Below are 56557 nucleotides of genomic sequence, written 5' to 3'. Positions count from 1 at the left end.
TGTCACAGCGGCAGCGGTGCGAAGGTGCGAGATGAGTGGCGGGACCGGTTGCGGCCCGGTGGACCGGGCCCTGTTCCGGGCGCTGGGGGACACCGGGGCGTCCGTCGCGGGGCTGTATGTGCTGGCCCCCGGCGAGCCGGTGCTGGAGCTGACCGTCATGAGCGGCATTCCGGCTCCGTTCCTGGACCCGTGGGCCCGGGTCGCCCTCGCGGCTCCGATCCCGGTCGCCGTCGCGGTCCGCGACCGGCGCCTGGTGTGGACGAACGGCCCGCAGCAGCTGGCCCGTGACTTCCCCCGTACGGCGGTGGCCGTCCCCTACGACTTCTCGCTGGCCGCGGCGCCGATCGGCGAGGGCGACGGCAGCCGGGGCGCTCTGCTGCTGTTGTGGCCCGCCGGGCATCCGCCGGAGCTGTCGGCGGACGAGCAGGCGGCGATCGAGAGCGCCTGCCGGCGTCTGGCGGTCCTGCTGGCCGACCACCCCGGCGCCGGCGACCGGGTGCCGCCCGAGGCGCCGCGCGTACTGCCGCCACCGCCCGCGCGTCCCGTCGGCGCGCAGGAGGCCCTGGCGGCCGTCGACTACCTCGAACGGCTGCCGGGCGGCTGCTGCGCCCTCGACCTGGACGGCCGTATCACCCTGGTGACGACCGGCGCGGTGGAGCTGCTCGGCGAGCCGGAGAGCCGGCTGATCGGGGCGCGCCCCTGGGACGTCCTGCGGTGGCTGCGCGACCCGGCCTTCGAGGACCGCTACCGCGCGGCAGTGATGAGCCGCCGGCCGGTGTCCTTCACCGCCCGCCGCCCTCCGGACCGGTGGCTCGCCTTCCGGCTGTTCCCGGACGGGAGGGGCCTGAGCGTCTGGATCAACCCCGCGGACAACGTGGACGATCCGCAGGCAGCGCCCGACCTCACGGCGCAGGAGGCGGTGGTGCCGGTACGCGCCGGGCAGATCTACCACGTACTGCACCTGGCCGCCGCGCTCACCGAGGTCGTGGGGGTCCAGGACGTCGTGGGCCTGATCGCCGACCAGATCGTGCCGGCCTTCGGCGCCCAGGGCGTGCTGATCTACTCGGCGGAGGGCGGCCGGCTGCGCACCATCGGCCACCGGGGCTACTCCGCCGAAGCCGTCGCCCACTTCGAAGGCGTCGCCCTCAGCGCCGCCAACAGCCCGGCCGTGCACGCCCTGGCCACCGGGGAGCCCAGTTTCTTCTCCTCCCCCGAGGAGATCGAGAGCCTCTACCCCGGTCTGCCGCAGCTGACCGGCAAGGCGGCCCGGGCCGTACTGCCGCTGATCGTCTCCGGCCGCCCCGTCGGCTGCTGCATCCTCGCCTACACCCGGCCGCACGCCTTCAGCCGCGAGGAACGCCAGGTCCTGACCTCGCTGGCCGGGCTGATCGCCCAGGCGCTGGACCGCGCCCGGCTGTACGACACCAAGCAGCAACTGGCCCACGACCTGCAGGCGGGGCTGCTGCCGCACAGCCTTCCCGTGGTGCCCGGACTCGCCGTCGCCGCCCGCTATCTGCCGTCGACCCGCGGGATGGACATCGGCGGCGACTTCTACGACCTGATCCGCCTCGACGAGGGCAGCGCCGCCGCGGTGATCGGTGACGTCCAGGGCCACAACGCGGCCGCCGCCGCCCTCATGGGGCAGGCCCGCACCGCCGTACACGCCCACGCGACCGCCGGCGCCGCGCCGGGCGAGGTGCTGGCCCGGACGAACCGGCTGCTGACCGACCTCGACCCGGACCTGTTCACCAGCTGCCTGTACGTCCACATCGACCTGCGCACCCGGCGGGCGTGCCTGGCCAGCGCCGGCCATCCGCCCCCGGTTCTGCGCCACCCGGACGGGCACACCACGGTGCTGCGGGTGCCCCAGGGACTGCTGCTCGGCATCGATCCCGCCGCCCGGTACAGGGCCACCGAGGTCGAACTGCCGCCGAGGTCCGTGCTCGCCCTCTACACCGACGGCCTGATCGAAACCCCGGGGGTCGACCTGGAGCAGTCCGTGGCCGGCCTCGCCCGGCGACTCGACGACGCCCCCTGGCAGAGCCCCGACCGCCTCGCCGACGCCCTCCTCCGGACCCGTCAGGACGAGGCGGACCGGCAGGACGATGTCGCCCTGATGCTCCTGGCGTCAGAGCCGACCGGTCCTGATGTCTGGCCCTGATGTCTGGCCCTGATGTCTGGCTTCTGCTGTCCGGTCCTGCTCTCTGTCCGGTCCTGCTCTCTGGCTCTGACGGGCGGTCCAGCTGTCTGCTGCTCCCGCCACCCGAGGGGACGTCAATCGGCAACGCACCAAAGGGAGTTCACCTCACCGCTCGGCTTCCACCAGCTCCTTGAACTGCTGGAGGTCGCTGCGCACACCGCGCTCGATCGCAGCCGCCTGGGCGAACCCCTTCGGCCCGCCGAATGCCTCCGTGACGGTGCCCGGCTCGTACTCGAACCGGACCTGGAGCCTGGTGTGCTCCCCGTCGATCAGCAGCAGCGAGAAGGTCCCCGCCAGCTCGGGACCGCTCGTGGTCCGCCAGGTGATCAGGTTGTCCTGGTCACGGTCGGTGATCCGGACGTCGAGTCCCTGGGACCGGCCGCCCGCGTCCAGGTCGAGATGGGTCAGCTCGCCCTCGGTACGCGCCTCGCGCACGCCGTCCACGAAGCGTGGATAGGTCTCCGCGCGATGAAGGCATTCCCAGGCCGTTCGGAGGGGAACGCTGATGTCGATGTGTTCTTCGAGTGTGCTCATCAGGCACCTCACTGCTCGGCTCATGGCTAGGCGATTACGTTTCCAGGGTGCTCCGGGCCGGGACCGGAGGCGAGCCGGGTCGGGCGGCCCGGGAGGCGCGGCTCAGGGCGAGCGGCTCAAGGCGAGCAGCTCAGGGCGAGCGTCTCAGGGGCAGCGCGCGATCGCGATCATCGCGACGTCGTCGCCCAGGTTCCCCCCGGCGTACTGGAGCAGGTCGTGGTGGAGGCGGCGCACCAGCGACGGCGGATCGGTCTCGCGCCAGGAGGCGACCCGTTCGACCAGCGGATAGAAGACATTGTCCCGGCCCCGGGCCTCGACCACCCCGTCGGTGTAGAGGAGCAGAAGGTCACCGACGTCGAAGCCGAACGTCTCGACCTCGTATTCGCTCTCCGAGGGGGCGATGAGCCCCAGCGGAAGTGCGGGATCGTGGACTTCCAGGGCGTGGACCCGGTCGTCCCGCAGCAGCAGCGGCGGCGGATGTCCGCAGTTGACCATCGACAGCGCGGGGGAGTCGTGATGGACGTCCATGACCAGCGCGGTCACGAAAGACTCCGCGGCCTCGGCCTCGCCCCCGGCGAGGTGGGCCACGTTCCAGTGCACGGAGTTGCCCATGTGCGCCACGATGCCGGGCAGTGAGAGGTTGCGGTAGGCGGAGCCCTGGAAGGCCCCGATCAGCACGGCCGCCTCCGCGATGGCGGACAGGCCCTTGCCGCGCACGTCGCCGATGACCAGGCGGGTCGCCCCCGGGGCCGGTACCGCCGCGTACAGGTCCCCGCCGATCTGGGCCTCGGCCTCGGCGGCGATGTACGCGGACGCGATCTGCAGCGGTCCGATCCGCTCGGGCAGCGGCCGCATCAGGACGTGCTGGGTCGCGGCGGCCACCGACTGCACCTGGCTCAGCCGCCGCTCGCGCCGGTCCCGGACGTACCGGAAGAACGTGAGGAACGCGCCGATCACGATCAGGGCGACGATCTGCGCCTGGTGGTTGGCGGTCGTCAGCCCGCCGTGCAGATGGCCGATGATGATCTGCGCCGCCACGGCGAGGGCCGCGACGACGCCGGTGAGGGCCGCTCCGGCGAAGGAGGCGGTGATCGCGGGCGCGGCGACCAGGAGCGGGCCCAGGTGGATGGTCGTCGGCGTATGGATGTCGATCACGGTGACGGCGACGATGATCGCCAGCGGCACGGCCAGCAGTCCGTGCTTCGGCCGCCAGACGCCGCCGGGCCGGGTGACACCGCGCCGGATGCTCATATCTCCTCTCTACACCTGTGACGGCCGCCGCGCCCCGCCGACCGGGGATCACCGCCCGCCGTGGATCACCGCGGTGCAGGGGCTCCGGAAAAGCGGATGCCGCACCCCACTCGCCATAGGTAATGTGCGCGGAAGCAATGCACCTATTACCCAATGCGCGTACGGCCCCTTACTCACGCCCTTCAGGGAGGTTTTGATGGTTCCGGAACTCGTCAGGATCTGGGCGGCCGGCTGGGCCGTGTCCCGCTCCACCCCGCCGCCGGTCGAGCGGCCCTGGGGGTGCTATCTCGACGTGGGCAGGCCCGACCAGGTGGGCCGCCATGTCCTGCCCGAGGCGGCGGAGTCGGCGGTACGTGCGGCCGCCGCCTCGGTGACCGTGCCGCACACCTGGCTCAAGGTCCCCATGGATCCGGACGGCATCGGACCCTGGCTGCCCGCGGGGTGGGTGGTGGACAAGGACGAGGCGGGCCATCTGATGGCCGCGGACCTGGCGACCACGGATCCGGTGACGCCCACGGGGTACACGGCGTCGACGGAGACCCGCTCCGGCGTCGTCTACGTCCAAGTGCGCTCGTCCGATGGCGAGTTGGCGGCAATGGGGCAGATGGTGGTCCTCGGGCGGGCCGCCGTCGTCGATCGCGTCGTCACCCAGGAGGCGCACCGCCGCCGCGGCCTGGGCGGCGCGGTGATGCGCACCCTCTCCGACCACGCCGTGACCGAGGGCGCGACCCTCGGCGTCCTCGGCGCCACCGACGAGGGGCGCGCCCTCTACGAGACCCTGGGCTGGAAGACCCACGCTCCCCTGGCGGCGTGCATCTACCGGCCGTAGAGGCCGCCTCCTCGTCCCTCGCGGTGACCGCCTCCTGGGCCCTCGTGGGACCGACCTTCTTGGCCACCGTGGGGACCGCCTCCTGGTGTCCGTGGGGCCGCCTTCTTGGGCCCCGTGGGGACCGCCCCCTTGGGCCCCGTAGGGACCGCCTCCTTGCCCCCATGGGCCCGGCCCCGCGGCCCCATGCCCCCAGGACCGGCCCGCCGGAATACCCCCCGCCCCCGCCACGTTGTGGCCCCGCAGGGGGCCCTCGTGTCCCCTACGGGATCCGTTCGCACGCCCCCTAGGAACTCCCCCCAGAACATGCGGAGGGCCTCGCCCGGGACCTCACGGCGTCGGCGTCGGCAGCCCCGGGCCGGTGCAGTGCACATCCGCCGTCGGGACGGTCCCGTCGACCAGGTACGCGGCGGTGGCGTCGTCCACGCAGGCGTTGCCGCGGCTCGCGAACACGCCGTGGGAGTAGTCCTGGTGAAGGGTGATCAGGCGGGAGCCGGGCAGGTGGCGGCGGAGCCGCCGGGCGCCCTCGATGGGGGTGACGGGGTCGTGCGCCGAGGCGATCAGCAGGACCGGGGGCGCCGCCGGGCTGCCCAGGCGGGTGCGGTGGGCGGGCTTGTGGTGCCAGTAGGCGCAGGCCGCGGCCTCCATCCCGGTGACGACCGGCTGGGGGTCGAGGCGGCGCAGGCGCCGCAGGTCGGCCGTGATCCGGCCGGGCGTGGGGCCCGGCCCGTCCGCGCATTTCACCACGCGGTTCGCGGACTGGAAGGTGCGTGAGGCGGACCCGTCGAAGGGGTCGTCGGGGCGCAGGAGTTCGGTGCCGCCGCCTCGCAGGTACGTGTGGATGCCGGCCGCGAGGTCCGTCCAGCGTTCGGTGCGGCCGAGGGCCCGGTAGACGGCCCGATCGAAGGCGGCGGGGCCGAAGCCGTCCGCGGGGTGGGCCGCCAGCGCCCGGCGGGCCCGCAGGTAGGCGGCGCGGACCTGGCCGGCACTGCCACCGAGACCGAAGCGCGCCTCGTGCCGGGCGGCCCAGGCGAAGAACACCTCGCGCTGGCGCAGCAGTGCCCGGCTCTGCCGCAGGTCGAAGTCGTACCACCCCCAGGGGCCGACGACGCTGTCCAGCACCATGCGGCCGACGTGCCGCGGGTACCGGGCGGCGTAGGCGGCGCCGAGGTAACTGCCGTAGGACACACCGAGGAAGCCGATCCGCGGCTCGCCGAGCGCGGCGCGCAGGGCGTCCATGTCGCGGGCGGTCGCGGTGGTGGACAGCTGCGCCAGGGCGTCGCCGGTGCCGGCGGCGCAGTCGTCGGCGAGCCGCCGGAGCGAGTCGCGGTAGGCATGTTCCGCCGGGCGTCCGACCGGCAGGGGGTCCGGGCCGGGGGCGGTGAAGAGACCGCCCATCGGGCCGCAGTCGGCGGGCGCGCTCCCCCCGGCGCCACGCGGGTCGAACCCGATGACGTCGTACGAGCGGCGCACGCTCTCGGGCAGCTTGGCGCGCTTGGTGACGGCGTAGGGCACTCCCGGCCCGCCGGGCCCGCCCGGGTTCACCAGCAGGACGCCGCGGCGCTCGGCGGGGGTGCCGGAGGCGCGTACACGGGAGACGGCTATGCGGATATGCCGGCCGTCCGGGTGCGCCCAGTCGAGCGGGACGCTCAGCTCGCCGCATTCGACGCGGTCGGGCGCGGCCGGGGCCGGTACGGACCGCGGGCAGGCACCGAAGCGGAGCGGGGGCTCGGGGGTGGCGGCGCGGACGGGGGCGGCCGGGAGCAGGGCGGTGGCGGTGGCGGCGGCCACCAGGGCGCGCCGGGCGGGTCGGCGGCGTACGGCGGGAGTCACGGGTTCACCTTCGGGGGATCGGGGAGTGGGCGGTGGGCCCTCGACGGGGCCTCAGATGACAATGAAAACGATTATCGTTAAGGTGGGGACTCGTCAAGGCGGCCCCGTCCCCGCACGGACCGGGCCGCCTGCGTCCAACTCGCCTTCCGTGAAAGGGAAACCGTGGCCCATCTGCTGATGGTCGAGAGCTGGGTCGGATCGATGAGCAGGCTGCTGCCACGAGCGATCCGCGAGGGCGGGCACGAGTTCACCTTCCTCACCCGTGACCTGCACCACTACCTGCGCACCGCGCCCGAAGGCGCCGCGCATCCGCTGCTGTCGGCCCGCAACGTGCTGACCGCCGACACCAACGACCTCGACACCCTGCTGCCCCTCATCGAGCGCCTCCACGGCGCGCTGGGCTTCGACGGGGTGATCACGTCGTGCGACTACTACCTCCCGACGGCCGCGCGGATCGCCGCCCGGCTGGGCCTGGCCGGCCCCGCCCCCGCCGCGGTCGAAGGCGCCTGCCGCAAGGACGCCACCCGACGGGCGCTGGCCGACGCCGGACTGCCCGGGCCGCGCTTCGCCGTCTGCGCGGACCGCACCGAGGCCGCCGAGGCGGCGCGGGAGATCGGCTATCCGCTCGTGCTGAAGCCGGTGGACCTGTGCGGCGGGATGTTCGTCCGCCGCGTCGACGACGAGGCCGCTCTGACCCGCGCCTGTCAGGCGCTCGCCGACTTCCCCGTCAACGCGCGCGGTCAGCGGCGCGCCCCCGTGGTACTGCTCGAAGAGCTGCTCCAGGGGCCCGAAGTCAGCGTGGAGACCGTCTCGTTCGGCGGGACGACACAGGTGGTCGGGGTGACCGACAAGAGCGTCGGCGGTGCGCCGGCGTTCATCGAGACGGGGCATATGTTCCCCGCGGCGCTCTCCCCCGCCGACGCCGGGGCGGCCGCCGAGACCGCCCGCCGGGCGCTGGCCGCCCTCGGCCTGGACGCGGTGGTGGCGCACACCGAGATCAAGCTGACCGCCGACGGCCCCCGGGTCGTCGAGGTCAATCCACGCCCGGCCGGCAACCGCATCACCGAACTCGTCCGCCATGTGACGGGGGTCGATCTGGCAGCCGCCGCTGTCGAGGTGGCGCTCGGCCGCGAGCCGGACCTGCGTCCGCGGGCAACCGGGCTGCGCAGCGCCGCCATCGGGTTCCTGGTGCCGGACACCGCGGGCGTGCTGGAGTCCGTCGGCGGAGCCGACGAGGTGCGCGGGGCCGACGGTTTGCTGGAGCTCCGGCTCGCCGAACCCGGCCGGGTGGTCAGGGCCGCGGGCAGCAACAACGAGTACCTGGGCCATGTCATGGCCGGCGACGCCGAGGGTCCCGGAGCCCGCGACCGGGTCGCGGCCCTGCTGTCGGCGCTGTGTCCGATGGTGGCCGCCCGATGAGCGCCCGCACCGCCGCCCACCGCACCGCGGCCTCGTACGACGCACTCGTCGAGCGGGTGCTCGGCGGCGACTTCGGCCCCGATCCGCGCACCACCCGCATCGCGGTGGCCTTCGCCACCCGCCAGTCCGTACGCCACGACGGGCGCAGCGGCGGCTACCGCAACGAGGTGCTGAGCCTGCGCCTGGCCGCGGCGGTCGGCTCGTGCGCGGTCGAGCCCGACGCCCTGCCCGACGGCGCGGTGGACGACTGCGTCGGTGCCGACGTCGCCCGGCTGCTGGCGCATGACCTGCTGCCGGTACGGGTGGCCGCGCTGGACGCCTATCTGGCGCACGTCCTGCCCCACGGTCCGGCGGCCGGCGCCCGGCCCTGGCCGCTGCCCGCCGGGAGTTCGCTGGTGAAGTCCCGGGCCAGGGCCAGGGCCGTCACCGGGCTGCTCGACGTCCCGCCGGGCGGCACCGTGCTCGTCGTCGGGGTGGTGAACTCGCTGCTGGAGGCGCTGCGCGCGCGGGGCGTGCGGTACATACCCTGCGACCTCAAGGGCGGCACCACGGAGTGGGGCGAGCGGGTGCGCACCGACGCGGTCGCGGAACTGCCGGGCTGCGACGCCGTACTGGCCTCCGGGATGACGCTCGGCAACGGCAGCTTCGAGCCGCTGCGGCGGCACGCGCTGCGGCACGGCAAGCCGCTGGTGATGTTCGCCCAGACCGGCAGCGCGGTGCTGCCGCGCCTCATCGGCGCCGGGGTGAGCGCGGTGTGCGCCGAGCCGTACCCGTTCTTCTGGCTCGACGGCGGTCCGGGCGTCGTCCACCGCTACGGCGGCCCGGCGCACCCCGAGGACGCCCGATGACCACAGCAGTCCTCAGCCCCGCCGGCAACGCCGCGCTCCTCGCCCTGCTCGGCCGGACCCCGCTCGCCCGCATCACCGCCGATCTGCCCTGCCCGCAGCCCGGCTTCTGGGGCAAGCTCGAAGGGCTCGGCGTCGGCGGTATGAAGGCGCGGGCGGCGGTCTCCATGCTGCTCGGCGCCAAGGAGCGCGGCGAACTGCGGCCGGGCGCACCGGTGGTGGAGTCCACCTCGGGAACCCTCGGCATCGGGCTGGCCTTCGCCGGCCAGGCCCTGGGGCATCCGGTCGTGCTGGTGGGCGACGCGGAGCTGGAGCCGTCGATGCGCCGGCTGCTGCGCGCCCACGGCGCCCGCCTGGAGCTCGTCGACCGCCCGGCGGCCGAGGGCGGCTGGCAGGCCGCGCGGCTGGCGCGGCTGCGGGAGGTGCGGGCGCGGCTGCCCGACGCGTACTGGCCCGACCAGTACAACAACCCCGACAACGTGGCCGGTTACGCCTCGCTCGCCGCCGAGCTGGCCGCCGCGCTGGACCACCTCGACGTGATGGTGTGCAGCGTCGGCACGGGCGGCCACAGCGCCGGCATCGTCGGCCCGCTGCGGCGGCACTGGCCCCGGCTGCGGCTGATCGGCGTCGACGCCACCGGCTCGACGATCTTCGGCCAGCCGGCCAGGCCCCGGCTGATGCGCGGTCTGGGCAGCAGCATCCATCCGCGCAACGTCGCCTACGAGGCGTTCGACGAGGTCCACTGGGTCGGGCCCGCCGAGGCCGCCGACGCCTGCCGCCGGCTGGCCCGCGGCAACTTCGTCAGCGGCGGCTGGAGCACCGGCGCGGTCGCGCTGGTCGCGGCCTGGGCCGCCCGGGTCCATCCGGGGGCCGTCGTCGCCGGGGTCTTCCCCGACGGCCCGCACCGCTACCTCGGCAGCGTCTACGACGACGACTTCCTCGCCGCGCACGGCCTCGATCCCGCCACGGCGGCGACCCGTCCGGTCGAGATCCCGCACCCGGGGGCCGTGGAGGCCACCGGCTGGGCGCGGTGCCGCGCCGTCGCCGACCCGCTCGCGCGCCGAACCCCCCACAGCCAGGAGAACCCGTGAAAGTCAGTCAGCGCACCGTGCGCCTCGCCCTCACCGAGCCGCTGCGCATATCCCGCTCCACCATGGCGGCCCGTGAGGCGGTCTGGCTGTCCGTCGAGCACGACGGGAACCACGGCCACGGAGAGGCCGTCACCAGCGTGTACTACGGCCTCGACGCCGACACGCTCGGCCGGCTGGTGCACGACCGGTCCCGGTGGCTGGCGCGCTTCGCCGATCCGGAGAGCGCGCTGGAGGAGCTGCGCGGCCATGGTCTGGCGGGCACCCCGCCCGCCGTGACCGCCGCCGTCGAGTCCGCGCTGCTCGACCTGGTGGGCAAGCGCGCGGGCGTCCCGCTGCACACCCTGCTCGGCGCCGCCGGTCCGCCGTCCGCGGCGACCGCCCGCACCCTCGGCATCACCTCGCCGGAACGGGCCGGGGCGCAGGCCGCCCGCCTGGTGCGGGACGGCTTCTCGGTCCTCAAGGTCAAGGCGGGCTCCCCCGATCCCGCCGACGACCTGGCCCGGGTACGGGCCGTCCGGGCCGCCGCGCCCCGGGCGCGGTTGCTGCTCGACCCCAACGGCGCCTGGCGCGCGAACGAGGCCGAGGGCCTGCTGCACCGCTGCGCGGCGCTGGGCGTCGAGGCCGTCGAGCAGCCGATCGCGCCCGGCGACCGCGAAGCGCTGGCGCGGCTCGCCGAACGCTCGCCGCTGCCGGTCATCGCCGACGAGGACGCGGTCTGCTACGAGGACGCCCGCCGCCTGGCCGGGCGGGTGCAGGGCATCAACGTCAAGCTCGCCAAGTGCGGCGGGGTCGGCGCGGCCCTGCGGATCGCCGAACTGGTCGCCGGGACCGGCACCGAGCTGATGCTCGGCTGCCTGACCGCCAGCACCCTCGGTATCGCCCCCGCCGTCCATCTGGCCGACCGCGCCCGGTGGACCGACCTCGACGGGCATCTGCTGCTCGCCCACGACCCGTGGACCGGTATCGCCGGCACCGACGGCACCGTACGGGCGAGCCGGCGTCCGGGCCTGGGCGTGCGGCCGCGTGGCGAGGGCGGGGCGCGGCCGTGAGGACCTGGCGCGAGATCCGCGGCTTCCCCGTCGCGATACGGCTTCTGCTGGTCAACCAGTTCGGCGTGAACACCGGCTTCTATCTGCTCATCCCCTATCTCGCCGTCCACCTCGGCGAGGATCTGGGGATGTCGGCCGCGGTCGTCGGCATCGTGCTCGGCGTACGCAACCTCAGCCAGCAGGGCCTGTTCCTGATCGGCGGGTCGGCCGCGGACCGGCTGGGCGCGCGGGGGGTGATCATCGCCGGCTGCGGGCTGCGCACCGTCGGCTTCGGGCTCTTCGCGCTCGGCGACGGGCTGGCGGTGCTGCTGGCCGCCTCGGTGCTCAGCGGACTGGCCGGGGCGCTGTTCAACCCGGCCGTGCGCGCCTACCTCGCGCTGGCGGCGGGCGGGCGGAAGGCGGAGGCGTTCGCGCTGTTCAATGTGTTCGCGACGGCCGGAGCGCTGGTGGGGCCGCTGCTCGGCAGCGTGCTGCTGCTGGTCGACTTCCGCGTCGCCGCGCTCACCGCGGCGGGGCTGTTCGCGGTCCTCACGCTGGCCCAGGCCCTGGTGCTGCCGGCGGGCACGGTCGCGCCGTCCGGGAACAGTGTCATGGCGGACTGGCGCGAAGTGGCCGGCAACCGCCGCTTCGTGGCGTTCGCGCTGGCGATGGTCGGCATGTTCACCATGGAGAACCAGCTGTATCTGCTGCTGCCCGACGGCGCGCGCCGGGCCACCGGCTGGGACGGCGCGGCCGGCGTCGTCTTCCTCGTCGGCACCCTCACCAACCTGGGGCTGCAGCTGCGCCTCACCCGGGCCCTCAAGGAGCGGGGCAGCCGGGCCCGTTGGATCAGCGGGGGAATCGCCCTGATGGGCCTGGGCTTCCTGCCGCCGATGGCGGTGGCGGGGGCCGGGACGGCACACGGGGATCCGGTCGGCGCCGCGCTGCGCCTGCTGCCGGTGCTGGGCGGCGCCCTGCTGCTCTACCTGGGCGTGATGATCGCCCAGCCGTTCGTGATGGAGCTGATCCCCGACTTCGGCCGCCCCGAGCTGACCGGCACCTACTTCGGGCTGTTCTACGTGGTCTCGGGCATCGCCGCGGCCGCGGGCAACGCCGTCGTCGGCTGGGCGATGGACGCCGGGGAGCAGACGGGGGCGCGGTGGCTGCCCTGGGCGTGCTGCCTGGCCTTCGGACTGCTCTCCGCGGCGGCCGTCGGCCGGCTGCACCGCCGGCGGACCCTCCCCGACCGGACGGCGAACGAACCGGTGCCGGTGTGAGGGCGGGCCGACGCGGATGGCGGCGCCCGGCTGCGCCGGCGCACAGCTGCGGCCCGAGGCGGCCGCGTAAGGAGAACCGATGACCGACGCGAACCTGCTGACCGACAACCCGGCCCTGTACGAGGCCCGCTTCCCCGACGCGACACGGCTGGCCGGCCGCTGGGCCGAGGACCGCCTGCGCCACTACGGCGCCGGTCGGCGGGTCCTCGACCTCGGCTGCGGCACCGGCCGCGACGCCGCGTATCTGCACGGCGCCGGGCGTACGGTCGTCGGCGCCGACCTGTCCGGGGCGATGCTCGACCACGCCCGCCGCCACCACCCCGGGCCCGAGTACGTCCGGGCCGATCTGCGCCACTTCGACCTGGGCGAGGGGCGTTTCGACGCCGTGGTGTGCCTGGACAGCGCCCTGCTGTACTGCCACACCAACGAGGAGCTCGACGGCCTGCTCGCCTCGTGCCGCCGGGCCCTGGCGCCCGGTGGACTGCTCCTGGCGGAGATGCGCAACGGGGCGTTCTTCCTCGGCCGCACCGAACTGCTCGACGGCCCGTCCGTCAGCACCTTCACCTGGCAGGGCGTCACCCACCGGTCGACGACGGCGCTGCGCGTGGACCGGGCCGCGCAACTGCTGCGCCGTACCCGGGTGTGGACCGCCGACGACGGATCGCCGCCGGTCGAGCAGCACTCCGCGTGGCGGCTGCTCTTCCCCCAGGAGCTGCGCCATCTCCTCGACGCCCATGGCTTCGAGGTGCTCGCCCTGTACGACCGGCCCGGCCCGCGCACCGATCCGCCCTGGCGCCCGGGCGATCCGCCCGCCACCACGGTCGATGCCGACCGGCTCCATCTCGTCGCCCGGCGCACACGGGAGACCTGATCGCGCCTGGTGGGCGCCGCGCCGGACACCCCTCCACCGGGGTGCCGGACGGCCGCCGCCGGCCCCCGCCACACCACCAGTCCCCCGCTCTCTAAGGACACCGCCATGGACCACCACGTCCCCGTCAACGACCCTCGTCTGCCCGGGCTGCGCCGCCGGGGCTTCCTCGCCGCCGCCGGTGGGGCCGCCGGGCTCGGTGCGCTCGCGCTCGCCGGCTGCTCCGGCTCCCGGCTCTCGACGGATGACGCCTCCGGGAGCGGCAGGCCCCGGCGCGGCGGGCGGCTGCGCGCCGCCTTCGCGGGCGGCGGTGCGAGCGAGACCCTCGACCCGCACCTCGCCAACCTCTTCGCCGATGCCGCCCGCGCCAAGGCGCTCTTCGACAAGCTCGCCGACTACGGCCCCGATCTCGCCGCCCGGCCCCGGCTCGCCGCGGCGTGGCAGCCGAACGCGGGCCTGGACCGCTGGCGGGTCTCGCTGCGCAAGGCCGCGTTCCACGACGGCAGGCCGGTGACGGCCCGGGACGTGCTGTACAGCTACCGCCGTATCGCCGACCCGAAGAAGGCGTTCCGGGCCAAGGCGTCGCTGGAGCCGATCGACCTGAAGGCCAGCCGGGCGGTGGACGCGCGGACCGTCGAGTTCGTCCTCAAGCGCCCGACCGCCGAATTCCCCAATGTGCTCGCCGCGTTCGGTGCGTACATCGTCCCCGAGGGGGCCCGGGACTTCGACCGGAAGCCGGTCGGCAGCGGTCCGTTCCGCTTCGTGTCGTTCCGGCCCGGCACCTCCGCCGTCTTCCGCCGCAACGACGCCTACTGGGACGGCGCCCCCTACCTCGACGAGCTGGAGTTCGTGGTCGCCAACGAGGAGTCGGCGCGTATCAACGCCCTGCTGGGCGGTCAGGTCGAGTACGCCCACGAGCTGAACCCCGCCACCGCCCGCGCCCATGAGGACCAGGGGCAGATCACCATCGTCCGGCTGCGGAACAGCGCCATGCAGGCGTTCGCGATGAAGACCGACCGGCCGCCGTTCGACGACCGGCGGGTCCGCGAGGCGTTCTTCCTGATCGCCGACCGCAAGGAGCTGGTCGACGGTGCGCTGTCCGGTGCCGGCGAGATCGGCAACGATCTGTTCGGCAAGGGCTACGAGTACTACGCCGCCGGTCTGCCGCAGCGCACCCAGGACCTCGACCGGGCCCGGCATCTGCTGAAACAGGCCGGTGCCGAGAAGCTGAAGGTCACGCTCGACACCTCGCCCGTCGCCGCCGGATTCACCGAGGCCGCGGCGATCTTCCGGGACCAGGCGGCCAAGGCCGGCGTGCGCGTCGAGGTCAGGACCGGCAGCAAGGACAGCTACTGGACGGATGTCCTGGACTCCGGGACGCTGTGCTGCTACCGCTCCGGAGCCATGCCGATCGAGTCCCATATCTCGCAGCGGCTGCTCACCGACTCCTCCACCAACGCCACGCACTGGCGGCACAAGGACTTCGACGCGCTGTACCGGCAGGCGCAGTCCACCCGGGACAAGAAGGACCGGGCCGCCGTCTACGCGCGCATGCAGCGCCGGCTGTACGCCGAAGGCGGCTTCCTGGTCTGGGGCTTCGCCGACTGGATCCTGGGCACCGCCCGCAACGTGCGGGGCGTCGAGCGCGAGGCGCCCGCCAACTCCATGAACTGGGCGCGCTTCGACAAGGTCTGGCTGGCGTGAGCAGTCGAACCGTCAGAGTACTGCGGTCCTGGTGCGTCCGGCGGCTGCTGTCCGGTGCGGTGCAGACGGCGGCCGTGGTGCTGCTCGTCTTCGCGCTCACCGAGGCGCTGCCGGGCGACGCGGCGGTGGCGCTCGCCGGGGACCAGCCCGACCCGGAGCGGATCGCGGCCCTGCGCGCGGCGCTGCACCTGGACCGGCCGGCGCATGAACGCCTGGCGCAGTGGGCTGCCGGGCTGCTGCACGGCGACCTCGGCACGTCCCTCACATCGGGCCGGCCGGTCAGCGGGTATCTCGCGGACGGGTTCGGGCCGACCCTGCTGCTGGCCGGGCTCACCGTCGCGCTGCTGGTGCCGGCCGGTGTCGGGCTCGGGGTGCTGGCCGCCCGGCGCGAGGGGCGGCTCGCGGACCGGCTGATCAGCTCGGTGACGCTCGGCGTGTACGCGGTCCCGGAGTTCGCCTGCGGGGTGCTGCTGGTCACGGTGTTCGCGCTGCGGCTGGGCTGGCTGCCGCCGACCGCCGTCGGCTACGGCACCGATCTGCTCGCCCATCCGGCGGCGCTGGTGCTGCCCGTTCTGGTCCTGCTGTCGCGTCCGGTGTGCTCACTGGCCCGCCTGGTGCGCGCCGGGATGATCGACGCGCTGGCCGCTCCGTACGCCGTCCATGCCCGCCGCTACGGCGTCCCGGGCGCCCGTGTCCGGTACGCGCACGCGCTGCCCCACGCGATCGCGCCCGCCGCCCAGCAGCTGGCCCGCACCGTCGACTGGCTGCTGTGCGGGGTCATCGTCGTGGAGGCGCTGTTTGTGATTCCGGGGCTGGGGACGGTGCTGATGAACGCCGTCGCGGAGCGCGATCTGCCCGTGGTGCAGGGCCTGGCCGTGGTCTTCGGCGTGGCGACGGTGCTGCTCAACCTGGGCGCCGACCTGGTGGCCCGCCGCTTCGCGCCGCGGGCGGGGGTGGCGGCATGAGGAGGCCCGCCGGTGCCGGGCCGGGGCGCTTCGCGCTCGCCCTGGCCGTGCTCGCCGTGCCACTGGTGCTGGCTCTGCTCGGCCCGCTGTTCGCGGGCGAGCCGACACCCCGGGCACCGTCCTTCACGCTCGGCGGCGGGCATGGGCTCGGCACCGACTTCGTCGGCCGGGACGTGTGGCGACAGGTGCTGCTCGGCGGGCGGTCGGTGGTCCTCGTCGCGCTGACCGCGACGGCGCTGGCCTATCTGGTGGCGCTGCCGGTCGGGCTCGCGGGCGCGCTCACCCACCGGGCATGGCTGGAGGAGCTCTTGATGCGGCCCTGGGACGTCCTGGTCGCGGTGCCGTCGCTGCTGCTGATCCTGCTGGTGGCCGCGGTCGCCGAGCCGGGGGCGGTGGGGCTGGCGCTGCTGGTGGCCCTGGTCAACATCCCGGACGTGGCACGGATGGTGCGGGCCGCGGCGGCCGAGGCGGCCTCCCGTCCCGCGGTGGAGGCGCTGCGGATGCAGGGCGAGTCCTGGTGGCGGATGGCCGTGGGGTACGTCGGCAGATCGATGGCCCGCACCCTGGTCGCGGATGCCGGCGTACGGCTGACGGGGGTGCTGTATCTGGTGGCCACGGCGGCGTTCCTGGGTGTCGGTGCGGCGCCGGACGCGGCCGACTGGGCGGTGATGGTGGACCGCAACCGCCCGGGGCTGTTCGTCCAGCCCTGGGCCGTGGTGGTGCCGGCGCTGCTGATCGTCGCGCTGACGGTGGGGAGCAATCTGCTCTTCGACGCCGTATTGGAGAAGAACACCGCCGGGGCGGCAAGGAGGAAGCGGGCATGAGCGTGCTGGCCGAGATCAGGGATCTGCGCGTCGAGGTCGACGGGCGGCCGATCGTCGACGGGGTCGGTCTGCGGCTCCGGGCCGGGCAGGTCACCGCGCTGGTCGGCGCGTCCGGCAGCGGCAAGACGACGACCGGCCTGGCCCTGCTGGGCGAGTACCCGGCGGGTGCGCGGGTGACGGGCGAAGTGCGGGTGGCCGACGGCCTGGTCGGCTATGTGCCCCAGCACCCCGGGGCGGTCCTCAACCCCGCACGCCGGGTCGGCGCCCTGCTGTCGGACATCGCCCGCGGCCAGGTGCGGGCCCTGCCCCGGACCGGGCGGCGGGCGGCGGCCGGTGAGCGCATCCGTCGGGCGCTGGCCCTGGCCCAGCTCCCGGAGGGCGAGGCGCTGCTCGGCCGCTATCCGCACCAGCTGTCGGGGGGCCAGCAGCAGCGGATGGTCCTGGCGCAGGCGCTGCTGGCCGGAGCCGGGGTGGTGGTCGCGGACGAGCCGACGACGGGCCAGGACGCGGTGACCAAACGGCGCGTCGTCGGCGAGTTGGCGGCGCTCGCCCGGCAGGGCATCGCGGTGCTGCTGCTGAGCCACGACCTGGACGTCGTACGGGCGCTCGCCGATGAGGTGCTGGTGATGCGGGGCGGCCGGGTGGTGGAGGCGGGCCCCGCCGAGCGGCTGTGGCGCGCCCCGCGGCACCCGTGGACCGCTGAACTCCTCGCCGCGGAAGCCGGGCCGGCCCTCGGTCCATCGGCGGTCGCGGGCCGCCCGGTGCTGGAGGTGCGCGGCCTCGCGGCCCGCCACCGTACCGGTTCCCGGTCCGCCACCGAGCTGCTGCGACTGCCCGAACTCACGCTCCACGAGGGCGAGTTCCTCGCGGTCGTCGGCCGCTCCGGCAGCGGGAAGACCACCCTGGCCCGCTGCCTGGCCGGGCTGCACCGCGACTTCCGGGGCGAGGTCCGGCTCGACGGCACCGCCCTGCCGCGCAGTCTGCGGTCGCGGACCCGAGCGCAACTCGCCGCGGTCCAGTACGTCTTCCAGGACGCCGGGGCCGCGTTCGACGAGCACCGGCCGGTGCTGGACCAGGTGGCGCGCACGGCGGTGCGGCTGCGCGGGGCGGATCCGGCTCAAGCCGTGGCGGAGGCCCTGCGTACGCTCACCGCGCTCGGTCTGGCCGAGGAGCTGGTGCGCCGCGTGCCCGACCGGCTGTCCGGCGGTGAGTTGCAGCGCGCCGCGCTCGCCCGCGCGTTGCTGGCCCGCCCGCGGGTGCTGATCTGCGACGAGATCACCTCCGGCCTCGATGCCGTCACCCGACGCGGTCTGCTCGGCACGCTCACCGCTCTGCTGCGCGACCGGCCGGAGCTGTCGCTGGTGCTGATCACCCACGACCTCGCCACCGCCGCCGCGGCCACCCGGATCGCCGTACTGGACGCCGGCGAACTCGTCGAGCAGGGCCCGGCGCGACAGCTGCTCACCGCACCGCGGCACGCCTTCACCGCCTCTCTCGTGGAGGTCGCGGCGGAACTGACGGCCCGTGACGGTGGCGGCCCGGCGGTGGGCTAGGGCCTGTCCGATGGGTCAGGGTCGGGAAGCTCGCGGCGTCTGGTGCGGTGCATCGCAAGGCGCCGGAGCGTCTCGATAGCGGAGCTATCGGGATGATTCGGCAACGCCGCGAGGTGCCGTGCCAGGCGTCGCGAGCCCGGCCATGACCCATCGGACAGGCCCTAGTGGTGTCTCTCCGACCTTCGTGGCCTACGACGCCTGGTCCGTCGGCAACCGCCCGGTGACACACCCGTCTCCGCCATCGCGTGCAGCGCTCCGGTGAGTACGCCTCGACATGGCTGGCCCGACAGCGCCACTCCACGCCCTCAAGGACCCGGCATCCGACGCGATTCGCCTGCTCATCGACCTCATGTCCGGCTGCGGCCACCGCAATGGACCCAGCCGTCTACGTACCCGCTCCACCGGTGCGGCCGAGCGCTCCATGGCCAGGTCGGCTCCGTCGGCGGCTGCTCCCGCAATGCCTTGGTACGGATTGGATGCGATCCCTGCCCGCTGGACTGAGCTCTTGCATGTCCCCCTGCCAGGGTTCGGCGGACGGGTGCTGCGTCTGGCCGATCTTGTTGATCTCGCGCACCGCCTGAGGGCCGACGCGGACTGACGTGGTCAACGGTTAGCCGTGCCATCAACTCGCGGTTTGCCGCGCGGCGCGTGCTGCGGCGAGGTCTTCGTTGGGTCAGCGCCCGGTACTGGGCATCGATCTCGGCCCGCACGGGTTCGGCGTCGGCCCGGTGGCCGGAAGCCAGCAGCGTGCCCCGGCACCACCACGGTGACCGTGGCACTGCCGTTCGGCACCAAGGCGCGGTTGAAGGAGCCGCCGCCGCTGTTCGCCGCCGCGCGATCTCTGCGTCGCATGCCCACAGGCTTCCTCTGGGGCAGAGATCCACATATACTTTCCAACATGGAAAACAGTTTCTCCGACCCCAGCACGCCCGACGCCGCCCACGCCCTCGCCGCCCTGGACACCGCGGCCGAGTCCCGGGCACGGATGGCCGACCGAATCACCAGTCCGTGGTGGTACCACGGAGGGCTGGGCCTCGCGTTCGCGCTGGTGTTCGCCTCGATGAGCCTGCGGGTGGCCAACTGGGCCGTCGGGCCCTTCATACTCGTGGTGCTCGGGCTCGGCTGGGCACTTCAGCGTTCGACGGGCGTTTCCATGGACCGCTACATGAGCACCCCTGGTGCCAGTCAGCTGTCCATGGCCTACGTCGTGGCGTTGGCCGCGCTGGCCGCTACCGGCATGTACCTGGAGTGGGGCGCGGACGTACGGTGGGCCATCGCGGGCGCCGGAGTCCTGATCGGCGCCCTCACCACGGGCATGGGCTTCCGCATCGACGCGGCCGCGCGGCGAGACCTCCGGGCGGGGCGGTGACCGAGCCGCACTTCGACGAAGTGATCCACGCGCCCAACCGCCTCCAGATCTGCAGCATGCTCGCCGCCGTCGAGACCATGGCCTTCGCCACACTCCGCGATGCCCTCGACGTCAGCGACTCGGTACTCAGCAAGCACGTCAAGATCCTCCAAGCGGCCGGTTACCTGGAGGTCACGAAGGCGCGGGGTGCCTCCTACCCCCGGACCTGGATCGCCCTGACCGGGGACGGCCGGCGGGCCTACTCCGGACACATCGCCGAACTCCGCCGCATCGTCGAACTGGGGGACCCGGCCCGACGGGATCCGGTACCGCCCGGCGAGTGACCCAGGTCCCGGCCGGGGTGACCACCTGAAGTGCGCCTGCCCGTCCGGCTCGAAGTCCGGGCGGGCAGGCGGGCGGCAGCGGAAGGTCACACCAGGGGGCCGGCGTGCCGGCGAGGGACCGGAGCCGACGGTGTGCCGTCGCCTTCCACCAGCGTGGTCCACCGGTCGGCCGCCGCAGAGGCCGGTCCTGGCCTGCCCAGCACGACCAGGGTCATACGGTCCGCGGAAAAGAGGTCGGCGCACGCCGTGCCGACCTCGGCCGGGGTCGCCTGCCGCAGAAGTTCCGGCAGCCGTTCCGCCCAGTCGGGCCGCCTGCCCGCCGAGACCGTGTCGCGGAGCAGGTCGGCCTTGGCCGCCGGGGAGTCGAAGACCCCCAGCAGTTGGGCGGCGCAGAAGGTGCGGATCGGCGCGAGTTCGGCCGCGGTGACGGGGACGGTCCGGAGCGCGCCCAACACCTCCGCGATGCCCGCCACGCCGCCTGCCGCGTGCCGCTCGGGCAACGTCGCCCTGACGTAGGCCCGGGCGGTGCCGAGGCAGATGTCGCGCGCGGAGTACACCGTATGGTCAAGACCCGTGCGAAGGCTGTGGGCGGCCAGCCGGGACTGGTAGTGCGCACCGGCCACCGCGGTGGCCAGGTACCGTGCCGCCGAAGCGGTGTCCCCCGTCGGCTCCGGTGCGCTCAGCGTCAGGTGCACGTCCCTCATGGCGTCGTGATGGAGCGCCAGCGTGCCGGTGTCCAGCGGCGCGGCCGCCTCCCCATATGGGGCCGCTTCGCCGGGGGCGTCGGGCTTCCAACCGGACAGGGCCCGTTCCGCGTCGGCGGCGAACCGGTCGGGATCGATGTCGCCGACGGCCACCAGCCAGCCACCGCCCCGGCGCAGAATGTCGTGGTGCACCGCTTCGAGGCCGGAGCGTTCCCCGGCCGGTTCGCGCGACGAGGCGGAGTGGGCGAGCCAATGCCCGCGCAACGCGGTATCGCTCACCGCCCCGGGGTCACGGCGGCGCGACGGTGTACGCGGCGGCACGAGCGCGCCCACCGGGGCCGCGAGCTCGCCAAGGAGCCCCAGCCAGTGCGTGACCCCGCCCGGGGGCGTGAAACCGGTGATGTCGAGCCACTGGCCGTCGGTGGACAGGTGGAACGAGCCGCCCCGCTCCTCCGCACGGCCTGTTGCTCCAGTGCGCCCGGCCAACACATGGACCAGCGCGTCGACATCCTCCGGGCGCCGCCACCCTGGCGCACCCAGCGGCAGCCGCAGCCGCAGCTCCACCAACGGGATGCGTCCGTCCCTGACCGCCACGACGCGCGTACCGCTGCCGAGCGTGACATCACGCCGCGGGCCGTAGTACGGCGTGGGTTGCACGCCCAGCGGCGGGACCGGCCGGGCCGGCGCCGGGACGGCCACCGGACCGGGCGTGCCGGGGGTCTGCGCCGCAACGGGCGCGGGAGCCGTATCGCGGGGGGCCGGGGCCGGACGGGTCCTGGCCGTGCCGGGGGCCATCACCAGCACTCCCTTGGCCGCCGCGTGCAGGCCGCGAGCGGCGGCGGCGACGTCACCGGGGCCGATTTCGCCAAGCCGGCCGGGGAGCTCGTCGAGCAGCTCGGCCCGCCCGAAGAGAAGCTCCAGACGGCCCAGTGCGCGGCTGCGGGCGTAAACGTCGACGTGCTGCCGGTGGTGTTCGGTGATCATGCGCCGGACCGCCTGGGCCTGGGCCCGCTCCAGCCGGGGGTCGTCGGCCCAGGAGAGCCACCGGCCGGTCATCGCCTCCACCGCCTGCCGCGGCGAGACCGCCGGGGGCACCAGAGCGGTGAGGACCAGTAGGTCGGGGTCTCTGGCATCCAGCGGACCGAACACCCCGCATCCGGCCGACGCCGCCTGGACGCCCTCCAGTCCCTGCTGACTGATCATTTCGGCCAGTACGGCATGCGCCAGATAACCCGCCATGTCCGCGCGGGGATCGGGCAGCCGGTAGCCGACGGCCACGGCCGCCGCGGGAACCCCGGGTTCCGTGCAGGTCGCCCACCGGTCCTCGGTCAGGTCCGGCTCCCGCAGATCGGGTGACGGGGCGGACGGGCGCGACGGTATGCCGCCGAAATGCCGCTCGGCCAGGGCCAGCAGCTCCTCGGGGTCGTGATCGCCGACCACGGTCAGCACCGCGTTGCCCGGAGCGTAATGGGCCTCGAAGAACTCCTCGCACTCGGCGACCGTCGCCGTGCGGAGCTGCTCCAGACGGCCGTATCCGTCATGGGCGTTGGCGAAGCTCTCGAAGACCACACCGGGCAGCAGCGGCCAGGGGAATCCTCCGTACGGCCGGTCCTCCACCGCCGCGTGGATCTCCACCTCGATGCCGTCCAACTGACCGGCCAGTGACTGCTCGGTGAACCGGGGCGCCCGCATCCGGTCGGCCTCGCTGAACAGCGCCTGTTCCAGGGCCGCGGCCGGGACCACCTGGTGGTAGTCGGTGTAGTCCTGGTGGGTGGTGCCGTTCGCCTGGCCGCCCAGCGGGTGGATGTGGTCATAGAAGCGGCCCTCGGGAAGGCTCGCGCTGCCCCGGAACATCAAGTGCTCGAAGAGATGGGCGAACCCTTCCCGGTCGGGCCGCTCCGACCGGTAGCCGACCCCGTAGTGGACGCAGACCGCCGTGCGCGACGCTCCTGGCTGTCGCTCGACGACAACCCGCAGGCCGTTGCCGAGGGTTGCCCTACTGACCTTGTGCGTCATCCTCGGAATCCTCGTTCTGCGAGAGGTCGACGAGAAACCTCAGGAAGTCGCAGTAGTGGTCGAAGCCGCGGTCGAAGTCGTCGACGTAGGCGGCGATGTCATGGACGTGGAGCAGGATGCGCAGCGCCGCCATCCGCTTCCACTCCTGTCCCAGCTCACGGCCGTATCCCTCGAACAGCGCGCTGGTGAGGGCCTGCCACGATTCCTTGTCGCCGCCCAACTGCCACTGCAACTCGACCAGTTCGCCGACCACCCAGCCGAGGTCGAAGTACCACGGCGCCGCGCACACGTCCTCGCCGACGAGCAGGTCGCAGCGTCCGGAACCGGGGTCGACGACGAACGACCCGAGACCGGCCGCGCCGTGTGCGAGCACCGTCCCGGGGTCGGCGACGGTCAACCGGTACCAGGCGGCCACCTGGCTCCAACGCTCCTCGCCCAGGCTTCGGCGCAACTGTCCCTGGACGCACGCCGCGCGCGGGCTCGCGGCCCGGCCCGCCAGCCAGTCACCCAGCCGCGCCAGCCCGCGCGCCGGCCGGGCCGACAGGTCCGCGGGGGGATCCAGGTCATGGACGGCACGCAGCAAGCGGCCCAGGTCGTGCAGGGGCTTGCGCAGTTCGGCGCTGGGGCCCTGGTGCAGGAGCAGGTGCGCGGCGGATATCGCACCGCGCACGTCGTAGACCCGGGCGGGGCCGTCGGCGTCCCCCGGTACCAGCCGGGCCTCGTCGATGTCCCCGGCCTTGGCCGGCACTGCGCGGACCGTGTCGTCGACGGGCTGGAACGGTGCGGGTGCGAGCGGCCCTGGTGACCTTCGCCAGCGCGTCCCGCCCGTCGGCAGGGTATGGACCGACGTACGCAGCAGCCCGGTGCCGAACTCCGCCCCGGACTCGAACACCCCGGATTCGAGCGGACCGGGCACCGCAGCACGGTCCCGCGCGGCAGCGAGCTCGGCCCGGCGCTCGGCGAGCAGCTGGAGCACCTCGGGCATCGGCGGCGGAACCCAGGCGTCCTCGCGACCGGTCGTCAGGCTGCGCCCCGGGACCGGCGGGACCAGCACGATGTTCGGCCGGGCCGCGAGCGTCGCCCAGTGACCCCGGAACGCGTCACCCTCCAGGGCGCCCGGCGGCAGCGCGGGAGCGACGACGACCGGCGCCCGGGTGCACTGGGCGGCCAGCAGGACTGGGCTGTCCGCCAGGCCCAGCGCGAGGCGCGCCATGAAGTGCACGGTCGCCGGGTACACGACGATCGCCTCGGCCCACTCGGCCCACTCGACATGCCGCGCCGTGTCGTCCTCGTCGGGCCAGGTGTCGGTCGACACGGCACCGCCCACCCGGGAGCCGACCGCCTGCCTGGTCACGAAGCGCTCCGCGCTGCGGGTCAGCACGACTCGGACCTCCAGCCCCGGGCAGGACAGCCGTAGGTGTTCCAGCCAGTACGGGGCGGACCAGGCGTATGCGGAACCCGTGATCACCACGAGCATCCGGGTCAGGCCCAAGTCGGCGGAGGCTCCGGCCGGTGTCTCGTCGATCACGACGTGACCTCTTCCAGGAGCGTCTCCAGCTCCGTCAGCGATGCCCGCTCGCCGTACCGCATGTGAACGCCGGTGACGTTGAGGACGATCTCGTCGGCTCCGGCGTCGGCGTACTCCCGCAGGCGCGCGGCCAGTTCGGCCGGTTCGCCGTAGAGGAAGGCGCCGCCGGCGAGCAACGCCTCGGCGTTGCCCCGCGGGTTGCCCGGGTTCACCGTGATTCCGGACCGGGCCAGCATGTCGATGTAGTGCGGGAGCAACGTGTGGCCGGTGTTGCTCACGGCCGCCAGCTCGACCGGGTCCCGGTCCGCCGCGGCCAGTGCCAGCGGGACCATCACCGCTACCCGGGGCGCGGGGCGCCCAGCGGCCTCGGCCCCGGCGCGCAGTGCGGGCACCACGACATCACGCACGTACGGCGCCGGGGTCAGCCAGGTGATCGCGACGTCGGCGATCTCCCCGGCCAGCCGCGCCATGCCCGGGCGCAGCACGCCCAGACCGAGCTCCACTTGCGGGCGTGGCATCAGCGGGAACTCCGAGTGGCAGGTGAAGTACTCGCCTTCCTGGCTGATCTCGCCCTTCTCCAGCAGTCCGCGCATGACGGAGACGTATTCGCGTACCGCACCGAGCTGGCTGCGGTACGGCGCTCCCAGCAGGCTGCGCTGGAAGGAGACCGCGCCGGGCCCGAACCCGGCCACCACCGAGTGGCCGCTGGACACCGCCAGCGCATGGGCCTGTAGCGCGGCCTGGTAGGGGTGACGCTGCGGCATCAAGGTGACGCCGGTGCCGGTCGGCACCCGGAAGCCGCTCGCCGCGGCGTGGGCGAAGTCCTGGAACGGGTCGTTGAGCACGGCCTGGCCCTGCCACAGCCGGTGCGCGTCGCTCCACTGCGCGAGGGCGGCGTACGGCAGCAGCTGCTCCGGGCGGTACGGGGCGAACGGGGCGATGAACGAGAAAGTGGTCACCGGTCGGCTCCTGTCAGATTGTCGGCCGGCTCACCGGAGAGTCCGAGTTCCTGCCCGTGCACCAGCTCCGCATACGTGGGGCTGGTCAGCATCAGGTCGTCGTGGCGGCCCTGGGCGGTTACCCGGCCGCCGTCCATCACGATCACGTGGTCGGCGTGCCGCACGGTGGAGATCCGGTGGGCGACCACGAGTACCGCGCGGTCCTGGCTGATCTGGTCGATCAGGCGGCGCAGTCGCACCTCGTTGATGCTGTCCAGATGTGAGGACGGCTCGTCGAGCAGGATCAACGGTGCGTGCGACAGGCTTGCCCGGGCCAGGGCCAGCCGTTGCCGCTGGCCGCCGGAGAGATCGTGGGCGCCGCCCAGGACCGTGTCCAGCCCGTCGGGAAGGCGGGTGATCTCTTCTTCCAGGCCGACGTCCCGCAGGGCGCGCAACAGGGTCTCCTCGCCCACCGGGGTCTGCTGGCCGAGGGTGAGGTTGTGACGCACGGTGTCCCGCAGCAGCGTGGACGCCTGGTCCACGTAGGCGAGTTGGCCGCGCAGCTCTTCCAGCGGCCATTCGGCGGCAGCCCTGCCGAACACTTCGACCCGGCCCTGGTCGGGATCCATGAACCGCTCGACCAGCCCGAGGACGGTGGACTTGCCCGAACCGGAGAGCCCGACCATCGCGGTCAGCCCGGTGGCGGGGACGGTGAGATCCACCTGTCGCAGCACGGGCTCCTGGCCGTAGGCGAATTCGACCTGGTCGAAGCGGACGGCAGGGGCTCCGGCGACCGGCAGCAGCGAGTCGCCGGGGGCCGTGTTCGCCGTCCGCTGCTCGGACGGGAGCGCGAACAGGGCGTCGAAGCGCTTGCGGGAGACCAGGCCCGCCTGGATCGTGGAGATTCCCGACATCGCCATGATCATCGGCGCGGCGAGCTGGAACAGGTACAGCAGGAACGACACGAACGTTCCCAGGTCGAGGTCACCGCTCACCATGCGCGCGCCCCCACCGAGGACGATGGCCACCAGGGCGACCTGCTGGCCCAGGTTGATGACGGGGACCATCAGGGCCTCCATCGCGGAGGCCTCGGTCTCGAAGGTGGCGACCTGCCGTGCGCGGACGGCGAGTTGATCCGAGACGACACGCTCGGCGCGGTAGGCCTTGATCACCGTCAACGACTCCATCATCGCGACGAAGTGCTCGGCGAGGGAGCCGACCTCATCCTGGATGGCGAGGTACTTGCGGCGCAGTGCGACCACCACCACGGCGATGACGGCCAGGGCCGCGAGGAACGCACCGAGGGTGATGAGGAGCAGCACCCAGTCCAGCAACCCCATGATCACGAGCGTCCCGATCAGGGTGATCAGTGACATCGGCAGTTGGATCGGGCCGATGTCGACGATGCTCTTCACCGCGGCGGCGTCGGCGGTGAGACGGGTCGCCAGATTTCCCGTGCCTTCAGCGCGGGCGGCGTGCAGGCCCAGGCCGAGCGAGTGGTGCATGCTGCGGACCCGCAGGTCGCAGATGAGCCGATGGCCCATCCGGGACAGCAGATAGGTGGCCAGGGCGTTGGCGGCGGCAGTCCCCAGGCCGACTCCGACCATGATCCAGGTCCACCGGGTGAAGCCCTGCCCCTCCTGGATGGCGACCAGCAGCTTGCCCACGGTCCACGGCAGGACCAGCGTCGCCGACGTGGCGGCCAGGGCAAGGCCCATGACGCCCGCCAGCAGCAGGTACCTGCCGCGGAATATCTCCCTCAGGATGAGCAACCGCTCCTGGGGCGCGTCCCGGCTCGTACTCGCCGTGCTCATAGCAGTGATCTCCTAGACCGAGAACTCAATCAACGACCTGACCGCGGTGGCCGGTCCCTCCCACGTCACCCGCAGGCCCGCCGCGTGGCCGAGCGCCTTCAGCTCCGTGACGGTCCGCACGGGCGTGGGCATCATGGCGCGCAGCCAGAGCTCCGTGCGGTCGGCCTCCGGGCCCGCCACGCGCGCGTCCAGGCTGACGTCGGCGAGCAGGACCTTCCCGGTCCCGGCCGCGGCCTCCGCGCAGCGGCGCAGGATCGCGACCGCGTTCTCGTCGTCCCAGTCGGCCAGGATCGCGGAGAGCAGGTAGACGTCCCGGCCGGTTGGCAGCGGCTCGAAGAAGCTGCCGACGACGGCACCGCCCCGGTCCTGGAGACCGGCGTTCACGATGTTCTTGGTGGCGAGCGCCACCGAATTCTCCAGGTCGAGCACGGTGCCGCGCAGATGCGGGTGCCGACGCAGCAGGTTGATCAGGACCGCACCGCTGTTGCCGCCCACGTCGAGGACATCGCCTACACCCGTCCAGTCGTAGCCCTCGACGATCAGTTCCGCGTCGCACACCAACTGGTCGGAGGCGAGGCGCTCCAGGGCTCCGACGAAGGCGGGGCCGTCGTTGAGGCTCTCCCAGTAGCCCCGGCCGAACACCCCCACATGGGCGGGCTCACCGGTGCGGATCGTGTGGACCAGTCCCACGAGCGCGATGTCCGACCGGCCGGCCATGCCGTCCTCACGGAGGTTCTCGCGTACGGAGAACGGGTGGTCCGTCTGCAGCGGCAACCCGGCCGGCTCCAGCGCGTACCCGTCGGCCCTGTTGCCGCGCAGCAGCTTGAGGGTCACCAGATAGCCCAGGAGGCTGCCGAGCAGATCCGTGCGCGTTCCGCAGATCCGCGCCAGCTCCTCCACGTCGCTCACCCCGGCGGCGATGTGGTCCGCCACTCCGAGCGTCGCCGCGGCGCGGATGGCGGCCGGGCGCAACAGGTCGGCCGAGTCCACGAGTTGCTCGGCGTGAGCCAGGTCGTCCATGTCTGATGCTCCAGGTGGTGTGGTGACGTTGACGGATGAGCCCGGGTGCGGGCAGACGGGGGTCGCTGCCCGCACCCGGCTCGTGCCGGGAGTGCCCCGGCACGGGTGGATCAGCAGCCGCCGGAGATGGTGCGGCCAGAGAACTGACCGGCCATCCAGGAGACTCCCGCGCTCGCCGCGGCAGCGCACAGCGGCGTGCTCGCCGGAGCGTTGACGGTCGCGTTGACCTGCAGCTCCTCGGAGTTCGCGTAGGCGTCGTAGCCCGCCACGAGCTCCATGATCGAGGTGCTCTTCATTGTTGATCCACCTCCTTTCCTCACTCGGCGGACATCACGCCGGTCGGCGTGACGAGTCGTGAGAAAGCAGCTCTTGAGGAGCTGTTCAGCAGGTGATCTCGTAGGTCGCGCCGCTGACGGCGGAGGCGCCGGCCGAGGCCCAGCCCGCGCACTTGGCGGAGGAGGCGCGCGACGCGACGGAGACACAGACCCAGGTGGTGGCCGGGGCGCCCGCGGCGGCGCTGACGTTCAGCTCCTCAGCCTCGGTGTACGCGCTGTAGCCGGCGATGAGGTCGGTGATGGCCATGGTCTTGTTGTTCATTGGTATCCTCATTCGTGGTGATTGTTTTCTTGATTCAGTTCTGAACTGAATCCAGGGGGCGCGCACACGCCTCCTGGAAAACACTTCAGCTCCGGACAAGTTCGGCTTCCCGCAGATCGGCGGAGTCGAGGTTGCGGGAGGGATCGGCCGGGTCGATGTTGGCCTCGGCCAGACGGTCGTGGAGGATCCCGGCCAACGTGCCGGGGTCCTCGGCCGTCTCGATCAGCGCCTGCGCCAGCACACTTGCCCGGTGCTGGCCGAAGCTCAGGCCGTCCATTCCGGCCGCGGAGTCCCTGGGCTCCCAGGCCGTCGCCACACCCGGACGCAGCCGGCGGGTGAACACCGAGGTGTCGGCGCCCACGCCGGGCAGACCACCGAGGGCGTCGGCGAGTGCCTGCGCGGCATCCCGGCTCCGGCTGTCGAGGTAGACGACCAGGGCATCGCGTCGCGGGTACAGGTGCTTACTGGAGATGATCTTCGCGCGGTAGGTCACCGCGTGCTCCTCAAGGTGCTCCAGCGCCGTCCGCCAGATCTCGGGCGCCGCGATCCACTCGGTGATGTGCACGTAGACGCGCAGCAGGTCCGCGGACCGGTGCGGCATCGTGCCCTCGACCAGGAAGAAGCCGGGCGACAGCGCGGGCCTGCAAGAGGTGTTGGCCACGCCGACCGTGGTGCCGGGGGCTATCTCGCCCTCCGCGCGGATCCGGTCGCCCGGCACCCAGACGCGCAGCCCGCCGAGCTCGACCAGGTACGCGGACTCCCCGACCGCGTGGACCAGGCCGCGCAGGAGCGTCTCGGAGTGCGGCACGGCCGCTGCGAGAGTCCGCTCGAACTCGGCGTCCCGCAGCCGAAACGGAAGGTCGGTGTCCTCCAGGTCCAGCCCCGCGTGCAGCCCCTCGTAGAGCGCGTTGGAGAGCAGTCGGCGCAGTTCCCTGGACGTTTCGGCCTCGATGCGCTTGGTACCCACGGTGGCGCTGGACCGGTCCGGCGCCACGGTGACCCCGCGGACGGCTTCGAGCAGCGGGGGCGAGACGTGGCTGCCGGTCATGGCGTTACCTCAAATCCGAGAAGGGGTGCGAACTTGTGCGGCGTGAGCAGCGCCCCGCGGCCGATTCCCGCGGCCGCCCGCTCGATGCCGGACAGCCGCTGGCTCTGCGCGGCGCCCGCGATCAGCCGGTCCAGCAGATGCCAGCCGGCGAACGCCGTAGCGCGTGCGGTGAACTCCGGGTCGAGGTGGGTGCGGACGGTCCGGTAGCCGCTCCAGAAGCGGTGCACCAGGGGGAGCAGCCGCTCCATCTTCTCCGCGCCCCTGGCCAGGATCTGGTCATGGGTGAGTTCCACGTCGTCGAAGGCCGACGATCCCGCGTCACCGCGGTTGGTGACGATGTCGAGCACCGACCGGTAGAGCCACTCTCCAGCGAACGAACCCACGTCCCGGGCCGGATCCGAGAGCCGGAACTCCTCCCAGTCCGTGAGGATGGGTACCGCGTCGTCGGTGACCAGCAACTGGTCCACCCGGAAGTCGCAGTGGGAGGGGACGCGCGGGGCCTGGCTCTCCCATTGCTGGAGGTCTTCCACGGCCTTGATCAACGCCGCGTCGTGCTGCATGAGCCGCCACGCCTCAAGCTCGGCGAAGCTGAGCTCGTTGTACATCGCCAGCGGCATTCCGCGCAGCAGCCCGGCGTCCGGCAGCGACGGCAGCGTCTGGTCCAACTCACCGTCGGGGACGGCGGCATGCAGTGCGCCGATCGCCCGGCCCACCGCGAAGGCGAGGTCGCCGCCGAACGCCTGGTCGACCATCAGCTCCGCGCCGCTCTTCGCTTCGATGTGGGCGAACACCACCAGCCGGGCGGCCTCGTCGAAGCCCAGCAGCGACGGTACGTATCCGGCGAGTCCGTCGACGCCATCGACGAATTCCTCGAAGGACAACAGCCGCTTCATCCGGGCCCGTACGTCCGCCTCGGGGCCGACCAAGCGCTTGACGAAAACCCTGCGCCCGCTCGTGGTATTTCCTGCCCAGGCGTGGTTGCGGCCGACCGGCGCCGACACCGAATCACGAACGAGAGCACCCAGTCCGAGCCGGATCAGCAGCGCGTCCACTTCGGGAAACGCGTCCAGGTCGACCGGCCGGAAAGTGGGCTGGGTTTTGGGTGCCGCGCCCTTTTCCAGATTTTCGGTCTGTTCATCGGCGCGTTCCGGCAGCCGGGCCCTGAGCATAACTCCCCCGATACAGTGATTCCGCTTCCATGATGAAGGGAGGTGGGTAGCTGTTCCAGCGAGAGGCCGGAACCGTTATCGGGACGAGTGAAAACGACGCGATATCACTCGCACGAACATTCCGAAAAGCTACGACAGGACATCTTTGGCAGAACTTCCTGCCGAGACTCCGATCCACTTCCTTCAAACACCGTCAACTCCTGCGGAGCAACGTCATTCGAACGACCAGGACGTTTCTTTCCCGGCCTGAAACAAGAATATCTGACGGCGGCGAGCACACCACCCGCCATTAGTTGGTAGCGGCCAGCCAAGTGGCTATTCCCGGCACCGGATACCCCCAATTGGACGGCACGCGCCCTACCTTTGGATAAGCGTCGGCCGTTCCTCGGCGATTCGCGCGAGTACCGGTGAGCCGGCGGCATGTTCCATGCTCGGGCGTATGCAGTGCGGCAGTCGCGCCCGGTCGGCGATGACGGCCGCCTGTACTCGGTTGACAACGCCGAGCTTTCCGAAGATTCCGCTGACGTAATCCTTGACCGTGCCGACGCCCATCAGAAGCCTGCGACCGATATCGGCGTTGGACAGCCCCTCGGACACCATCGCCAGCACTTCACGCTCGCGCTCGCTCAGCGATGCCGTGAGCTGACGCGCGTCTTCAACGGCGGTGGAGGTCTGAGCGTCCTCGCTCAGCTCGGACAGCAGCTGGGAGCCGGCCAGGCCGGACAGGACGATATTGCCGACGGCGAGGGTGCGCACCGATGCCACCAACTCATCCGGCCCGGTGTCCTTCAGGAGGCAGCCCGCCGCTCCGATGCGGAGCGCCGCCAGGACGAAGCTGTCGGCGGCGGGCGTGGAAAGCACCGCCACCCGGGGCGGGTCAGGCAGGTCCAGCAGCCCCTTCAATACGCTGAAGCCATCGACGGACCGCATCTGGATGTCGAGCAGCACGACATCCGGCCGACAGTGCCTGGCCTCGGCCACTGCCTGGGCGCCGCACGCGACCCTGGCGCTGAGCCGGTCTGCCGATTCGATGATCATTTGGAGGCCCGCGCGCAGCAGAGGGTCATCGTTGACGATCAGAGTGAGGGTCACGATGACTTCCTGGCGGCTCGGAGGCTCACGGTCAGACGTATGAGCAGCATCGCGGCGATGATGCCCAGCGAGACCCATACGGCGTGGTGGGTCACCGTCTCGGCTATCTGCACCGCGGGAGACCCGATGGCGAATCCAAGTCCGGTGAACAGCCCGGCCCAGGCAGCCGAACCGACCAGGTTGAGCATGAGGAAGGTCGTCAGACCCATGCCCGCCCAGCCCGCCGAAGCGAACGCGAGCGCCGAGGGAATCAGCGGCAGAGGGGCGAGCACAACGGCCGCCGCGATGACCCGCCGGTTCGCCGGAGTCTCGCGGGCGAGCAGCCCATGGCTCCGCTTCTTCTTCCGCTCGTCCGGGGGACCGGCGAGGAGCCGCACCAGGCCCGCGCCCCACAGCCGGCCCGCCAGCCAGAAGACCCAGGCGAACTTCATCATCCCGACGACTCCGGCGATGAGGGCGAGTACGAACGGGGTGTCGCCGACGCGGGCGAACGCACCCGCGACGGTCATCGTGCTCTGATCGCCGGTCAGCACCTCCAGCAGTACCGGATTGGTTCCGATAAGCCAGGGCTTGAGCGGCCACATCGCAAAGGAATAGGCGAATACCAGCAATATGCTGTACCAGCAGACAAGATCCCTCGCCGAGGGAGCACCGCCCCATGGCAGCCATGACTTGTCGAGGGGGCGGGTTTTGTCGATCCGAACGTGCCGGGTCTCGGTGGTCAAGCGGGAACTCCTATATCACGCTGTCATAACCTCGATCGAGGACCAGTGGACGCGGAAATACGCCGCACAGAACAGCTCGCGGCGAGGAGTGGTCGGCGTCCGGAGGGCCCTCTTGAGGGAATCCTCATATCACTGGGATCAGCACGATTCCCTGGCGTCTCACATGGAGGCCGCGAAGGAATGCGCGTTCCCGCTAGCGCACCACTGCGCGTACCCTGTTCGCCAAGGTAGGTCGAGCCATGTCTCCCCCGACAGAAATGTAAATACCACGGGCGCATGGAGCTTGCGCCGCCGCACGTGAGAGCATCGTCTGCGGCTGGAAATTCACACACCTTTTGTCATGTCCATAGCGCGCGAGGTGAGGGGTACCCCTACCCCTCAAAGCTCGCGAACTCTTCCCCGTAGAGCAGAACCGTCATTAGGTCGGTCATTGACCGGTTCCACCCGATAGGGCAAATCTAAGTGCAAAGATCTGTACAAGCAAGTTCGCTCATGTCCACTGTGACGCAGATCACTCACGCAAGTCGCGCGCATTCACTTGCGCGGCGAATTTCTGGGTAGTGGCGACCGCTGGAATTCCTCAAGCAACCCTCAAGCAACCCTCAGGCGGCTGCCGAGCGGACGATCCCGGCAGAGAAGGTTCGCGCGACAGGACGAACGAAGCCCCCGGTCGACGGGGAGGCCACTGGCGCCTCAACTCGGTCAACAGAACGCAGCGTTGACCATTTGTTCAAAACTAAATTAATACCATTCGGTGGCTCAACGGACGCGCGGTCCGCGAAAGCAGGACGGGATGATGCGTAGTTGACGCCGCCGGCCGGCGAGCCTGTTCTGGTTGACCGAGCCGGCGCGATCTGGGAACTGCCCGAGAGGCACGGCCCACCCCGTCGCTTGTTGCGGTCGCCGAGTGCCATCCTGCGGTGCCGGGTTCGTTGGCCCGGTGGCGGATTCGGCCACTGAGCCGAGCCCGCAGCGCGGTGGCGCCGGGCCCGAGACCGGAACCGACTCGTTGGCCCGGCGAACTCCTCGGCCAGATACGTGACGTGCAAGCTGTGTGGACCGAGGGCGCCATCCAGCGGATCACCGCCGAGAACACCACCCTCACACAGCGCGTCCGCCAGCTCACCACCGACAACCGCACCCACGACGAGCGACTCAAGGCCGCCCGCTCGAACCTGCGCTTCCAGGACCGGCGCGTCGCCGACCTCGAAGCCCGCGTCGCCGAACCGGCGATGCGGGCTTCGATGCCGCTCCTCCTCAGTTGCCGGGCCGATGCGGACTTCCACGACGGTAGGCAGCGCCACCGCCCAATTCCCGCAAGGACCTGTACAAGAGGCCACTTGGACAGGGAAAACGCAACTTCGACATGGCCCGCAGAGGCAGCTACCTTCACCTGGTCTTCGGCGGTCGCCCACGGTCGCGCGGGGGTTCCTTCAGGCTGAGCCACCCGCGACGGGATGAGTTCGTCACGCCCCACGAACCCTCGCCCCCATGCGCAAGCCACCGAACCGGGTCCACACCAGGCACCCCCAACCAGGGAGAGACGCATGCCCCATCTTGCTCTGTACACGTTCGGCGTCCTGAAGTCACCTCTCGCCGACCCCGCACCTCTCACGCGCGAACTCCACGACAGGGGCGAGGCCATCTACCGGAAGATCGGCCAGCACCCCGGATACCTCGCTCGTGCTGAAGCGGCAGACCGCAGCCGGGGCACACACTTCGACTTGGACTGGGGTGCATGGGGAGAGTTCGCCGTACCGACCTGGTACGGCAAGGGCCATACGGTGGAAACCATCGCCCTGGACGCGACCCTCTCACTCTGGACCGACCTGCGCCCCGCCTTCGACGCCATCTACACCGGTCTGCACCGCGAGGCGCTGAACAGGCGTTACGACTGGTTCGAGAGGACAGGACACCCGAGTTACGTGATCTGGTGGGTCTCCGACGGCGTGATACCCACCTGGCAGGACGGGGTCTCCAGGCTGGAGCACCTCCACGACCACGGCTCCGCGCCGCACGCCTTCACCTTCCACCACTCGTTCGCCCCGGACGGAACTCCGACCAGGATCACAGGCATCGGGCCGAAGAGCGACCAGGTTCGCTGACAAGGAAGCCTGAACGACTGGTTTCGCTGTCAAACGCCTCGATTGAATGACGGCGAACAGCAACGGCCTGGCTTTGTTCACGGGAACCCGGTTCTCGTGAACAAAGCCAAACGGCTCCGACTCCCCGTCACGGGCCTGTGGCTTATGAGTCGTCGCAGTTCAGAGCCGGTTCACGAGCTCCTGTGTTCGGTAAAGTTGAAGTACAAGCGCTCCCGCGACCACTTCTCAGTTCCGGGCTCGACGGACCACGCTGTCCTCGCCTTGACGGGCGGCTCTCCTAGTGACGCACAGGCGGAATATCCGACGCGGACGGTCTCACATCGGTGCGCCGTGGGCGACCTCGACAGCCTCGTCCACTCACGCCGGCCCCACCGCGAACGCCGGCGTGAAAGCTGATGGTCTGCATCACGGCAGTCGCAGCGGGCCTGAGATCAGAGCACCCTCCCCCGTGACCGTCAGGCGTGCCTGACGGCCGCCCGGCGAGCAGTCGCGGCCGTTGGGATAGGTGGGCTGCGGGGTGATGCTGATCTGTCGATCGAGCACGGTGGCGCCCCGCTGGTTCCGGAACACCAGCCTGACGCGTATCGGCTTCCCCGGGAGGTCACGTACGAGCGCGAAGCCAGGCCAGATGGAGGGCTCGGGAGTGTGGGCGGTCGTCGCTTCCGGGCTCTCCGCGGCGGTTGCGGATTCCGTGGTCATCACGGGGTTTCCTGGAGTCGCCGGGCCTTCCGGCCGGGTCTCCCGCAGCTGCAGCGCGCGCTTCCGGCAGCTGCCGTCCCAGCAGGCCGTAAGGCTCGCGGCAGTCACCCTGTTCGCCAGTTGCGGGTGGACCTCCACCCGGATCCCCGCGGGAGCGTCCGTCAAGGTGCAGGGATGGGTGTCTCCCGCGGGACCCCCGCACGCGGTCAGTAGCGCCAGAGCCGCCAGGGGCACCGTCAATCCGGCCTTCCGTCTCACGCTGGCTCCTCGCAACCGTCTGCGTCTTGATCACGGCCACTCATGCTCGCACGGCAGCTGCCCCCAGCCGGTCGACCGGGACCGTCTCGTGCAAGGCTCCACGGGGCCGCAGTGCGCACAGCCAAGGTGGCGGACCGCGCCGTACGGATCTCCCGTCCCGCACACACCGCGATCTACGCCGCAATGCTCAAGCTCCGAGCCGACGACCACCCCGCCTCCAGAGCGTCGCGGACAGCCGGTCCTCTGCCTCGCGCTGGACGAGGTCGGCGAGCGCCCGGGGCCGCTGTCCTTGGGCATCTGGTCGGCGCGGCGTCGTAGGCCGTAGTTGACCACGCCCGGGACTGGTCCCGGCCGGAAAAGAACGCGACTACAGCACACTCCTGCGGCACCAAAGCTGCCTTTCCGAGAGTTGCCGAAACGTCACTCCTGAAGGCGCCCCTGGATAACTGGCCTCAAACGCTTTCCACTTGAAATAACTAGATGGAGATAAATACAGAAGAGTGGGCAATCGGGGCGGCGCGTCACGCATATCGTGTGTACCGCGAGTTCCTGGACAGGGCACCCGCGCTCCGCGGCAACCGCCGCTTCGGCAGTTCAACGACAGGCGACCGACCAATTCAGCAACCGTCCGTTGACCGCCGTATAGGCGGCTGACTCGCGCAACCACCTGCCCCCTTAGATCCGAGCGATTCCCGAGACCCTTGGCGCCTGGCGGCGATCCCACTTGCAGCCGTTTCGCAATTTCGCTCAGAATCGGACATCGAATGATTACCGAACACTCCGATACGCATCTCACGGCACGGCCGGTCAACGACGACTACCGGCTGGGTACCGAGGCATACACCGATGAGCAACGGACCGCGGTCCTTGCCAAGTTGGAGGGGTACCTGGGCGGGCAGCGGGAGCGTCTTCTGGGTTACCAGGTGAACCTGTCGCTCGACGGCCACGCCGCCCTGGGTCGTTTCCTGGGCTACCACATCAACAACATCGGGGACCCGTTCGTCGACAGCAACTACAGCCTGCACTCGCGGTGGCTGGAGCGGGCGGTTCTGGAGCACTACGCCCGCCTGTGGCACGCCCCGCTGCCCGAGGACCCGGCCAGTCCTGGGGATAAGGACGGGTGGGGATACGTGCTGTCCATGGGCAGCACCGAGGGCAACCTGTACGCCATGTGGAACGCCCGTGACTACCTGGACGGCAACGCCCTGGTGCGTGACGAGGTCTCCGGCGATGCCAGCTGCCGCACCAGCTACCTGCGGGCCAAGCACCCCGACGACAACCCCAACGCCTACATGCCGGTAGCGTTCTTCTCGCAGGAGACGCACTACTCGCACATCAAGGCGATGCGGGTGCTGGACATCCCGACCTTCTACGACCTGGGCGGCAGCCTCTACCCGGGCGAGTGCCCCATCGACGTGGCCGGCACCGGCATGCAGACGTACAACGGGTGGCCGCTCGGCGGAGTCCCGACCACCGGCGGCGACGAGGGTCCGGGCACGGTCGATGTCGACGCCTTGGTGGCCCTCGTGGACTTCTTCGCCGCCAAGGGCCACCCCGTCCTGGTCAACTTCAACATCGGCAGCGTCTTCAAGGGCGCCTACGACGACGTTCAGGGCGCCTGCGAGCGCCTGCGACCCGTCTTCGAGCGGCACGGCCTCGTCGACCGCACCGTGCGCTTCGACCCCGACGACCCCACCCGGGTCAGCATCCGCAACGGGTACTGGATCCACGTCGACGGAGCCCTCGGCGGCGCCTACGCCCCCTACCTGGAGAAGGCCCGCGACAGCGGACTCATCGAGACCGCGCCGCCGGTCTTCGACTTCCGGATCCCCGAGGTGTCCTCGATCGTCACCAGCGGACACAAGTACCCCGGCGCGCCCGTCCCCACCGGGATCTACATGTCCCGCGCGGGATCCAAGCTGCGCCCGCCGTCCGACCCGGCGGTCGTCTCCTCTCCCGACAGCACCTTCGCCGGATCCCGCAGCGGCTTCGCCTCCCTGGCCATGTGGAACCACCTCGCCCAGTTCAGCGAGGAGCAGCAGGTGCGGCAGGCCGCCGAGGTCCTGCGGATCGCCGAGTACACGGCCGAACGCCTGCACCGGCTGAGCGAGCAGTTGCGGGAACGCGGTGAGCCCTGGGCCGAGGACGGTATCGAGGTCGGTCACGGCGATCACGCGCTCAGCGTCTGGTTCCAGCAGCCGCGGGCTGAGATCACGCAGAAGTACTCGCTGGCCTGCGTGCCACTCAATCTCGGTGGACTCCGCCACGACTACAGCCACGTCTACGTCATGCCGCACGTCACCCAGGAGTTGATCGACGAACTCCTTGAGGACCTCTCCCAGCCCGGAGCATTCGACCGTTCCGCGGAAAAGGACGCGCAGCGGCCCCCAATTCCCCACCAGCGCTGACCCGCGGGCGGGCAGCCGAACCGCAAGCGCCCGCCCGCCTCCTGGCGATGTTGCCCCGCATATCCCCGCGTGCGGGGCAACTCGGCATTCCGGCGTGGGGACAGCGGTACAGCCGTGGCGGCAAGCACTGGACCGTGGCTGGTCCCTGGGCCATGGTGCCTGTGAACAGCTTGTGGGGGCGCGGCCGTGTCAGAGAGGCGTGTGTCCGGAGATCGCTGGTGAGTCGTCAGGCGGATTCCTCGTTCCATCCGGCCTCGGCGCGGACCCCGTGGCGTCCCAGTGCGCGGAGAGCTCGGCGGCTGCCGGTTCAACGGCGGTTCCCCGCCTCCGGGACCCCGGAACTCAACGAAGACTCCTGCGAAGCCATTCGGAAGGACGTATGACCTCGTTCCTGGACACGATCACGCCGGAGGAGCTCCACGCGGATCCCTATCCGATCTATCAGCGGCTTCGACGTGACCACCCGGTGGCCGAGATCCCTGCGCTCGGCTGCTGGCTTGTCACGCGCTGGCAGGGCGTGCGTCAGGTGATGAGCCACAGTCGTGCCTTCACCACCAGCTTTCCGTCCGCGATGTCGGAGATCTACGGATCGGAGAACATCCTGTCGAGGAGCGGCGACATCCACAAAGGGATGCGCGCCAGCGTCGAGGAACTCTTCGCGCCCGAATGCGCCGGTCGCGCCCGAGGGTACGCACGAAAGCTGGTCGTCGAGCGGGTCTCCGGCATGCATGGGCAAGCGGACCTCATGGGTGAGGTCCTGCAACCCGTCGTGGCAGAGGTGTTCCGGTGGATGCTGAGCCTCAAGGTCGACAGCACGACCCTGCTGCGCCTGGCACAGGACCTGTGGCTGGGCGCCCTCGATTCCGGGGACCCCGCCAAGCTCGCGGTGGCGGCCGCCGCTGTGAACGAGCTCGACGCCGCGCTGACCCCCTGGTTCGAGGGCCTCGGCCCGGACCCTTCCTCGGCGATCGCACGGTGGCGACACATCAACCCTGGAGGCGTTTGTCCGCGAGGCGCCGCGGAGGTCCTCCCGACGATCCGCGTGATCCTCCCGTCCCTTCCCGAACCCGGGTGGGCGGCGGGCAGCCTCCTGGTCGCACTGTTCAACGACCCGGACCAGCGCCGGCTTGTCCGGGACCACCCGGAGCTTCTCGGCGATGCCGTCCACGAAGTCCTGCGCTGGATGCCACCGTTCGGGCTCGTCCACCGCATGACCACGCGACCGGTGGAACTGGACGGTACACGCCTGCCCGCCGGTGCACACGTCCTGGCCGCGATCGGCTCCGCGAACCGCGATGAGACGGTGTTCGAACAGCCCGACACCTTCGACCTCCGCCGCCGACGGCAGCCTCTGGTCACCTTCGGATACGGAGAACACGCCTGCCTCGTGCGCGCGTTCATTCCCGCCATCGTAGAAGGACTGGTCGCCGGCATCCTCGACGTCCACCCCGGCGTCCGCGCCGACCCTTCGGAGCAGCCCCTCCTAGCCGGCTGGGCCGCCCGCTACACCGCACGCCTTTGCGTGGACGGCCTCGGCGACTCCGCGGACCGGGCGACAGCGCTGCGCCCGCCTGGTTGAGGCAGGGCCCGCGGACCGGCCCCCTCACGCTTCCGCTCCCGCCGGACGGGGCCAAGATCGCCCCGCTCAGTCGAATCGTGTCTCTGAAGGGGTGGTCTCCGCACAGGCGGAGGTGATCCGCATGAACCGCCGAGGTATCCGTTCCGGCCGTGGTCGTCTCCGCGCAGGCAGAGGTGACCCGGCGCAGGCGGAAGCCCTGGCGAAAGCGGATGAGCGCTCTCCGCTACGGAAGTAGGCGTACGCATTCAGGCCACCTTCGCAGCGATGCGTCTGCGGCCGCGAAAGCGAGCCACCGGACAGTCCATAGCCTGCGTGGTCAAGGCGCAGCGGCTATGCTCGCTGCACATCGATAAGGGGGCACGGTGGGCAAGCTTCTTCATCAGCAAGAGATGGAAGTAGAAGTCGAATTCTATTCCTTCGCCCTTCAAGAGGCGGACGACAACCTCGTTCCGTCTCCTTTCCCGGAGGGATTCAAATCGGGCAGCTTCCTGTCTTCCCTTGAACGAAGAATCGACATCGAAAGCGGCGGTCACACCCACACTGCATATCTGACTGCCGAGGTGTGGGATTCGGAGCCTAGCAAGCATGTCAGCGGCGACTGGGAGGCCGAGGGCGAGGGCGAGATTGAATCACCAACCGGAGAGTTGGCCATCTGCGAGATGACCGGGAACTCTGGAAATTACATCCAGCTCGGACGAATGCACACGCTATGGAAAGCGCGCATTCGAAGTTCGGGTCGTGATGCCGTTTACCGACTGGCTCAAGTCGACGTCCCCATCGGCGTCGAACGATATCTGGTGCAGTTCTGGCCCGCTAGCGGGTAGGACCGCACACCAGCCGGGTGGAGCGATAGTCGCCCCACCCGGCACAGAGTAAATCTATGTCAGTCTATCGCCATGAGGTAGGCGTCGACTTCTTGCCCCGTAGCGTCCCTACCATGCAAGATCCGATTTTTGTCACAGAAGAGAGCCAGGATCGTACCGCCGGCCTGGTTCTGTCCCTTGGGGATGGGGAGAGCAGAAAAATTGTCCTTCGGCGCAGACGGTTCCTTCGAATGTTGAGCCGCGCCCTCATAGGTGCTTGCGAACGGGTATTCATCACATTCGCGAGCTCCTGCCGGGTCGCTCGTCGCGTAGTCCCCACCCCAGTATTTCACGCACATACTCACTGCTGTTCGGCGGTTAGCCCTGTAACGGGGCTTGTCGCGGCCGGGGTACAGCCGATGCAGCGGGCGATTCGCATCGAATCCGGGAACGTTCTTGTGCGAGTTCGGCGGCTTGGTTTTACTGGGGTTCGTGTGCGCGAGATTGATATGGTCGGCCACCGCCTTCTCCGGCGCTCCCTGCTTGGAGCTGTAATGCAGGGCAACCTTGTACGTGAACGCCGCTCCGCCGCGCTTCGTCGGGTCAGCCGCTCTACTGTTGGGCAGGTAGGTCGCGGCATCCCAGTTCATGGCCGTAAAAGTGACTCGCTCCGGACCAGGATTGGTCCCGACGTAGCCGGGTGGGTACTTCACCGACACGTAGGGGACGTATGCCATGGTGATCAGGTCATCGGGCTTCGATCCTTGCCCAGCATCGAAGATCACGTTGTGCCTGTAGTTGGGAGTCGTCCGCAGCGCATCAAACGATTTCTTCGGCGGGATTAGACCGGACTCCCTCTTTTGGGCATGAGATATCAGCACCCTCTGTTCAACGGTTGTATTGACGATCAGTCCGCTCGTCTTCGCATTTGCCGTGGCGGCGAAGTTCGAGAAGTGATAATCGAACCGAACCGTCCGATCATCAGCATTCGGGACGGTACCGAGGACCGTCACCGCAAAGCTTGACTCCCCTGCCGGGCGGCCATTCTTTCCCCACACCTGCAGAAGCTGCAGAGCGCCACACATCGCGAACCGTGACTTGAAATAGATCAAGCCGTTATTAAGATTCTTATGGCACTCCTTATCCGATATTGACCGCGGCGGGTCCGGATAGGTGCCACCATTTCCCGCGCGAAGAGGCGGAGGAGAGTCCTTCACACCCAGATTCCCAGCCTCCGGCAAGAGGGAGGCCGCCGGGCCTACTATTTCCCCTCGGTCCACCTTTGGCTCCTGATCCTCTAAGGATCTCCCCAGATTTGCCAGAAATCCCGGACTCTGGAGCTGAGCTAGCGTTGGAGGCTTCGCGCCAACCGGAAGAACGTAGGTTTCCACAGTCAGGCGGTCAGGCGCGGCCTCAGCAGGTGGCGTGAAGGCCGTGATCGCTAACGCTGCAGCAGCCAGCCCGACCCACACCTTTCCCCGTCGCCGATGCGGTGGCGTCAAAATACGAGTCATTTCTCTCCGAAGGCACTCTGTCGAACAATCACGCGAATAATAATCATGGAACTTCGCATTCCACGCTTTGGCGCATGTTCTGTCCTAAAATGCTCGTCGGTGGCCGAAGGCTTCCAGGTCGATGAGGTAGCGAGATCCGGTGGGCTTCCAGCGATTGAGCAATGCTTAGATCCCGTGGATCAGCTCGGGAGGCGCACCCTCCCGACCGATCGACTGGTATCCAGTAGGCCCGCGCTTCCGCATGGGTCGGGGACGGGCAACCGTGCTCAGCCGTTCAAAGGCCAATCCAACGAACGCCACGGAGCCAGGCCCGCGCCGGAGTCATGACCCGCCGGACGCCTTGACCGACTCGATGGGCTGGCGAGGCAATGCGCGTGGGTGCCTCAATTACGTAGACGCAGAAGAGGGGTTGCCCTGCGGGTGGCTTTGATAACGCCGCGCCGGTAGCGGTGCAGCTCTGGCACGTGGTGGTAGATGGATACGTCGCGGGAGTGGACGGCGAAGCCCATGCCGGCCAAGCTGCGTTCGATGGTGAAGCTGCCACGGCACGGTATGTAGAGCGGGCCGCGGAGCCAGCTGCTGACCGCCTCATGCGATCAACTCCCTGTTGCCGAGCCAGGGGCATGCAGGCGGGCTTACGAGCGTGGCTGGCGCGACCCCGGAACCTATTGGCCCGCACAGTCGCCAATCGATCCGGGCAGCGGATCAGCCTCCGTGGTGGTCAAGGCTCGGCGGGGCCGCAGTGCGCACAGCCAAGGTGGCGGACGGCGCCGTACGGATCCGGAGTGGCCAGGCGTCCGCCTGGTGCACTTCCATGGGGGCATGGACACGACGATGATCGGTCGGAGGCGAGGCGAGGTGGCACCGCTCAGGGCGCGACGACACCCGCGGATAGCGGGGCCGTCGTCGGCTCGCGGGCCGATACTTGCACCGGCGAGCCCGCCACCTCCGTGACGCCCGGAACGTGCCTGACATGCCATCAGGCACGTCGGCGTCAAGTCAGCATCAGACCCGCCGGACCCCGCATACGACCGCCACGGAACGCCAAGATCAGAAACTGTCGGAACTGCCGCAATCCACTCTCTGACCTGGTGAAACACCGGCCAGAGGCACGACCGCCCATCTCACCTGGAGGTACCGATGAAGATGTTGATCAACGTCGCGGAGACCGTAGTCGCCGACGCGCTGCGGGGGATGGCCGCGGCGCACCCCGAGCTGGTGGTGGATGCCGAGAACCGGGTGATCGTGCGGCGGGACGCGCCGGTGGCGGACAAGGTGGCGCTGGTGTCCGGGGGCGGTAGTGGGCATGAGCCGCTGCACGGAGGGTTCGTCGGGCCCGGGATGCTGGACGCGGCCTGCCCCGGGGAGGTGTTCACCTCGCCGGTGCCGGACCAGATGGTGCGGGCGGCGGCGGCCGTGGACAGCGGGCGCGGTGTGTTGTTCGTAGTGAAGAACTACACGGGCGACGTGCTCAACTTCCAGATGGCGCAGGAGCTGGCGGAGGACGAAGGGGTGCAGGTCGCCAGTGTGCTGGTGGACGACGACGTCGCGGTGACCGACTCGACGTTCACGGCGGGGCGGCGCGGGACCGGTGCGACGCTGTTCGTGGAGAAGATCGCCGGGGCGGCGGCCGAGGAGGGGATGCCGCTGGAGCGGGTGGAGGCGGTGGCCCGGCAGGTCGTCGCCTCCTCGCGCAGCTTCGGGGTGGCGCTCAGTGCGTGTACGACGCCGGCGAAGGGCAGTCCGACCTTCGACCTGCCCGCCGGTGAGCTGGAGTTGGGAGTGGGCATCCACGGCGAGCCGGGGCGGGAGCGGCGCGCGATGATGACCTCGCACGAGATCGCGGACTTCGCGGTGGACGCGATTCTGGAGGATCTCCAGCCGCGGCTGCCGGTGCTGGTGCTGGTCAACGGCATGGGGGCGACGCCGCTGCTGGAGCTGTACGGGTTCAACGCCGAGGTGCGCCGGGTGCTGGACGAGCGGGGCGTGGCGGTGGCCCGGACGCTCGTCGGGAACTATGTGACGTCGCTGGACATGGCAGGCTGCTCGGTGACGCTGTGTCAGGTGGACGGGGAGCTGCTGCGGCTGTGGGACGCGCCCGTGCAGACGGCGGGGCTCCGCTGGGGCCGCTGAGGCCCTCCCGCCCGCTCAGTGACCGAACGACCGAAGGAGAGTAGCCCGTGTCCGAAACGGCCCTGGATGCCGCGTTCTTCGTACGCTGGATGACGGCGGCGGCCACCGCCATCGACCGGGAGGCCGCCCGCCTCACCGAGCTGGATTCGGCCATCGGCGACGCCGACCACGGCGCGAACATGCAGCGGGGGTTCGCGGCCGTGGTCAAGACGGTGGCGGAGGGCGAGCCGCCGGCGACGCCCGGTGCGGTGCTGGTCGCCGCCGGGCGGCAGTTGATCTCAAGTGTGGGCGGCGCGTCCGGACCGCTGTACGGGACGCTGCTGCGGCGCGCCGGGAAGGCGCTCGGCGAGGCGGCGGAGGTGTCGCCGGAGGAGTTGCGGGCGGCGCTGGACGCCGGAGTGGCCGCGGTGGGGCAGCTCGGCGGGTCGGCGCCGGGCGACAAGACGATGCTCGATGCGCTGGTGCCGGGGGTGGCGGCGCTGGCGACCTCGTTCGACGCGGCGGCCGAGGCCGCCGGGGAAGGCGCCTCGGCGACCGTGCCGATGCAGGCCAGGAAGGGCCGGGCCAGCTATCTGGGCGAGCGCAGTATCGGGCACCAGGATCCGGGCGCGACGTCGTCGGCGCTGCTATTCGCGGCGCTCGCGGAGGTGGCGAAGTGAGCGCGGCGGACGCGGTGCGGGCGGACGGCGGCGGTGCGGCCGGTGACGGGGGTTCCCTGGTCGGTGTGGTGCTGGTGTCGCACAGCGGGCCGGTCGCCGAGTCCGTCGCGACGCTGGCCGTCGGGCTGGCTGGCGGCGGGGCCAAGGCTCCGGTGGCGGCCGCGGGCGGTACGCCGGACGGCGGGCTGGGGACCAGTTCGGAGCTGATCACCGAGGCGGCGCGGGCGGTGGACCGCGGTGCGGGGGTGGCGATCCTGGTCGACCTGGGCAGTGCGGTGCTGACCGTCAAGGCGATGGTCGCCGAGGGGGACGAGCTCCCTGAGGGCGCACGGCTGGTGGACGCGCCGTTCGTGGAGGGCGCAGTGGCCGCGGTGGTCACGGCTTCGGCGGGGGCGGATCTGGACGCGGTCGCGGCGGCGGCGACCGAGGCGTACGGGTACCGCAAGGAGTGACGGCTGGGGCGGTGGCCGGGCCGAGCTCCGGCCCGGCCACCGCCTCGTTCAGGGCTTGCGGGCGACGGCCGCGTAGCAGGACGCCTCCGCGTCGGTGACGTGGGTGGCGTCCTCGGGGCGGTCGGGGCGCCACTGGTGGGAGAGGGTGACGCCGGGCCCCAGCAGCTCCCAGCCGTCGAAGAAGCGGGCGAACGCGGCGCGGGGGCGGAACTGCAGTCCGGTCCCGGCGGCGGCGTAGATCTTGCTGATCTGCTCCATCGCCTCGGGGGCGAAGTCCGCCGTCGCATGCGTCATGGCCAGCACCGAGCCGCTGGGGAGCGCGGACTTGAGGGTCTCGACGATGCCGTGCGCGCGGTCCCGCCCGTCGTCGGTGACGAAGTGCATCAGGGCGTTGAGGCTGAGCGCGACGGGCCGGCTCAGGTCGAGGGTGTCCAGGAGCCGCGGTGCGGCGAGGACGCCTTCGGGGTCGGTGACATCGGCCTGGAGGTAGGCCGTGCGGCCCTCGGGCGTGCTGTGGAGCAGAGCGGCGGCGTGCGCGAGGACGATGGGGTCGTTGTCGGTGTAGACGACCCGGGCGTCGGGGGCGACGTCCTGGGCGATGTCGTGGAGGTTCGGCCGGGTGGGGATGCCGGTGCCGATGTCGAGGAACTGCCGCAGGCCGGACTCGGCCAGGAAGCGGGTGGCGCGGTGCATGAACTCGCGGTTGATGCGGGCGGCGACCAGCGCGGCGGGGAAGACGCCCAGCACGCCGCCGGCGGCCATCCGGTCGGCCAGGAAGTTGGTCTTGCCGCCCAGGAAGTAGTCGTAGATCCGGGACGAGTGGGCCCGGTCCAGCTGTAGATCCACCACGGGCTCATGGTCGTTCATCGTCCGCTGCCTCCCCGGTACGGCACAGCGCCCCCGGCCCCTTCCAGCGACCAGGGGGCGCACTCTTAAGAGCCGTGCGCCCTCAAGGCGCACAACACGCCTCCGTACACACGGCTGCTGGAGCACTGCCCGGTACGCCCTGGATCATGCGAGGCGAACACCCCGCACAGGTGGTGACGATCCAGGCGGAAAAAGTCACGGACCGTCACATCAAGTTGTCACGGGTAGTCATATGAATACGCAGCGGAAGATTTTTGCGTCTCCCATGCCACAAACGGGCCCACTTTCCTGTTCATTGGAGGGTGAGGGCAAACCGTCCTCCCGCTGCCGCCGTCGCCTCGGCACCCCCGTCAGCGGTGCACGACGATCGGAACGAGGGCGGCTCGTGAGCGTAGACCGGGACCGACTTCCAGCGGCGTGCGCCCCGGCGCACACCCGCATCACGGAGTTAGCCGCGCCCTCCCGCTGCCCGCCGAAGGCCCGCCCGCCGGGGCCGTCCGACCACCGGCTGTCGATCACCTTCGAGGCGTTCCTGGCGACCCATGCCGGCAAGTGGCTGACGTACGCGTATCTGCACACGGGCAGCGAGGCCGCGGCCCGCGAGGTCACCCTGTCCGCGTACGAGCAGCTCGGCCGGCTGTGGCCGCACGCACTGCGGCAGCCTTCGGTCGAGGCGTACGCCTGGTCGGTCCTCAAGGAGCGGGTGGTGGAGTGGCTCTACGACCACCAGCAGCCCACCGCGCTCACCGAGACCGCCGCCTTCGCCGTCGTCGCACACGCCCTGCTGCGCGAGTGCCAGCAGCAATTCGCCATGCTGGAGAGCCAGTTGGGGCTGTACGCCGCCATCGCCCGGCTGCCGGAGCGGCAGTGCGACGTGATCGTGCTGCGGCATGTCATCGGCTACAGCGACGCCCAGATCGGGGGGCTGCTCGGGGTCGACGAAGTCACCGTCCGCTCCTATGCGAGCCGCGGCAAGCGCAAGCTCGCCGCGGCTCTCGGCATCGACCAGGGAAACACCAGGGGGAACTGAACCATGTCGCACCACCACCCGGCCGGCCGCCGGGAGACCGTCGAGACGCTGCTGAGCGCCGCCGCAGCGGTGTCCGGAATCAACGGCCTGGCCGGGTTCTGCGACCTCGCCGAGCGCACTCCGGCCGGCAGGCCCGGCACCCGGACCGTCGCCCTGCGGACGGGGGCGGACGGGCCGCGGGCGGCGGTGCTGCCGGGGCGCGCCGACCGCGGGGCGCCCAGCGCCTACCCCAGCGCCCGCGACGAGGCCACCCATGAACTCCAGCTGGCCTGTGCGTTAGTGGTCAACGCCGCGGCGGCCGCGGCCAGCCTGGAACGGCTGGTCAACGACCACCACATCGACCCCGAAGGCGCGCTGGTCTTCGCCTGTCTGCTGCACATCACCGGACGCTGCGACGCGGCGCACTTCTGGTGGCACTTCGGCGCCGGTGCCGGCAGCCGGACCGCGGCCTACTGCCTGTACCTCTCCCACCGCCGCAACGGCGAGTACCGTGACGCCGCCTACTGGCGCGAGCAGGCCGCGCACGCCCCCGACGAGGAGCGCCCGGCGGTGACGGCGTTCGACGACAAGCAGCTGCTGCCGGACGCCGCCCGGCACAACCTCCTGGTCCAGTGGCACAGCGGGCTCGCCCCGACCCTGCCGACGGCCTTGGAGAACGTGATCAACCGGCTGGTCGTGGACGGCGACGACGAGGACTTCGGCGAGATCCCGCGCCCGTCGCCCACTCTCGTCCAGGACCTCGGCCGGGCCGGCCGGAGCGGGTGCGCCCCGGGCCGGCCCGGTGGCACGCTCAGAGGAAGCTGACGCCCTGCGCGAGCGGCAACTCCGCCGAGTAGTTGACGGTGTTGGTGGCCCGGCGCATATAGGCGCGCCAGGCGTCGGAGCCGGATTCGCGGCCGCCGCCGGTCTCCTTCTCACCGCCGAACGCACCGCCGATCTCCGCGCCCGACGTGCCGATGTTGACATTGGCGATCCCGCAGTCGGACCCGTCCGCGGCCAGGAAGCGCTCCGCCTCGCGCTGGTCGCGGGTGAAGATGCTGGAGGACAGGCCCTGCGGAACGCCGTTGTGCAGGGCGATCGCCTCGTCGAGGGTGCGGTAGGTCAGGACGTACAGGATCGGCGCGAAGGTCTCGGTGCGGACGATCTCGGTCTGCTCGGGCATCCGGACGATCGCCGGCCGGACATAGGCGGCGTGCGGGGCCTGCTCCGCCAGGCACCGCTCGCCGCCGGCCAGCAGCTTGCCGCCGGAGCGCTGCGCCTCGGCCAGCGCCCGGGACATCGCCGTGTGGGCGGCGGTGCTGATGAGCGGGCCGACGAGGGTGGCCGGGTCGAACGGGTCGCCCAGCGGGAGCTGTCCGTAGGCGTGCACGATCCGCTCGACGAGGCGGTCGGCGAGGTCCTCGTGGACGATCAGCCGGCGCAGCGTCGTGCAGCGCTGGCCCGCGGTGCCGGCCGCGGAGAAGACGACGCCGCGGACGGTGAGGTCGAGGTCCGCCGAGGGGGCGACCACGGCGGCGTTGTTGCCGCCGAGTTCGAGCAGGCAGCGGCCGAAGCGGGCGGCGACCCGGGGCGCGACCTGCCGTCCCATCCCTACCGAGCCGGTCGCGCTGACCAGCGCCACCCGGGGGTCGTCGACCAGCCGCTCACCGCACTCCCGGGCCCCGAGCAGCAGCCGGTGCACCCCGGCCGGCGCGCCCACGTCCGCGGCCGCGCGGGCCAGCAGCCCGTCGCAGGCCAGGGCGGTGAGCGGGGTCAGCTCGGACGGCTTCCACACGACGGTGTCGCCGCAGACCAGGGCTACGGCGGTGTTCCAGGACCAGACGGCGACGGGGAAGTTGAAGGCGGACAGCACGCCGACGACGCCGAGCGGGTGCCAGCTCTCCGACAGCCGGTGCCCGGGCCGTTCGCCGGCGATGGTCCGGCCGTAGAGCTGCCGGGACAGGCCCACGGCGAAGTCGCAGATGTCGATCATCTCCTGCACCTCGCCGAGCGCCTCGGAGCGGATCTTGCCGGCCTCGATGGTGACCAGGTCGGCGAGGTCCTCCCGGTGGGCGGCCAGGAGTTCGCCCAGCCGCTTGACGAGCGCGCCGCGTCGCGGGGCGGGCACGGTGCGCCATTCCATGAAGGTGCGGTGCGCCTCGGCGACGGCCGCGTCGGTCCGCTCGGGGGTGCTGGCGGCGAGGTGGGCGAGGGTGCCGCCGGTCAGCGGCGTACGGGCGAGGACGGTGTCGGCCCCGGCGCCCGTGTACACGTCGAGGTCCACACCGCAGCGGCCGAGGGCGGCTGCCGCGTGGGCGCGCAGGGCGTCGGTGTCGGGGAGCCGGTGGCCGGTTGCGTCGGTGGCGGGCATGGCGGAACTCCTGGGTGAGGGTGGGTGGGCGGTGGTCAGCGGGCCGGGTGCGGGACGCCCGGATCCGCGCCGGCCGGTTCGGTGGCGAGAAGTTCCCCGTCGTCCAGCGCGCGCAGTGCCGCGCTCGCCTGAAGGGTGAACAGCGCCTGCCGCAGCGCGTGGTCCTGCCGGCGGGCGCAGAGCGCGAACGGGTCGAGGACCGGCCGGCCGATCGCCTCGGACAGGCGGTGTGCGTCGAAGGGGTCGCCGGCCAGTTCCGCGTCGCGGGTGCCGTCGCCGGTCAGGTTGGAGCGGAAGATGCCGGCGGCGGAGCGGGGCAGGAAGTCCTCGTAGACGATGGGGTGGGCGGTGAGCCAGCCCTGGGTGAGCAGGCCGGCGAGGTCGGCGGGCGGGCGCCGGCCGTCCCGGGGCCGGTCGGTGGCCGGCCGGTAGGTGAAGAACGCCTGGTGTGCGACGGCGAGTTGGTGCTCGGTGGCGGGGAAGCCCTGGCGCCACAGGTCGCGGGCCACCGCCTGCCGGTCGGCGCCCGGACTCAGCGATATCCGGCGGTCGGTCTCCGCCATGAGGTGGTCGTAGCGGGCCCGGCCCGCGCGGGTCAGGGCGATACCGCGCGCCTCGACCTCGCCGAAGCGGACCCGCAGCGATCCGACGGTGACCGTGCCGTCGGCCGCGCGGAACCTGCGGGGCTCGGCCAGCGCCCGGAAGGAGGTCTGGCGCAGCAGCACGTCGGGCCCCTCCCAGCGCGGCGGCCCCTGGATCCGGTCGATCATGGTGATGCCGCGCTCCCCCATCCGCCGGTAGAGGGCGTCGATGTCCAGGACGCGCGGGGTGAGGTGGTTGATGTGCGTGGTGCTCACCCCGCCGATGTCGGCGGCGACCGCGGAGACGCGCTCCAGTTCGCTGTACCAGGCGCGGTCGACGGGTTCCGGGGAGAGCGCGAACGCGGCGACCGCCAGGGTGAGGAGGCGTTCGGCCTGCGGCTCGGGGAGTCCGCCGGTCTGCTCGGCGCGTTCGGCCAGGGCGAGGAGCTCGGGCGGGAAGAGCCGTCGGCGGGCGAGGAACGCCTCGACCCGGGAGGCCAGGCCGGCGTCGAAGAAGCGGCGGTCGGAGGTGGTCAGCAGCGAGGTGAAGACCCTGAAGGGGTTGCGGTCCAACTCCTCGTCGCAGGTCGGCCGGAAGGCGGTGGAGACGACCGGTACGGCACCCTCCTCGCCGTCCCTGAGGTCGTAGAAGCCCACCGGGTGCATGCCGAACGCGGCGAAGATCTGGGCGGCCTGGCGGAGTTCCCCGGGGGTGCCGACCCGGATCGCGCCATGGCGTTCCGCGGTGACCCGGCGCAGGGCGCCGAGCCGGCCCGCGTCCGGGTCCCGGGCCGCGACCTCGTCGTTGATCTGCCCGGCCACCTCCAGCAGCGTGGTGTACGCGGGGACTTCGGTGCCGTACATGGCGGAGAGCCGGTGGGCGAACGCGGCGCGCAGTTGCCAGGTGGGGACCATTCGCAGCTCCGGGGGTCGGGGGCGGACCGGGGGTTTTCAGATGATGTGGGCCTCGGGGCGGCCGGTGGGGCGGGTGCCGTCGTCGAAGCGGGTGGCGGCGAGCGGGCCGATGTCGAGGAACGGCTCGCGGCCCAGGTACAGGTCGCGGACGAGTTCGCCCACGGCGGGGGCCTGCAGAAAGCCGTGACCGGAGAAGCCGGTGGCGTACAGGAACCGGCCGGGCCGGCGGGCCTCGCCGATCAGCGCGTTGCGGTCGGGGGTCATCTCGTAGAGGCCGGCCCAGCCGTCGACGACGGGCAGTCGGGCGAGTTCCGGTGCCCGGCGGGCCGCCGCGGTACGGAACGGGGCGAGCCATTCACGAGTGAACTCCCGCTGGAATCCCGGCTGTTGGCGCGGATCGGACAGGCCCATGAGCAGCCCGCCGGCGCCGTCGTTGTGGAAGTAGAGGGTGGAGTCGAAGTCGAGGGTGAAGGGGATGCGGGGCGGGGCGGGGCGCAGTGGTCCGGTGAAGGCGATCTGCCGGCGCAGCGGCGTGACGGGCAGGTCGACGCCCGCCATGGCGCCGACGGCGCCGGACCAGGCGCCCGCGCAGCAGACGACGGCGGGGGTGCGGACGGTGCCGTACGGGGTGCGGACGGCGGCCACGGCGCCGTCGGCGGTGTCGATGGCGGTGACCGGGCAGTGGGTGCGGATCCCCGCGCCGAGCCGGCGGGCGGCGTGCAGGTAGCCGGTCACCGCGGAGCGCGGCAGGGCGTAGCCGTCGGTGGGCGAGTAGGCGGCGGCGACGATGCCGCCCGGGTCGAGGTACGGGCACAGCTCCTGGGCGGCGCGCGGGGTGATGATGCGGCTGGGGACGCCGTGTGCGTTCTGGGTCCGCACGCCCTCGGTGAAGAGGGCCAGTTCGCGGTCGTCGCCGAGGAGGAAGAGGTAGCCGACGGACTCCAGCCCGACGGCGGCGCCGGGCCTGCGGGCGAAGTCCCGCCAGGCGTCCAGGCTGCGCAGGCCGAGCCGGATGTTGAGCGGGTCGGAGAACTGGGCGCGGACGCCGCCGAGGGGTTTGCCGGACGAGCCGGACGCGGGCCGGTCGCGCTCCAGCAGGAGCACTCCGGTCACGCCCGCCTCGGCCAGGTGGAACGCGATGCTCGCCCCGATGACACCGCCGCCGATGATCACGACGTCGGCCTGCTCGGGGAGGGGGACCCGGGCCTTCGCCGAGGTCGCGGTGGATGCCATCCGGGCCGCCTTCCGGTCTGCTGGTGCGGTACGGAGTGGGTGGTGGGCTGTCGGACGCTCCGGTGCGGGTGGGGCGCGGTCACCGGTGGCCCCTAGATGGTGACGGGCGGGCCGTGCCGCGTCCATCGACGGTTGCTGGACGCGATCTATTAAGACTTCTGGGCGCCGGGGGGTTTGGCAAGGCGGCGCACGGGGCCGGCGGGCCCGCGGCGCTGGGTAGGGTGCCGCCATGGAACTGCCAGGTGTCCAGCTCAGGACGCTGCTGGAGCTGACCCGGAGCGGCACGATGACCGCGGCGGCCGCGGCCCTGGGCTATACGCCGGGCGCGGTCTCGCAGCACATCGCGGCGCTGGAGCGGGCCACCGGCACGGAGCTGGTCCGGCGGACCGGGCGCCGGGTGGAGCTGACCGATGCCGGGCACACCCTCGCCGACCACGCGGAGCGGATCCTGGCCGCGCAGGCGGAGGCGGTGGCGGCGCTGGAGCGGGGCCGCGGGGAGCTGCGGGCGCGGCTGCGGCTGGGGGTGTTCGGTACGGCGGCCGCGGTGCTGCTGCCGCCGGCCCTGCGCCGGCTGGGTGCCCGGCACCCCGGTGTGCGGGTGGAGAGCCGCGAGGTGGACGTGGACCAGGCGTACGCGGAGGTGTGCGCCGGACGGGTGGAGCTGGCGCTGGGGCTGGACTATCCGGACGCGCCGCTGGTCCGGGACGGCGCGGTGGAGCTGGTGCGGCTGCGCTCCGAGCGGTTCTCGCTCGCCGTGCCCGGCGGGCGGCCGCCATGGGACGGGCCGGAGGGGCGGGCGGGTGCGCTGCGGCTCGCGGAGACCGCCGAGTGCGACTGGATCCTGCCGGCGGCCGGCTCGTACTACGGGCGGGCGATCCGCGCCGTGTGCCGCCGGGCGGGTTTCGAGCCACGGGTGGTCCACGAGGTGACCGACACCGCCACGTCGCTGGCGATGGTCGGGGCGGGGCTGGGCGTCGCGCCGCTGACGGAACTGATGCTGCGGCTGCGCTCACAAGGGATCACGGCGGTGCCGCTGCACGATCCGGTCGTCCGCCACATCGTGGTCGCGGTCGGCTCCGCCGCGCTCCGCAGGCCGTCGGTGGCGGCGCTGATCGACGCGCTGCGGGAGGGCGCCACGCCGTAGCGAAGCGGCCGCCTCACCCCGACGGAGCCGCTCGACGCGCCCGGTCCGGCGGCCTCCCGCACCCTGGAGCGGCCCCACCGCGTCCGGCTCTGGAGGTACCGGTGAAAGCCGCCCGTCTGCTCGCGCTGGCCGCGCTGCTCGCCACCGGCACCGGCCTGCCGGCCGCCCCCTCGGCCCCCGCCGCCGAGCCGCACCGCGCGGCCGCCCGGCCCGCTCTGTACGAGACCACCGATCTGGCGCTGTCCGGGCGGGGTGCGCACACCTACCGCATCCCGGCGCTGACCACCCTGCCGGACGGCACCCTCCTCGCGGCCTACGACCGGCGCAACGACAGCGCGGCCGATCTGCCCGGGAACGTGGATGTGATGGTGCGCCGGAGCACCGACAACGGGCGTACCTGGAGCGCCCCGAGGGCGGTGGTGGACTACGACGGCGGAGTGGGCGCGGGCGACCCCAGCCTGCTCACCGACCGCCAGACCGGCCGGGTCTTCCTCTTCCACGCGTACGCGCCCAAGGGCGTCGGCTTCGGCAGTGCGGGGGCCGGCAACGCCCACGACAGCACCGGTGTGCTGCACACCGACTACAGCTACTCCGACGACGGCGGCCGCAGCTGGCGCAACCGTCGTCTGACCCGCGCCCTCAAGGACCCTTCCTGGCGGGGCATCTTCGCCTCTTCGGGGGCCGGCAGCCAGCTCTCCGGTGGGCGGCTGCTGCAGCAGTACGCGTTCCGCAAGGCGGACGGCAGCATGTGGGCGGCCAGCGCGTACAGCGACGACCACGGCGCGAGCTGGCACATGGGCGAGCCGGTGGGCCCGCGGATGGACGAGAACAAGACCGTCGAACTGGCCGACGGACGCATCATGCTCAACAGCCGTACCAACGGCGTCAGAAGGCGGCTGATCGCGCACTCGTGGGACGGCGGGCTGACCTACAGCGCCCCGGCCGCGGACGACGAGCTGATCGATCCGGCGAACAACGCCTCGATCCTGCGCTACGACCCGTGGGCGCCGGCCCGTCAGCCGCGTGCCCACTGGCTGCTGTTCAGCAACACGGCGAGCACCGATGTGCGCGAGAGGCTGACCGTGCGGGCGTCCTGCGACGACGGGCGGAGCTGGCCGATCGCCCGGACCGTCGCGCCGGGCGCGGCGGCCTACTCGACGCTGACCCGGCTGCGGGACGGCACCTTCGGACTGCTGTACGAATCCGGCCCGTACCGGAAGATCACCTTCGCCCGGTTCGACGGCGCATGGCTGGGGATGAGTTGTCCGGCCTTCTGACCGTCAGCCGCGCGCACCGCCGCTTCACACGGACGGGTCCGGTGCCGCGGGCGGCCACACCGGGCGGCTGCCGTCGGGGACGGCGGCCAGCGCATGGCCGACCGTGGGGTAGCAGGAGAAGACGTTGAGGGACTGGGTGCCGATCAGCAGCCGCAGCATCCGTACGCCGAGCGACGCCAGCAGCAGCCGCCCTTCCAGCCGCCGGCACAGCCACTCCAGGGCGAGCAGACAGCTCAGCCCCCGCGAGTCGCAGAAGCGCAGGGCGGTCAGATCGAGCACGAGGAAGCGGTGGCCGGCCGAGACCACGGACCGCGCCTCGGAGAGAAATGCCTGCTCGGTGCGGAGGTCCAGCTCTCCACTGACCCGCAGCACCGCACACTCCTCCGCCTCCACGATCGCAGTGACCGCCAACGACCGCATCTCCGAGCTCATGGCGTCCACCCTAAGCGCCTGGGGCGGGGGCACCACCCCGGCCGTCGGCCGTCCTCGGGCACCGGCCGGTCGCGGCCGGTGGACGCGGGGGCGCCCGATGTGGACGACGGGCCCGCCACCAGGGCCGTACGGGCACGGGGCGAGGCCGTGGATCTGGGGCACGCGGTCAGGAAGCAGGCAGAAACGGGCAGGTTTTCCCATGTGACGGGCAGCACTTCGCAGGGAACCGCTTGCTATAAACCTGATGCGGGCGGAAACGGGCAGTCCCGTGACCGAACGGAAGCCGGAATCAGCCAGAAACCAGGCAGGAGTGAGCCATGAGGGCCGAGGAACGCCAGCACCGCATCCTCGCGCTCGCCCGGCAGTCCGGCCGGGTCGAGGTCGCCGATGCCGCCGCCGAGTTCGGGGTCGCCCGCGAGACCGTCCGGCGGGATCTGAGCGAGCTGGAGCGCCGTGGGCTGATCCGCCGCACGCACGGCGCGGCCTATCCGGTCGAGAGCGCCGGCTTCGAGACCACGCTGGCCCGGCGGGAGACCCAGCTGGTGGCGGAGAAGCGCCGGATCGCCGCGGCCGCGGCGGCGCTGGTCGGCGAGGCCGAGACGGTGTTCGTCGACGAGGGCTACACACCGGAGCTGGTCGCCATGCTGCTGCCCACCGACCGCCCGCTCACCGTGATCACCGCGTCGCTGCGGACCGCGTCGCTGGTCGCGGCGTCCGAGTCGGCCACCGTCCTGCTGGCCGGCGGACGCGTCCGCTCCGGGACGCAGGCGACGGTGGGGTCCTGGGCCCGGGACATGCTCGCCCGATTCGTGATCGACCTGGCCTTCATGGGAGCCAACGGCGTCTCCCGGGAGCACGGTCTGACCACCCCCGACCCGGCGGTCGCCGAGGTGAAGGAGCAGGCCGTGCGCTCCTCGCGGCGGCGGGTGCTGGTCGGGGTGCACAGCAAGTTCGGCGCCAGCAGCTTCTGCCGGTTCGCCGATGTCGGCGACTTCGACGTGATCGTCACCGACGCGGGCCTGTCCGCGCCGGAGGCGCATCGCTACTCCCTCCTGGGGCCGCAGGTGCTCCGGGTCTGAAGCCGGGGCACGGGGCACCCGGACGACCGGCCCCGTAGGAACCACCGTCTGCTACACCGCCGTAGGCCACACCCCGGCCCGCGGACGGTCCATCGAGCCTGCCCGGAACACCGCGGCACCGCCCCGTCCCCCCTCGCCATCCCCCGATTCCCCACCTCCCCCTGTCGCCCCCAGAAAGGCCCCAGCCGTGAGAGCACGATCCCTCAAGCAGAGCCGTACCGGCCGCGCCCTGGCGCTGACATCGGTCACCCTGTCCCTGTCGCTGGCCGCCACCGGCTGCTTCAGCGGCGCCAACAGCGCGGACAGCGGCGGTCCCCAGACCATCAATGTGCTGATGGTCAACAACCCGCAGATGGTGGATCTGCAGCGGCTGACGGCCGAGCACTTCACCAAGGAGACGGGGGTGAAGGTGAAGTTCACCGTGCTGCCGGAGGACGATCTGCGCGACAAGATGAGCCAGGACTTCTCCAGTCAGGCC

Annotated in this window: 48 protein-coding genes and 3 pseudogenes; 29 read left to right on the top strand and 22 right to left on the bottom strand. The window is 71.6% G+C overall.

Features of this window, described 5'->3' with window-relative positions:
* Positions 1-31: 31 nt before the first annotated feature.
* Complete coding sequence (locus tag ACZ4NB_RS28305; RefSeq protein ID WP_467665864.1) at positions 32-2161, top strand: SpoIIE family protein phosphatase; 2130 nt, start codon at positions 32-34, stop codon at positions 2159-2161.
* A 144-nt stretch (positions 2162-2305) separates the two neighbouring features.
* Here ACZ4NB_RS28305 and ACZ4NB_RS28300 read toward each other — a convergent pair whose 3' ends face one another.
* Together ACZ4NB_RS28300 and ACZ4NB_RS28295 are read right to left on the bottom strand one after the other, a co-directional pair.
* Positions 2306-2734 (bottom strand): SRPBCC family protein, encoded by a 429-nt coding sequence (locus tag ACZ4NB_RS28300; RefSeq protein WP_467665863.1) that lies wholly within the window; start codon positions 2732-2734, stop codon positions 2306-2308.
* Between the two features lie 144 nt (positions 2735-2878).
* On the bottom strand, positions 2879-3985 hold the full coding sequence (locus tag ACZ4NB_RS28295) for a PP2C family protein-serine/threonine phosphatase (RefSeq protein ID WP_467665862.1): 1107 nt from the start codon (positions 3983-3985) through the stop codon (positions 2879-2881).
* Positions 3986-4181: 196 nt separating this feature from the next.
* Here ACZ4NB_RS28295 and ACZ4NB_RS28290 point away from each other — a divergent pair, with 196 nt between their 5' ends.
* Positions 4182-4814, top strand: coding sequence for a GNAT family N-acetyltransferase (locus tag ACZ4NB_RS28290; protein ID WP_467665861.1), 633 nt, complete (start codon positions 4182-4184; stop codon positions 4812-4814).
* Between the two features lie 327 nt (positions 4815-5141).
* Here the strand turns inward: ACZ4NB_RS28290 and ACZ4NB_RS28285 are convergent, their stop codons facing one another.
* Positions 5142-6644, bottom strand: coding sequence for an alpha/beta hydrolase (locus tag ACZ4NB_RS28285; protein WP_467665860.1), 1503 nt, complete (start codon positions 6642-6644; stop codon positions 5142-5144).
* Between the two features lie 162 nt (positions 6645-6806).
* Between ACZ4NB_RS28285 and ACZ4NB_RS28280 the strand changes: the two genes are divergently transcribed.
* From ACZ4NB_RS28280 to ACZ4NB_RS28220, 13 genes and pseudogenes are all read left to right on the top strand, one after another.
* Complete coding sequence (locus tag ACZ4NB_RS28280) at positions 6807-8063, top strand: ATP-grasp domain-containing protein (RefSeq protein ID WP_467665859.1); 1257 nt, start codon at positions 6807-6809, stop codon at positions 8061-8063.
* Complete coding sequence (locus tag ACZ4NB_RS28275; protein ID WP_467665858.1) at positions 8060-8911, top strand: Rossmann-like domain-containing protein; 852 nt, start codon at positions 8060-8062, stop codon at positions 8909-8911. The genes ACZ4NB_RS28280 and ACZ4NB_RS28275 overlap by 4 nt, the downstream gene beginning before the upstream one ends.
* Positions 8908-9999 carry a PLP-dependent cysteine synthase family protein gene (locus tag ACZ4NB_RS28270; RefSeq protein WP_467665857.1) on the top strand — a complete coding sequence of 364 codons (1092 nt, stop codon included), beginning with the start codon at positions 8908-8910 and terminating at the stop codon, positions 9997-9999. The genes ACZ4NB_RS28275 and ACZ4NB_RS28270 overlap by 4 nt, the downstream gene beginning before the upstream one ends.
* Positions 9996-11048 (top strand): enolase C-terminal domain-like protein, encoded by a 1053-nt coding sequence (locus tag ACZ4NB_RS28265; RefSeq protein ID WP_467665856.1) that lies wholly within the window; start codon positions 9996-9998, stop codon positions 11046-11048. The genes ACZ4NB_RS28270 and ACZ4NB_RS28265 overlap by 4 nt, the downstream gene beginning before the upstream one ends.
* Positions 11045-12304 (top strand): MFS transporter, encoded by a 1260-nt coding sequence (locus ACZ4NB_RS28260; RefSeq protein ID WP_467665855.1) that lies wholly within the window; start codon positions 11045-11047, stop codon positions 12302-12304. Before ACZ4NB_RS28265 ends, ACZ4NB_RS28260 begins: the two co-directional genes overlap by 4 nt.
* Positions 12305-12383: 79 nt before the next feature.
* Entirely contained in the window at positions 12384-13175 is a 792-nt protein-coding gene (locus ACZ4NB_RS28255) for a class I SAM-dependent methyltransferase (RefSeq protein WP_467665854.1), read from the top strand.
* Positions 13176-13280: 105 nt separating this feature from the next.
* Positions 13281-14876, top strand: coding sequence for an ABC transporter substrate-binding protein (locus ACZ4NB_RS28250; protein WP_467665853.1), 1596 nt, complete (start codon positions 13281-13283; stop codon positions 14874-14876).
* Complete coding sequence (locus tag ACZ4NB_RS28245) at positions 14873-15841, top strand: ABC transporter permease (RefSeq protein WP_467665852.1); 969 nt, start codon at positions 14873-14875, stop codon at positions 15839-15841. Before ACZ4NB_RS28250 ends, ACZ4NB_RS28245 begins: the two co-directional genes overlap by 4 nt.
* The gene (locus ACZ4NB_RS28240; protein WP_467665851.1) at positions 15838-16665 is read left to right on the top strand and encodes an ABC transporter permease subunit; all 828 of its coding nucleotides are present in this window, start codon (positions 15838-15840) and stop codon (positions 16663-16665) included. The genes ACZ4NB_RS28245 and ACZ4NB_RS28240 overlap by 4 nt, the downstream gene beginning before the upstream one ends.
* Complete coding sequence (locus ACZ4NB_RS28235) at positions 16662-18218, top strand: ABC transporter ATP-binding protein (RefSeq protein ID WP_467665850.1); 1557 nt, start codon at positions 16662-16664, stop codon at positions 18216-18218. Before ACZ4NB_RS28240 ends, ACZ4NB_RS28235 begins: the two co-directional genes overlap by 4 nt.
* 463 nt (positions 18219-18681) lie before the next feature.
* Positions 18682-18816, top strand: a pseudogene (locus ACZ4NB_RS28230) (ADP-ribosylglycohydrolase family protein); the annotation flags it as partial.
* A 300-nt stretch (positions 18817-19116) separates the two neighbouring features.
* On the top strand, positions 19117-19587 hold the full coding sequence (locus tag ACZ4NB_RS28225; protein ID WP_467665849.1) for a hypothetical protein: 471 nt from the start codon (positions 19117-19119) through the stop codon (positions 19585-19587).
* Complete coding sequence (locus ACZ4NB_RS28220) at positions 19584-19910, top strand: transcriptional regulator (RefSeq protein ID WP_467665848.1); 327 nt, start codon at positions 19584-19586, stop codon at positions 19908-19910. The genes ACZ4NB_RS28225 and ACZ4NB_RS28220 overlap by 4 nt, the downstream gene beginning before the upstream one ends.
* Before the next feature lie 86 nt (positions 19911-19996).
* Here ACZ4NB_RS28220 and ACZ4NB_RS28215 read toward each other — a convergent pair whose 3' ends face one another.
* The 11 genes from ACZ4NB_RS28215 to ACZ4NB_RS28165 form a co-directional block, all read right to left on the bottom strand.
* Positions 19997-22630: a M16 family metallopeptidase gene (locus tag ACZ4NB_RS28215; RefSeq protein ID WP_467665847.1), complete on the bottom strand. Its 2634-nt coding sequence runs from the start codon at positions 22628-22630 to the stop codon at positions 19997-19999.
* Positions 22611-24158, bottom strand: coding sequence for a flavoprotein (locus ACZ4NB_RS28210; RefSeq protein ID WP_467665846.1), 1548 nt, complete (start codon positions 24156-24158; stop codon positions 22611-22613). Before ACZ4NB_RS28210 ends, ACZ4NB_RS28215 begins: the two co-directional genes overlap by 20 nt.
* Complete coding sequence (locus tag ACZ4NB_RS28205) at positions 24155-25117, bottom strand: LLM class flavin-dependent oxidoreductase (RefSeq protein WP_467665845.1); 963 nt, start codon at positions 25115-25117, stop codon at positions 24155-24157. Before ACZ4NB_RS28205 ends, ACZ4NB_RS28210 begins: the two co-directional genes overlap by 4 nt.
* Positions 25114-26910, bottom strand: coding sequence for an ABC transporter ATP-binding protein (locus ACZ4NB_RS28200; protein WP_467665844.1), 1797 nt, complete (start codon positions 26908-26910; stop codon positions 25114-25116). The genes ACZ4NB_RS28205 and ACZ4NB_RS28200 overlap by 4 nt, the downstream gene beginning before the upstream one ends.
* 12 nt (positions 26911-26922) lie before the next feature.
* On the bottom strand, positions 26923-27930 hold the full coding sequence (locus tag ACZ4NB_RS28195) for a methyltransferase (protein WP_467665843.1): 1008 nt from the start codon (positions 27928-27930) through the stop codon (positions 26923-26925).
* Between the two features lie 110 nt (positions 27931-28040).
* Positions 28041-28226 carry an LxmA leader domain family RiPP gene (locus ACZ4NB_RS28190; RefSeq protein WP_467665842.1) on the bottom strand — a complete coding sequence of 62 codons (186 nt, stop codon included), beginning with the start codon at positions 28224-28226 and terminating at the stop codon, positions 28041-28043.
* 85 nt (positions 28227-28311) lie between these two features.
* Positions 28312-28527: an LxmA leader domain family RiPP gene (locus ACZ4NB_RS28185; protein ID WP_175257800.1), complete on the bottom strand. Its 216-nt coding sequence runs from the start codon at positions 28525-28527 to the stop codon at positions 28312-28314.
* Between the two features lie 85 nt (positions 28528-28612).
* Positions 28613-29575 (bottom strand): T3SS effector HopA1 family protein, encoded by a 963-nt coding sequence (locus ACZ4NB_RS28180; RefSeq protein ID WP_467665841.1) that lies wholly within the window; start codon positions 29573-29575, stop codon positions 28613-28615.
* Complete coding sequence (lxmK, locus tag ACZ4NB_RS28175) at positions 29572-30744, bottom strand: class V lanthionine synthetase subunit LxmK (RefSeq protein WP_467665840.1); 1173 nt, start codon at positions 30742-30744, stop codon at positions 29572-29574. Before lxmK ends, ACZ4NB_RS28180 begins: the two co-directional genes overlap by 4 nt.
* 357 nt (positions 30745-31101) lie before the next feature.
* Positions 31102-31836 (bottom strand): response regulator, encoded by a 735-nt coding sequence (locus ACZ4NB_RS28170; RefSeq protein ID WP_467665839.1) that lies wholly within the window; start codon positions 31834-31836, stop codon positions 31102-31104.
* The gene (locus ACZ4NB_RS28165) at positions 31833-32420 is read right to left on the bottom strand and encodes a DedA family protein (RefSeq protein ID WP_467665838.1); all 588 of its coding nucleotides are present in this window, start codon (positions 32418-32420) and stop codon (positions 31833-31835) included. The genes ACZ4NB_RS28170 and ACZ4NB_RS28165 overlap by 4 nt, the downstream gene beginning before the upstream one ends.
* 1193 nt (positions 32421-33613) lie before the next feature.
* Here ACZ4NB_RS28165 and ACZ4NB_RS28160 point away from each other — a divergent pair.
* Both ACZ4NB_RS28160 and ACZ4NB_RS28155 read left to right on the top strand, forming a co-directional pair.
* The gene (locus ACZ4NB_RS28160) at positions 33614-34003 is read left to right on the top strand and encodes a hypothetical protein (RefSeq protein ID WP_467665837.1); all 390 of its coding nucleotides are present in this window, start codon (positions 33614-33616) and stop codon (positions 34001-34003) included.
* Between the two features lie 105 nt (positions 34004-34108).
* Positions 34109-34666 (top strand): DUF3291 domain-containing protein, encoded by a 558-nt coding sequence (locus tag ACZ4NB_RS28155; RefSeq protein ID WP_467665836.1) that lies wholly within the window; start codon positions 34109-34111, stop codon positions 34664-34666.
* Between the two features lie 405 nt (positions 34667-35071).
* On the opposite strand, the gene ACZ4NB_RS28150 is transcribed toward ACZ4NB_RS28155, so the two are convergent.
* Positions 35072-35365, bottom strand: a complete 294-nt coding sequence (locus ACZ4NB_RS28150; RefSeq protein ID WP_467665835.1) for a hypothetical protein — start codon at positions 35363-35365, stop codon at positions 35072-35074.
* Between the two features lie 1022 nt (positions 35366-36387).
* Between ACZ4NB_RS28150 and ACZ4NB_RS28145 the strand changes: the two genes are divergently transcribed.
* From ACZ4NB_RS28145 to ACZ4NB_RS28135, 3 genes are all read left to right on the top strand, one after another.
* Positions 36388-38031 carry a PLP-dependent aminotransferase family protein gene (locus ACZ4NB_RS28145; RefSeq protein ID WP_467665834.1) on the top strand — a complete coding sequence of 548 codons (1644 nt, stop codon included), beginning with the start codon at positions 36388-36390 and terminating at the stop codon, positions 38029-38031.
* A 379-nt stretch (positions 38032-38410) separates the two neighbouring features.
* Positions 38411-39610: a cytochrome P450 gene (locus ACZ4NB_RS28140; RefSeq protein WP_467665833.1), complete on the top strand. Its 1200-nt coding sequence runs from the start codon at positions 38411-38413 to the stop codon at positions 39608-39610.
* Between the two features lie 362 nt (positions 39611-39972).
* On the top strand, positions 39973-40434 hold the full coding sequence (locus ACZ4NB_RS28135; protein WP_467665832.1) for a hypothetical protein: 462 nt from the start codon (positions 39973-39975) through the stop codon (positions 40432-40434).
* Between the two features lie 59 nt (positions 40435-40493).
* Here ACZ4NB_RS28135 and ACZ4NB_RS28130 read toward each other — a convergent pair whose 3' ends face one another.
* Together ACZ4NB_RS28130 and ACZ4NB_RS28125 are read right to left on the bottom strand one after the other, a co-directional pair.
* Positions 40494-41525, bottom strand: a complete 1032-nt coding sequence (locus tag ACZ4NB_RS28130; protein WP_467665831.1) for a NucA/NucB deoxyribonuclease domain-containing protein — start codon at positions 41523-41525, stop codon at positions 40494-40496.
* Between the two features lie 785 nt (positions 41526-42310).
* Positions 42311-42505, bottom strand: a pseudogene (locus tag ACZ4NB_RS28125) (hypothetical protein); the annotation flags it as partial.
* A gap of 562 nt (positions 42506-43067) precedes the next feature.
* Between ACZ4NB_RS28125 and dhaK the strand changes: the two are divergent.
* The 3 genes from dhaK to ACZ4NB_RS28110 are packed head-to-tail and all read left to right on the top strand — an operon-like array spanning position 43068 to position 45171.
* Positions 43068-44060: a dihydroxyacetone kinase subunit DhaK gene (gene dhaK, locus ACZ4NB_RS28120; protein ID WP_467665830.1), complete on the top strand. Its 993-nt coding sequence runs from the start codon at positions 43068-43070 to the stop codon at positions 44058-44060.
* A 47-nt stretch (positions 44061-44107) separates the two neighbouring features.
* Entirely contained in the window at positions 44108-44719 is a 612-nt protein-coding gene (gene dhaL, locus ACZ4NB_RS28115; protein WP_467665829.1) for a dihydroxyacetone kinase subunit DhaL, read from the top strand.
* A gap of 14 nt (positions 44720-44733) precedes the next feature.
* Positions 44734-45171: a PTS-dependent dihydroxyacetone kinase phosphotransferase subunit DhaM gene (locus ACZ4NB_RS28110; protein ID WP_467665922.1), complete on the top strand. Its 438-nt coding sequence runs from the start codon at positions 44734-44736 to the stop codon at positions 45169-45171.
* A gap of 48 nt (positions 45172-45219) precedes the next feature.
* Here ACZ4NB_RS28110 and ACZ4NB_RS28105 read toward each other — a convergent pair whose 3' ends face one another.
* Positions 45220-46038, bottom strand: a complete 819-nt coding sequence (locus ACZ4NB_RS28105) for an SAM-dependent methyltransferase (protein WP_467665828.1) — start codon at positions 46036-46038, stop codon at positions 45220-45222.
* A 385-nt stretch (positions 46039-46423) separates the two neighbouring features.
* Here ACZ4NB_RS28105 and ACZ4NB_RS28100 point away from each other — a divergent pair, with 385 nt between their 5' ends.
* Positions 46424-47068 carry an RNA polymerase sigma factor gene (locus ACZ4NB_RS28100; RefSeq protein ID WP_467665827.1) on the top strand — a complete coding sequence of 215 codons (645 nt, stop codon included), beginning with the start codon at positions 46424-46426 and terminating at the stop codon, positions 47066-47068.
* A 3-nt stretch (positions 47069-47071) separates the two neighbouring features.
* Positions 47072-47872, top strand: a complete 801-nt coding sequence (locus ACZ4NB_RS28095) for a hypothetical protein (protein WP_467665826.1) — start codon at positions 47072-47074, stop codon at positions 47870-47872.
* Here ACZ4NB_RS28095 and amaB read toward each other — a convergent pair.
* Genes amaB through ACZ4NB_RS28080 form a run of 3 tightly spaced genes read right to left on the bottom strand, consistent with a single transcriptional unit; the run spans position 47859 to position 52147 of the window.
* Entirely contained in the window at positions 47859-49418 is a 1560-nt protein-coding gene (gene amaB / locus ACZ4NB_RS28090) for an L-piperidine-6-carboxylate dehydrogenase (RefSeq protein WP_467665825.1), read from the bottom strand. The two genes, ACZ4NB_RS28095 and amaB, sit on opposite strands and share 14 nt — an antisense overlap.
* Before the next feature lie 35 nt (positions 49419-49453).
* A complete protein-coding gene (hglS, locus tag ACZ4NB_RS28085) occupies positions 49454-50914 on the bottom strand; it encodes a 2-oxoadipate dioxygenase/decarboxylase (RefSeq protein WP_467665824.1) in 1461 nt (486 codons plus the stop codon).
* Positions 50915-50950: 36 nt separating this feature from the next.
* Positions 50951-52147, bottom strand: coding sequence for an NAD(P)/FAD-dependent oxidoreductase (locus ACZ4NB_RS28080; protein ID WP_467665823.1), 1197 nt, complete (start codon positions 52145-52147; stop codon positions 50951-50953).
* A 229-nt stretch (positions 52148-52376) separates the two neighbouring features.
* Between ACZ4NB_RS28080 and ACZ4NB_RS28075 the strand changes: the two genes are divergently transcribed.
* Both ACZ4NB_RS28075 and ACZ4NB_RS28070 read left to right on the top strand, forming a co-directional pair.
* Positions 52377-53291 carry a LysR family transcriptional regulator gene (locus ACZ4NB_RS28075; protein ID WP_467665822.1) on the top strand — a complete coding sequence of 305 codons (915 nt, stop codon included), beginning with the start codon at positions 52377-52379 and terminating at the stop codon, positions 53289-53291.
* Between the two features lie 101 nt (positions 53292-53392).
* Positions 53393-54568 (top strand): sialidase family protein, encoded by a 1176-nt coding sequence (locus tag ACZ4NB_RS28070; RefSeq protein WP_467665821.1) that lies wholly within the window; start codon positions 53393-53395, stop codon positions 54566-54568.
* 24 nt (positions 54569-54592) lie between these two features.
* Here the strand turns inward: ACZ4NB_RS28070 and ACZ4NB_RS28065 are convergent, their stop codons facing one another.
* Positions 54593-55000, bottom strand: coding sequence for an STAS domain-containing protein (locus ACZ4NB_RS28065; RefSeq protein WP_393501509.1), 408 nt, complete (start codon positions 54998-55000; stop codon positions 54593-54595).
* Positions 55001-55317: 317 nt separating this feature from the next.
* Between ACZ4NB_RS28065 and ACZ4NB_RS28060 the strand changes: the two genes are divergently transcribed.
* Both ACZ4NB_RS28060 and ACZ4NB_RS28055 read left to right on the top strand, forming a co-directional pair.
* Positions 55318-56079, top strand: coding sequence for a DeoR/GlpR family DNA-binding transcription regulator (locus ACZ4NB_RS28060; protein ID WP_467665820.1), 762 nt, complete (start codon positions 55318-55320; stop codon positions 56077-56079).
* A 187-nt stretch (positions 56080-56266) separates the two neighbouring features.
* Positions 56267-56557, top strand: a pseudogene (locus ACZ4NB_RS28055) (sugar ABC transporter substrate-binding protein); the annotation flags it as partial.

Source organism: Streptomyces sp. NPDC026575 (assembly GCF_055567415.1).
This window is presented reverse-complemented; position numbering and strand designations above follow the sequence as displayed.

What these genes read in the sequence shown, in the direction of transcription:
- ACZ4NB_RS28295 (WP_467665862.1), bottom strand. Translation starts at nt 3,985, where the DNA reads ATGAGCATCCGGCGCGGTGTCACCCGGCCCGGCGGCGTCTGGCGGCCG.
- ACZ4NB_RS28075 (WP_467665822.1), top strand. Translation starts at nt 52,377, where the DNA reads ATGGAACTGCCAGGTGTCCAGCTCAGGACGCTGCTGGAGCTGACCCGG.
- ACZ4NB_RS28235 (WP_467665850.1), top strand. Translation starts at nt 16,662, where the DNA reads ATGAGCGTGCTGGCCGAGATCAGGGATCTGCGCGTCGAGGTCGACGGG.
- ACZ4NB_RS28060 (WP_467665820.1), top strand. Translation starts at nt 55,318, where the DNA reads ATGAGGGCCGAGGAACGCCAGCACCGCATCCTCGCGCTCGCCCGGCAG.
- ACZ4NB_RS28140 (WP_467665833.1), top strand. Translation starts at nt 38,411, where the DNA reads ATGACCTCGTTCCTGGACACGATCACGCCGGAGGAGCTCCACGCGGAT.
- ACZ4NB_RS28225 (WP_467665849.1), top strand. Translation starts at nt 19,117, where the DNA reads ATGGAAAACAGTTTCTCCGACCCCAGCACGCCCGACGCCGCCCACGCC.
- ACZ4NB_RS28215 (WP_467665847.1), bottom strand. Translation starts at nt 22,630, where the DNA reads ATGACGCACAAGGTCAGTAGGGCAACCCTCGGCAACGGCCTGCGGGTT.
- ACZ4NB_RS28180 (WP_467665841.1), bottom strand. Translation starts at nt 29,575, where the DNA reads ATGACCGGCAGCCACGTCTCGCCCCCGCTGCTCGAAGCCGTCCGCGGG.
- ACZ4NB_RS28255 (WP_467665854.1), top strand. Translation starts at nt 12,384, where the DNA reads ATGACCGACGCGAACCTGCTGACCGACAACCCGGCCCTGTACGAGGCC.
- lxmK (WP_467665840.1), bottom strand. Translation starts at nt 30,744, where the DNA reads ATGCTCAGGGCCCGGCTGCCGGAACGCGCCGATGAACAGACCGAAAAT.
- ACZ4NB_RS28065 (WP_393501509.1), bottom strand. Translation starts at nt 55,000, where the DNA reads ATGAGCTCGGAGATGCGGTCGTTGGCGGTCACTGCGATCGTGGAGGCG.
- ACZ4NB_RS28080 (WP_467665823.1), bottom strand. Translation starts at nt 52,147, where the DNA reads ATGGCATCCACCGCGACCTCGGCGAAGGCCCGGGTCCCCCTCCCCGAG.
- ACZ4NB_RS28300 (WP_467665863.1), bottom strand. Translation starts at nt 2,734, where the DNA reads ATGAGCACACTCGAAGAACACATCGACATCAGCGTTCCCCTCCGAACG.
- ACZ4NB_RS28250 (WP_467665853.1), top strand. Translation starts at nt 13,281, where the DNA reads ATGGACCACCACGTCCCCGTCAACGACCCTCGTCTGCCCGGGCTGCGC.
- ACZ4NB_RS28305 (WP_467665864.1), top strand. Translation starts at nt 32, where the DNA reads ATGAGTGGCGGGACCGGTTGCGGCCCGGTGGACCGGGCCCTGTTCCGG.
- ACZ4NB_RS28270 (WP_467665857.1), top strand. Translation starts at nt 8,908, where the DNA reads ATGACCACAGCAGTCCTCAGCCCCGCCGGCAACGCCGCGCTCCTCGCC.
- ACZ4NB_RS28150 (WP_467665835.1), bottom strand. Translation starts at nt 35,365, where the DNA reads ATGACCACGGAATCCGCAACCGCCGCGGAGAGCCCGGAAGCGACGACC.
- ACZ4NB_RS28165 (WP_467665838.1), bottom strand. Translation starts at nt 32,420, where the DNA reads ATGTGGCCGCTCAAGCCCTGGCTTATCGGAACCAATCCGGTACTGCTG.
- ACZ4NB_RS28185 (WP_175257800.1), bottom strand. Translation starts at nt 28,527, where the DNA reads ATGAACAACAAGACCATGGCCATCACCGACCTCATCGCCGGCTACAGC.
- ACZ4NB_RS28200 (WP_467665844.1), bottom strand. Translation starts at nt 26,910, where the DNA reads ATGAGCACGGCGAGTACGAGCCGGGACGCGCCCCAGGAGCGGTTGCTC.
- ACZ4NB_RS28095 (WP_467665826.1), top strand. Translation starts at nt 47,072, where the DNA reads ATGTCGCACCACCACCCGGCCGGCCGCCGGGAGACCGTCGAGACGCTG.
- ACZ4NB_RS28105 (WP_467665828.1), bottom strand. Translation starts at nt 46,038, where the DNA reads ATGAACGACCATGAGCCCGTGGTGGATCTACAGCTGGACCGGGCCCAC.
- ACZ4NB_RS28155 (WP_467665836.1), top strand. Translation starts at nt 34,109, where the DNA reads ATGCCCCATCTTGCTCTGTACACGTTCGGCGTCCTGAAGTCACCTCTC.
- hglS (WP_467665824.1), bottom strand. Translation starts at nt 50,914, where the DNA reads ATGGTCCCCACCTGGCAACTGCGCGCCGCGTTCGCCCACCGGCTCTCC.
- ACZ4NB_RS28240 (WP_467665851.1), top strand. Translation starts at nt 15,838, where the DNA reads ATGAGGAGGCCCGCCGGTGCCGGGCCGGGGCGCTTCGCGCTCGCCCTG.
- ACZ4NB_RS28190 (WP_467665842.1), bottom strand. Translation starts at nt 28,226, where the DNA reads ATGAAGAGCACCTCGATCATGGAGCTCGTGGCGGGCTACGACGCCTAC.
- amaB (WP_467665825.1), bottom strand. Translation starts at nt 49,418, where the DNA reads ATGCCCGCCACCGACGCAACCGGCCACCGGCTCCCCGACACCGACGCC.
- dhaK (WP_467665830.1), top strand. Translation starts at nt 43,068, where the DNA reads ATGAAGATGTTGATCAACGTCGCGGAGACCGTAGTCGCCGACGCGCTG.
- ACZ4NB_RS28195 (WP_467665843.1), bottom strand. Translation starts at nt 27,930, where the DNA reads ATGGACGACCTGGCTCACGCCGAGCAACTCGTGGACTCGGCCGACCTG.
- ACZ4NB_RS28275 (WP_467665858.1), top strand. Translation starts at nt 8,060, where the DNA reads ATGAGCGCCCGCACCGCCGCCCACCGCACCGCGGCCTCGTACGACGCA.
- ACZ4NB_RS28290 (WP_467665861.1), top strand. Translation starts at nt 4,182, where the DNA reads ATGGTTCCGGAACTCGTCAGGATCTGGGCGGCCGGCTGGGCCGTGTCC.
- ACZ4NB_RS28145 (WP_467665834.1), top strand. Translation starts at nt 36,388, where the DNA reads ATGATTACCGAACACTCCGATACGCATCTCACGGCACGGCCGGTCAAC.